The following is a 57671-nucleotide window of genomic DNA, read 5'->3' on the forward strand; positions in this document are numbered from 1 at the left end:
TGCACTTTGTTGTTAATGAAGATTATAAACTGCACATTAAAAGAACATTAATTCATAAATTTGACTTTAAAATACTTAGAAAGGTCTTGCAGGTTGGTATTCCTTATGGTATTGAAAATGGGTTATTTCAGCTTGGAAGAGTGTTGGTTTTAAGTATTGTTTCAACATTTGGAACAATGGCAATAGCTGCAAACTCAGTAGGTTATGCAGTCGGGATATTTTCAGTATTACCTGGTTTTGCAATTAATTTAGGTTTAACAGCTATAATTTCAAGATGCGTTGGAGCTAATGATTATGAACAGGTCCGATATTATAATAAAAAGTGTTTAATTATTGTATTTGTCTCACATATTGTAATCAATTTAATTATTTTTGCAGCATTACCGCTAATTTTGAATATTTATAATTTATCAGCTAAGACTGCAGCCATGACAAGTGAAATGATTATTTGGCATGGCATATTCGGTATTATAATTTGGCCACTTTCTTTCACATTGCCTGCTACATTTAGAGGTGCTGGCGATTCAAAATCAGTGATGTATATTAGTTTAATTGTAATGTTTACCTGTAGAATTGCTCTTTCATATGTAATTGCGGATTTTATGGGTGTTGGTGTATTCGGGACATGGATTGCAATGTTTATTGATTGGTATGTGAGGGCAGCAATTTATATTTACAGGTACTTTTCAAATAAATGGACAGAATACAGGGTGATTTAATGGATGGAATTGTATATAAAAATACACATAATTTTAGTAAAAGAGAACTCGAAGAGTTATTTTTATCTCTGGAATGGTCAGCAGGTCATTTTCCAGATAAACTGATAATTGCAATGAAAAACTTCAAAACAGTCTTTTCAGCATGGGATGGTGAAGACCTTGTTGGTTTGGCATGTGCTATGGATGACGGTATAATGAATGCATATGTTCATTATTTGCTTGTAAAACCGGAATATCAGTTAAAAGGAATTGGAAAAGAATTGCTGAATAGAATTACAACTCATTATAAAGATTACATGCGTATAGTTGTAGTTGCATATAGTGATGAAATTAAGTTTTATGAATATTGCGGATTTGAAAAAGCAGATGATGCAAGTCCAATGTTTATAACTAAACTATGGGCTTAGGTGATTGAATGGTATTATTCAGAGGAGATATCAAGTGTAAAAGCTTGCAAAGACGTACATCAATTAGTGTGATATTGCCTGCTGATAATATTCACTTCTTAAGTGATACAGAAGAGATAGTTCCTCAACCCTATAAAACATTATATCTGCTCCATGGACTGTATGGTAGTGATGATATATTTCTTGCAAATACTTCTATTCAAAAATTTGCAGAAGATCATGGAATAGCTATTGTAATTCCATGTGGGGAAAATAGTTTTTATTTGGATAATAAAAAAGCTCATGCATATTATGGTGAATATGTTGGTCAGGAACTTTTAGATATTACAAGAAATATTTTCCCATTATCTGATAATAGGGAAGATACATTTATTGCAGGTTTTTCAATGGGGGGTTATGGGGCTATTAGAAATGGTCTTAAGTACTCAAAAAACTTCTCAAAAATTGGTATGATTTCAGCAGCATTAATAACTGATGAAATTGTTGATTATACAGATGATGATAATGTGTTATGGTCAAATTCATTTTATAAATCATGTTTTGGTGATTTGGATAAAATTAAAAATTCGGATAAAGATCCCAAATATTTAATTGAAAATACTGCCGATATTCCAGATATTTTCATGGCATGTGGTGTTGATGACTTTTTATATGATAAAAATGTTGAATTTTATGAGTTTTTAGAGTCAAAAGATATTAATGCTGAATTTATGCAGTCTCCGGGTGAACACACTTGGGATTTTTGCGATAGGTATGTTAAAGAATTTATTAAAAGGTTATAAGTGATATTATGAAATGTCCTGAATGTGGTAATGAACTGGATGAGGATAATTACTGTAGTGAATGTATGGAATTTATAGATAATCCCATTGGAGGCAGGCTTTGTCCATATTGTGGTGAGGAATTGGATGAAGATAATTATTGTAATAGTTGCATGCAGTATTATTATGAAGAAGAAAATACACAAGAACTTGAAGAAATAGATTATGATTCTATGGTAAATAATGGTGATTCAATTTGTTTAAACTGTACTTTTTGGTCTGTAAGTCCTTATGGGTCGGCTCATGGAATGATTTGTAGAAAAGGTCAGATATCTGATGGTCCTGGAGATTCATGCGGGTTATTTGTCCAAGAATATAATTTTGCAAACTATGGTGATGCAGGTCAATATCAATTTAATGAAACAAATCGTGCAATTTCAAATAAATTATATCATTGGAAAAATAGCGGGTAATTTCTGTTTTATTTATAATATGATTAAAATTTTTATATATTATGAAAAACTAATGTAATACTATAAATTTTATTTATGGAGAGGATTTTTCTGACAAAGTATATTATTATAACTGGTGGGGTAGTTAGTTCCATAGGTAAGGGTATTACATCCGCATCTATGGGAAGGATTTTAAGATCTTATGGTTTAAACGTTTCAGCTATTAAAATAGATCCGTATTTAAACTGGGATTCTGGAACACTCAACCCATATCAGCATGGTGAAGTATTTGTAACTAGTGATGGTATGGAAACTGATTTGGATCTCGGTCACTACGAAAGATTTTTGGATGTTGAACTTAAAGGATTAGCTAATATTACTACTGGTAAAGTTTACGAATCAGTCATTGCTAAAGAAAGAGAAGGTGGATATTTAGGTGAATGTGTACAAGTTATTCCACATATTACTAATCGTATTAAAGAAATGATTAGGGAAAACTCTGAAAGCGCTGATTATGATGTTGTTTTAGTTGAACTCGGTGGTACTGTCGGAGATATTGAGAGCCAACCTTTCCTTGAAGCATTAAGACAACTCAGAAATGAGGAAGGTCGTGAAAATGTTATGTTTGTCCATGTTACATTTATTCCCTACCTGGATGCAGCTGGAGAATTCAAAACAAAACCAACTCAGCACTCTACAAAAGAATTAAGAAGTGTTGGAATTAACCCTGATGTTATTGTATGCAGGTCACAAAAACCAATTGATGATGGTTTAAGAGGAAAAATCGCTCATTTCTGTGATGTTGACTTTGAAGCTGTTGTAAATACTCCTGATGCTGATACAATTTATGAAGTTCCTTTAGTCTTGGAAGAACACAGCATTGGTGAATTAATCGTTAAAAGAATAGGATTAAATATTAAACCTGATTCTTCTAAATTAAATGAATGGAGGGAAGTGGTTAAATCTTTAAAAATTAAAGAACCTAAAGTTAATATTGGTATTATAGGTAAATATGTGGAGCTTGAAGATTCATATATTAGTATCAGAGAATCACTACTCCATGCAGCGGCAAGCATTGGTGTTAAAGCTAATATTATATATTTAAGCTCTGATGTTGAAGAATTGGATCAGGATGCCATGTCTGAACTGGATGGTATTCTAATTCCTGGAGGATTCGGTGAACGTGGTTTTGAAGGTAAATTGGATGCAATTGAATATGCAATTGAAAATAATGTGCCTTTGTTTGGAATTTGCCTTGGAATGCAATCTATGGTGACTCAATTTGCAAGGAGAAATGGTTTTTCTGGTGCAAATAGTTCCGAATTTGATGATGACTTAAAATTCCCAGTTATTGATATGATGGAAGAGCAAAAGAAAATCAAAAACATGGGCGGAACAATGCGTTTAGGATCTTATGGTTGTAAAATAATTGAAGGTACCAAAACTTATGAAGCTTATGGTGAAAGTGATATCGAGGAACGTCACAGACACAGGTATGAATTTAATAATGATTATAGGGATGGTTTACAAGAAAAAGGTTTAATTATTTCTGGAACAAGTCCTGATGACTTTTTAGTTGAAATTATTGAGTTGCCAAATCATCCATGGGCTGTTGGTTGCCAATTCCATCCGGAATTTAAATCAAGACCAAATAGGCCTCATCCATTATTTAAAGCATTTTTAGAAGCTATTCATGATTATTCTAAAAATTAATATTTCTCTTTTTCTTTTATTTAATATATTAAAATCAATTTTACAAGTTTATTTTCTATCTAATTAATATTATTCTATGTTAAATAGTATAATTATGATTATTACTACTATATTCCTGATTCAAATTATTATAACAGTTTTATTTTCAATAATGGCTGCAATTTATGATATAAAAAGTAATATTGTTCCAAACAAATTAAATTATTCTTTGATATTTTTTGGCTTATTTTCAAATTTAATTTTATCAATAATTTCAAATAATATTAAATATATTTTAGCTTCTTTTATTTCAATGTTTATTACATATGCTGTAACTTATATGTTATGGAAATTAAATATTTGGGGAGGAGGAGATGTAAAGTTATTTACAGCAATTGCAACAGTAATACCATCTGGTCTTAATATCAACTTTTTGAATATTTTTCCACAATTGTCCGTATATCCATTTTCATTTAGTGTTGTAATTAATAGTATTTTAGTATCATTTCCATTTTTGGTAATCTTTGTCACTCATTTAATATTTAAAAATAAAGTGTTTATGGGCAATATTGATTTTCTAGTCAATATCTTTAACATTGAAAGTCTGAAATATATAAAAAATTCAACTTTAAACAAATTAATTCCTATTAAGGATTTAAAGGAAGGAATGATAGTCAATGATTATTATTTTAATAATGAGCACATTATTGAACTTTTAAGTGAGATGGGAGGTAATTTGGAGATTTATAAATCAAACCGCAATGATTTCAAATATTATTTTAAATCACAAAGTGCAGGCGGAATAACAAATGAGGAAGTATGGCAGCTTAAAATTATGAATTCACAAGATATAATTTCCGATAATATATCAATTAAATTATCATTTCCATTTGCTCCAGCAATATTTTTAGGATTGGTAATAGCTATAGTGTATGGGGATATGATGATGTTGATCATTAAAAACATATTCTTGGTGATATGATGGTTAAAGAAAGTGGTGCTCAGATTTCATTAGAGTATATGTTAATTTTTTCAATATCACTGGTTATTTTAATTGTTTTTACATTACCTCTAGCTGAAAATTCAATTAGAAATACTCTTGATGTTTCCGATTCTTTAAATGTGAAATCAGATTTATCAAAAATAGCTAATGCAATTAAGCAAGTTTATGGTGAAGGTCAAGGATCAAGACAAACAATTAAAATTGAAAGTAACAAGAAACTTAAAATTAATATAGCAAACAGTCATGTTTCAACAAGTTTTAAACTTAAAAGTAATTCCAAAAAGGATATAAAAGAGCATGTAATGTCAAATATTGGGAAAACAACCATCTCATTAAATAAAGGTGAAAATGTGATAATTGTGGAATGGCCTGTTAATTCTAAAAATATGTTAATTTATACAGTATAATTATTTTTATACAAAATTATTTTAACTATTTCACTTAAATATAGTATAAAATAATTGAATAGGTGAATTTATGGATATAATAACTACAATTATTTACCTCGTTTTGTTTATAGTCATGATGGTATTTGTATTTTCTATTGGAATGTTAAGACAATACATGCCTAAACGCGAGGTAATATTAGTAATCCTTGTAGCTTTTTTAATTGGTTCAATTGGAGGGGCATTTTTCCTTGATCCGATTTATGATGAATTACCAAATGTTGCAAGTGTTATTGAAAAGAATATGCCAAATAATGAAGAAACATTATATTTGGATTTATCATCTTCAATTAATATTGATGATTTGAAAAATAATTTATCTGCAACTGATGGATTTATATCATTTGATGAAAAATCGGTTAATATTCCAATGTGGACATTTAATGAGAGAGAACATAATTACTTTGATGAAATAGTTGGAAATATTGATTCGAATTATAAAGCTTATAATATAAGTACATCTGAGATTCAAATAACTCTTGCTGATAATTATACTTCTGCTCAAGCTTTAAAATCTTTTTCAGATTGGTATAAATTGGTTTATGGTGAAACTATTTCTTATGCGCAAGTTCATGCAGTATTGGTTGTTGATTCATCATCTCTTGATACGTTTGAGCATATTTTACTTCAAAAAGGTATTGTTGCTTCAAAAATAGAAGGGCCGATTCAGGACACAGTAAACAATACAAATTCATCAATGTTAACTAACATAGAATTTACATTGGTCTGTGGTGGTATTGGTGTTGTTGTAGCATTTATGGGTATATATGTTGATTCTGTTGTTCCAGCATATAGGAAATTTAGAAAATTCTTAAGGGAAAAACGCAGACGGTAATTTTATGAATGTTGCAGTTTTATTTTCAGGTGGAAAAGATAGTACGATGGCATTATATAATGCTTTAGATTCGAAAGAAGATGTTAAATATCTTCTTTCTATGAAATCCAGGAATGATGAATCATATATGTTTCATGTTCCTAATATCCATTTAACTGATTTGTTGTCACAAGCTTTCGATATTCCAATAATGTCTGTTGAAACTGATGGGATTAAAGAAGATGAACTTAAAGATTTAAAGCAGGCATTCGAAAATCTCAAAGATTTAGGTGTTGAAGCTATATATACTGGTGCACTCTATTCACAATATCAAAAATCAAGAATTGAACAGTTATGTGATGAAGTTGGACTTGTTGCTATTTCTCCTTATTGGCATGTCGATGAATTGGAGTATATGAGAAAAATAGTGTCTTTAGGCTTTAAAATTATAATAAGTGGAGTTGCAGCTTGGGGTTTAGATGAATCATGGCTTGGAAGAATAATCGATGATGAAACCATTGATGAATTAATGGAAATTCATGAAAAATATCATGTTGATTTAGCTTTTGAGGGTGGTGAAGCTGAAACATTAGCTATTGATGGTCCTATTTTTAAAAAAAGAATTAAAATCTTAAAATATAAAAAAGAATGGCATAATGACAGTGGTGTTTACATTATTGAAGATGCAGTTTTAGAGGAAAAAATGAATTTATAATTCAATTTCATCTAAAAATTTATTTATGCTGTTTGTATAGCTTTCCAAATCTGTTTCATTAATGATTATTTTATCAGAAAGTGAGATTACATCACCAATTCCAAAATCTAATTCCATTTGGTCTCTTGCTTTAAATTCAACATAATCAGTGGAATCGTCTTCTCTCATTCTATTTTTTAATCTTTCAAATCTTAAAGTCGGATTTGCAAAAATTGATAAAATAATAAAATTTTCAAAGTTTTTTTTAAACATGTTAACTTCATGAGGACTTCTAATACCTTCAACAATAATTTTACTTTCAAATCCTTCTTCTTGAAGTTTTTTAATTTTTTTAATAGTTAGTTCAGAAACAATGTACTGTCCAAATTCTGCTCTTAAATTTTGGGCAGTTTCTTTAGTGCTTTCTCCTCTTTTTTTAGATTCTTCACGTATGATATCTCCCATACTTACAATTTTTGCTCCTCTTTCAATTGCAATTTTAGAAACTAAACTTTTTCCAGATCCTGGTAGGCCTGATATTCCCATTACTTGCATTATCTTCACTCTTTTACTTTAATTTGTTCTAAAGATTCTTTTAGATTTTCTTCATTGTCAAATTCATTAACAAGTTCAACTAGTATTTTTTTATCCTGAGTTTTCAAATCATTAGCTATTTGTGTCATAAAAGGTATTGCACGAACAATATTGTCCATAATTGATACATCAGACATTTTGGATGTTCTAGAAAGTGGGTTCAAATCAATTGTTAGAATATTTTTACCACTTTTTTTCAATATTTCTGCTCTATCTCCATCTTCAAGAGGAATTAATATTGTATCTGCTGTGTAAATTCCATTTTTACTTGCACTAGCCCTATTATTTTCTATATCATTGATGTATTCAATATCATCATCAAGACCACCAAGTATGTTTCTGTAACCGTGATCTTCATATAATTTGGTAATTATTTTAACTCTTTCGTTGGTTTTGTAGAATAAATTAATTTCAATTTTAGCATTAATGGCATTGGCAAATTCAATTATTTCATCAATAGCTAATGCGGTTGCATTTCCATTAACTGAAATCACAGGGTTGTTTGATAAAAGCAGTGCTGCAACAGCAACATACATTGCTCTTTTTGCAGGATATGTTGTTTTCTCACCAATCAGATAATCAAAAGCTTCGCCTCTACCATGTGCAATTAAAGCTGAATCCGCTAAATAACCCTCTTTGGAAGCTTTAACCATTTTATCTCTTAAAAGTAATGATTCGTATCGAGGGTGTGATTTGGGTATCATATTTTAATCTCCTTATTTTAAATCAATAGTCATTTGAGCTAAATATCCTAAAAATGTTGTAATTAATAAAGTAATTGTAATCATTGAAAAAACATGCAATGTATAATTTCCAATGATGTATAAATTCTTTTGAAGGGATATGATAAATATATAATCTAAAATAATATCTATTATAACAAAGATTATTCCAACCAAAAAGCCTTCAACAATTTCATTAGTATCAATAGCTCTGATATATAGTATTCCAAAAAATCCAGTTACAATTATTGTAATAATAGGCACCACTATGTTGACATTACGAACATTTGTTGTAAAAATTGGGTTGAATGTGGCTGAAAGCACAAAAGTTAAAATCCATATTAGTACTCCAAATATTATTGCTAATTTGATTTTCATAGTAAAACCTTTTAAAATAACTATTTACTATTTTAGTTTAAAAATAATATAAATTTTTCTAAGTTGATATTAAGTAGTAATTTTTAGTTTAAATTATAATTAAAAAATAAGTTTTGGGAGGGTTAGGTAGTTAAAAAAGGGATTAACTACCTAACAACTTGCTTTAACAAGTTTTTAGAGAAATGAATTTTTTTTAAATTTGGCTGTTTAATCTATCTCTCCGGCTACTTTGTAGCCAATTATAATATTTGATGTTTGCATTATATAAATGTTAGTATAATTTATAAAAAATCAAATATACTTTATTAAAAAATATATAGTATGTTTTTAATAAATCTTAGTTGAATGAATGCTTATATTGAACATGAAAAATATTTGAAAAATACATTGCTTGGATTAAATAATTCATCAGATTCCAAACAAAAAGAAAAGAGTTTGTCTAGTCATTATTTTAAAGATTTAAAAGAAAAATTGTTAATACAATATGAGAATAAATCATTAAAAGATGTAATGGACTGCAATATATGTAACACATCTTTTGGGGATGCATTGAAAATAACTACAAAAGAAAAAATTGATTTTAATATTTATGATAATAATTTTAAAAATCAAATTAATCACAATCTCAAATTACTTCCGAAAATTGGCCTTAAAACTGAAGAAAATCTTAAAAATAAGGGATACATGACAATTGAATCTCTTAAAAATCATGACAAATATTGCGATACCGCATCAAAATTTCTAAATAAAATTGATGACATGTCTTTTCATGAAATAATGGATTTATTGGATAACAATAGGTATTCTAAAAAGTGTAGGGATAATTTACTTAAATGTATAAGTTTAACTGATGTTGAAAACTTCAAATTCATGGATATTGAAACTAAAGGACTTTCAAATGTTCCAATAATTTTAATAGGTGTTGCTGAAATCAAAAAATGTAAAATCATATCTTCACAATATTTCTTAAGGGATTACACTGAAGAACAGAATATTATTGAAGCATATTTGAATCATTTGGATGAAGATTCTATTCATGTAACATTCAATGGAAAAAGTTTCGATGTTCCATTTATACGGAATAGATGTATTTACAATAGAATTAACCATAATCTGGAGTTGCCTCATTTGGATTTAATGTATTTTGCAAAGAATTTATGGAAAGGTTCACTTCCAAATTTCAAACTTCAAACTATTGAAGAGGAAATTTTTGGAATAACTCGTTATAGGGATGTTCCCGGCCAATATATTCCAGGATATTATGACACTTATTTATCCAAGAAAAATATAGGGCCAGTTGTACCAATAATCCAACACAACTGTCAAGATATTATTTCGCTTGCAAGTTTTCTTGAGAAAATGTATGAGGATGTAAATTAGTATGGGTTTATTTGATAGATTTAAAAAAAGCGATAAAAAAGAAAAGAAATTAATTCCAGATAATCCGGAGATTGAAGATGAAGAGCTACGTTTAAAAGAAATAGCTATTAATCATAAAGATAGGCTTGAAAGGGCGCAAGCAGCAGATAAAATTTCAAATGAATTTCTTGCACTGGACATGGCTAAGACCGTGAAAGATAGGGCTATTAGATTAATTGCTGCAAATAAATTAAAAGATGAAGATTTATTAATGGATGCTGCTTTAAACTCACAGTTTTTCGATGTAAGAAGCTTTGCATGGGAAAGACTTGGGGAGAACAATAAATCCATAGCTGAAATTGTAATAAATACTAAGAAAAATTCTCATGTAGATGAAATATTTAATAAAATTGTTGATGAAGAAACTCTTAAATGGATTGCAATTGAAGCAGTTGATAAAAGATATAGAACACGTGCTCTAAATAAAATTGATGATGCCGGGATATTATATGATTTAGTTTTTAAATCAAATGACAGTTCTATTAAAAAAGCAGCTATTTTAAAAGATTCTTTTGTAAGTGAGGATATTCTTAAAAAAGTCGCCATTGAAGATAAGGATGAAGGAGTAAAAAAAATCGCTATTGGTAAAATTAAAAATGAGGATTCACTTGTATTAATAGCTCAAAATGAAGATAATGCGAAGGTTAGATCATTCATTTTTGATAAAATTAACAATCCGGAAAATTTAAAGCATATTATTTTAGATTCTAAAAAGGCAGATGTCAAAACAGAATTAATTAACAAGATAACTGACTCTGACCTTTTAGCCAAAATCGCACTTGAAGATAATGATAATATTGTTAGAAGTGAAGCTGTTAAAAAAATAACTGACGAAGAGATATTAATTAAAATAATCAGCACGGAAAAAGATAGATTTGTTCGCCAGATTGCTGTAAAAAATATAAACAATCCTAAAGAATTAATTAAAATAGCTTTAAATGATGATGATCAGTTTGTAAGAAATCATGCAATTTCAAATTCTGCTCTGGCCGATGAAAAAGATTTTAAATATTTGGCCATTAATTCAATACATGAAGATGTGGCATCGGAAGCATTAAATCATATTAATGATGAAAATGATTTCATTGATATATTAAAAAATGCTAAACTCACATCAATTAGAAAAAATACACTAGATAACATCAGTGATTTAGAAACATTAATTAGAATTATTCTTTCAAACGAGGATGAAGAATTTTCTCTTAAAGCTTTAGATAAAATCAAAGTGGAAAAATGCCTGATTAAAATATATGAACAGAATATTTCAGAAAATATCTCAATCAGAGCTATTTCATTAATAAGAAATCAAAAATATTTGGGTGAAGTAGCTAGAAACGATTCTTCTTGGAAAGTTCGTGAAGCGGCTACTAAAAAAGTGGTAAGTAGAAAAGTTTTAAAAGAAATCTCAAATAATGATGAAAATGAGTATGTGAGAAATATTGCTAAAAAGAAATTGAAATTATAAATAAAGTTCAACTTCTTTTCTTTCACTATTTTCACTTTCAAAAACAGGTTTTTTAGTTTCAAATGCTTCTCCGGTAAAACTTCTAGCATCTTCTTGACATATATGGATGCATGCAGTGCATCTTGAACATATGTCAAGGTCAACATCGGCAGGATCCTCATCAGGTATTGCATTTTCAGGACAGAAAGTAACACAATCATAACAGAATATGCATTTATTCTGATCACAGCTTACGATAAAAGGCAATTGTTTGTAATCGGCATATGGTCTGTTTCCAGGAACTTCTGAGTTGAGGGATTCACCAGATTCCAATTTTTCTACACATTTTTGTCCAAATTCATTGATTTTTTCCATATCTGCAGTATCTGGTCTTCCAACGGCAACACCATTAAAAATGGAGTGGTGGCTAACGGTGGAAATTGCTGCGATAACATCAAAGTTATTTTCTTTAAGAATATCTACTAATTCAATTAATGCATCGCCTACTTTAGCATTTCCATAGTTTGCAACAGCAATTGCTTTTGTGTTATTTCCTGTTAATTTCAATAGTCTATTGCGAGCGGTTTTTGGGATTCTTCCAGAAAAAACAGGCATTCCAACAATAACAATATCACTGTCTGTAAATTCTTTAGTGTCATTAAAATGTAATAAATCACAAATCTCTTTTTCGTATTTGAAGTTAGTAGCTATTTTATCTACTATTTTTTTAGTAGTCCCAGATGGGCTAAAAAATATTCTAGTTATTTTTTTCATATTCACACCTATTAATAATATGATTGTCAATATTTAAAAGTTTATCAAATAAAATAGAAATTAATTAATATTATTAAACTATAAATTTATTTGGTGATATGATGGAATTAATGAGAGAGCTATCTTTAACACCAGGCGTTTCTGGTTCCGAAGAAAAAATAGCTGAAATTATTACACGTGAATTAAAAGATGTAGCTGATAAAATTGAAACTGACAGTATGGGAAACATTATTGCAACCAAAAAAGGTGAAAAAAAGGCTCCTACTGTAATGCTAGCATCTCACATGGATGAGATTGGTTTAATGGTAAGGTACATTGATGATGATGGTTTTATTAAATTCTCAAACATTGGTGGAATTAATGATCAGATGTTAATGAACCAGACTGTAACTGTTCATTCTTCCGTTGGAGAACCGATTGTAGGAGTCATTGGTTCAAAACCACCTCACGTAACAACTGCTGAAGAAAAAAACAAAGTTGTTAAATCTACCGACATGTTTATTGATATTGGTGCAAAAGACAAAGAAGAAGCAGAGAAAATGGTTAGAATTGGAGACAAAATGACATTCAATTCTTTATTTGCTGAATATCCAAATAATTTAATCATGGGTAAAGCATTAGACAATCGTGTAGGTTGCTATGTAATGATGGAAGTTTTAAAAAGAGTAGATACTAGAGCTACTGTTTATGGTGTAGGTACCGTTCAGGAAGAAGTAGGTCTTAAGGGAGCTAAAACTTCCGCATTTAGATTAAACCCTGATCTTGCTATTGCACTTGATGTAACATTATCTGGTGATCATCCTGGAATTAAACCGGAGGAGGCGCCTGTAGTGATGGGTAAAGGTCCGGCTATTATATTGGCGGATGCAAGTGGAAGGGGTATTTTGACTCAACAGTCTGTAAAAGATTTGCTCATTAATGCTGGAGATGAAAATGAAATTCCATATCAGTTAGAAGTAAGTGATGGCGGCACTACTGATGGAACTGCAATACACTTAACTCGTGAAGGAATTCCAACAGGTGTTTTATCTGTTCCTACTCGTTATATACACACTCCGGTAAGTGTATGTAGTATGGATGATGTTGAAGCAACTATTCAATTAATTACAGAAGCCATAAATAATTTATAAGACTTCTATAAACTTAGTTTATTATATTTGATTATAATAAACTCTTATTTTTTTATTATAACTGTAAATAATAGTTATTTAAATCTGTCATCTGATTTTTGCGATTTTGCTTTTTGGTGTTTTGATTCAAACCATCCTATTTTTAGTTCATCAATTGTATCTTCGTATAATTGTGGAACATATGGTTTAATATCTAAAAGTGGAGTTCCATTAAGAATATCTACATTTTCAACATGTACTTTGTTTCCTTCAACTTTATTTACTTTAACAACACTCATTCCAATACGATTTGGCCTTTTTGGAGATCTTGTTGCAAAAACACCATGAGTTTTTGTATCCATAAACGGTTTTACTTCAAGTTTGTATCCTTCAACTTTGTGAAGTAAATAAATTAAATGAATGTGTGAAAAATCTTTTAAATCTTTTAGTCCATCAACAAATTTATCTTTAATTTCAATGGTTCCTTTAATTCCTTTTGCTCCTGTAGGCTGAATTGGCATACCTTCAATTTCTTTAAATTCAGTATGTATTGTACCAATTGATTCTAATTCGATATTCATAGTTATTATATTCAACTTCATATATTAAAATACTTTCTTTTTTTAATTTACGATATGAATTATTTTCCGTAATCGTATAAAAACATTGATTTTATAAAAAAACAAAACATTTATATTTAATTTTGTATAATATAATATTCAATGTATGAATGATATGAATTATTATTCATATTTAATATAAGGAGATTAATTAATATGCAACTTAGTGCAAGAAATCAATTAAATGGAAAAGTAACTGGCGTGGAGAAAGGTGCTGTAATGGCTAACATCAAAATAGAAGTAAGTGAACCTAGCACTATTACTGCGATTATTACCAAAGAATCTGCAGAAAAATTAGGTTTAGCTGAAGGTGATGATGTAACTGCCATCATCAAATCTACTGAAGTTATAATTGGAAAATAAGTTTAGGATTGTTGGGATTAGTATCCCATAAATCCCAATAATATTAAAATTATAAAAATAATTACTCCTGCTTTTAATAATGTTTTTAAGTTTTTAATTATTGCATAAACTATTAAAAACAAGAGTATTAATCTTAAAATGAAAAATAAGGAAATCAAGTTTATCCTCCAGCTAGAATGACTTTTGTTCCTTCATCAGAAATTTCTTCTTTTTTAAAATCAACATCGAATTTCACGGTTTCTATTACTTCTTTTAAAGCTTTATAACTTTCATCTCTATGATAACCTAAAACAGCAACTAAGAATAATAAATCGCCAGTGTAAAATTCACCAATGTAGTGTACTACTGAGATTTCAGCAACATTGTATTTGATTTTGGCATTTTCAACGATTTTTTCAATTTCGGACTTTGTTTTTTCTTTATCAGGGGTAGTTAAAATTAACTTTTGTAAGTTCATATTTTCTTCTTTTCCTCTTACAAAACCTTCAAAACTAAAAATAGCTCCGCAGTAATCAACTTTTGAATTTTTTTTCAATTCATCGATTAGATCAGCTGTAGTAATTTTATCTTCTTTTGATTCAATGACTCTTACGACCATTATTTTCATCTCCTTTTATATTGTATATTTTTTACATATTAATAACTATTGTTATATTTCACTAATTTCTCTTATAGATAAATTTTTTATTCTTTCATCACCATTAATTTCGTTGATAAGATTAATAGTAGCATTAGGTACTAATTCCTCCCAATTACCGCCTTCAATCATTCTAGTTCTCACTTCTGTTCCAGATAAACGTAGTCTATCATAGAGGGGAGGTTGTCTGACTTCAAAGCCTTCTTCAGAAAATAATTGTTTAACTAATTGATTTCCAGAATAAATAATTGAAAATGGTGGAGTTAACATTTTAACATGTGAAACCCAAAGAGCATTAAAATTAATGTCTTGCATAGGTATTATGTAGTATCTTGACGGATCAACACCTCTTTCAGCTAATGCCTGATTAAGCATAACAACACGTTCACCAGCGGTGAATGGATTTTTTAAGCTATGGCTTAATTGAGCACTGCCTATGCCTATTATGATTTCATCCACTTCTTCTAAAATTTTATCAATAATCTGCATATGTCCATTATGAACAGGTTGCATTCTTCCAATAAAAATTCCACGAACTTTATTCATGATAATCACTTACGGTTCTAAACTATCTAAACTTTTAATTAAATTGTCTGCAGTTTTTTGTTTTTCCATTAATGCATCAGTAATTGAAGTTTCCATAAGTAATGTAGTAACTCCTTTACTTGCAATCGGTTTTGTAACTTTTTCAGGGCTTGTTCCTTCACTAAATTGATAATCCACTAAATTAACATCATTAGCAATATGTGAAATATAGGAGTCAACTGTGTTGGTTCTGTTGGATAAACTAAATATAAAATTTGAATATTCATAATCTGGGTTTATTTCATGAACATCCAATACAATAAATGGCTTATCCTTAACAATATTTGGAACAATGAATTTGTTAGCTAATTCTTCACCAGCAGGCCTTGTATCTTCACGGGAAGTTAAATTATCTTTTGTTTTAATATAATATATTACATATTTTTTAGTAAGATTATTAGTTCCATTTTCGGAAGTAATATTATAAATTGTATTATTCACCGCTTCGTGAATTTCATGTTCTCTTGGATGGACTCCTAAAATAAGTCCAACGGTTTCATTAGAGGACATATTACCGGCTTCAATTTTATAAACAGTACCATTAGCATTGTGCCCTACATTTGTAATATTATAAACATTATCTGGAGTGTTCATCATGGAACTAACGATAATTGATAAATTAAATATTACAATAGCTATTAGAACAATAAGTAATATTTGGTATTGCATTTTTTTATTCATAAGATAACCTTATTCAGTTTTAATATATTAGATATCTAACTAAACTTATATTAAAGACTTTTTACTTATATTTAATTAATTAAATTAAGGAGTTTGCTCATGGAAAATAAAAATATGATTATTATTTTTGCGGCAGTTGCTGTGGTAATTATTGCAATCGCCGGCATTTTATTTGCTACTGGATTCATTGGCGGTAATGATGTCGAAACTACTCCATTTAAAATGAGTTTTATGGAAGGTAGTTTTATAGGTAATGTAAGTCTTGAAAATGATAAAGAGAAATTCATGCATTCTTATGAGGATAAAGAAAATAAAATAACTTATAATATTTCCACTGTGGACAACTCTTCAGTATTAATGGAAATATATCAAATTCAAGGTTTGGGTAATCCTGAAGTAAGATCATTCAATGGCAATGAATGGAATATTTACTTTACACAGGCAGTTCCAAATAATAATTCAAGCACTAATTCTTCTAATGGGGATGATGCAATGAATATTATTATTGGAGAATCACAAGGTAAAAAACAAGGTTATTTGATTTATATGATTATTGATGGCAAATCTAAAATCAATGCCACCGGTAAAATGTATGGCGAAGCATATACTAATTATTTTGAACCTTTACTTGAAAGTTTAACTTTGAAAGAAAGTAAGAATGTTCCACATATTTATGATGAATTTGGACTTACAAAAGAACAGTTTGATTATCAGATTGATTTGATACGTCAGTATAAATCTGGAAATACTTCTGCACTTCAGGGAGCTCAATAGCTATGAGAATTACAGTTTTTCACGCAAATGAATGTGATAGAAAGAAATGCACTTCCATAAAAATGGAAAAAATGGGTAAATGTAGATTGGTTTATGATATAAATAAAATTCCTGGTGGTGCAGTAGTTCTAAATCCATATGCGGAGAAAGCTGTATCTTATGAAGATTATAAATATGTACAGAGAAGGGGTGTTGTTGGTTTGGATTGTTCTTGGAATGAAGTATCCCAATCTAAAAAATTCTTTTCCTTGTCAAAATATCACAGGTCACTTCCTTTTTTAATAGCAACAAACCCTGTAAATTATGGAAAGCCATGTATCTTATCTACAGTTGAAGCTATTGCTGCAACACTTTATATTACACGTTTCAAAGATGAGGCATATGATATGATGGATGGTTTTAAATGGGGTCATACATTTTTAGAGCTAAATCAGGATTTGCTTGAGGCGTATAGTGAAGTAGACACTAGTGCTGAAGTTGTTCGTCTTCAAAATGAATTTTTAGAAAATTCTAAAAAGGAAGTAAATGATTGAGTTGATTGGCATATTTTGATTTTAAAGAGATTTTTTAGCTAATCTCTTTTATTAATCAACTTGCTGAATAATATTTTTTTATAAATGCATATTTTCCTTATTTTAGGTTAAAATAACTAAACATTTAAATACTATTAAATTTAAACAATTAATTAATAGTTATGAATACCATAACAGTTTATTATTATTAATTTTCACGATTATAAGGAGGAGTTTTTAATGGCAAGATTCGAAGAAGCAGAAAACAGAATGTTCAATGTAAAAATCTGTTTAAAATGTAACGCTCGTAACCCTGCTGGTGCTACAACTTGTAGAAAATGTGGTTACAAAGGTTTAAGATACAAAGCTAAAGAACCAAGAGGATAGGCTCATTCTCTTATCTTTTTATTTATTTTTTTAAAACTTATTCTTGACTAATTTTTATTTATTAACAATTAATTTAATATATTATTTTTAATAAAACTTATTTTAGGTATTCTTATGAAAGATGTTGAAAATTATATTCGAGATATATTGAAAAGTAGGAAGATACACTTTACTTTAATTGACCCTGATGAACAGACACCAGAAGAAGCTTTGGAAATAGCCACTCAAGCTATTGAAGGTGGAACTGATGGTATTATGATTGGAGGATCTACTGTTAATGGTGATGATGTAAACAATACTTGCAAAATATTATCTGAAAATATTGCCGTTCCGATTATTATTTTTCCGGGCAATACTAGTAGTGTAAGTGAATATGCTGATGCTATTTTTTACATGAGTTATGTAAACTCAAGAGATCCATATTGGATTAATGGTGCTCAAGCATTAGCTGCCCCGGCAGTTAAAGCATCTGGAATGGAAATATTATCAATGCATTACATGGTTGTTTCTCCTGGAGGAACTGTTGGCTGGGTTGGAGATGCAAATTTAGTACCTAGAAACAAACCTAAAATTCCTGCAGCTTATGCAATGTCTGCAGAATTATTTGGGATTAAGTTTTTTTATCTTGAAGCAGGTTCTGGTGCAGAAGAACCAGTTCCACCAAAAATGGTTGGTTATGCTAAAATGGCAGGTCCAAAAAATATTCTTGTCGTTGGCGGAGGAATCCGTGATGGCAAAGCAGCTTATATGGCTGCAAAAGCCGGTGGGGATGTTATTGTAACAGGTACTGTTGTTGAAGAAGTAGATGATGTGAAAACTAAAATTCAAGAAATAACCGGAGCTATTTTAAAAGCTTCAATGGAGTAGTTTTCAGCTGCTCTTACCATACTTTTTTTATTTATTATTAACATAGTCATTAAACAGTGATATTATGTTAAATTCATTATACGAAAAAGCCATAGCTAAAAGAGGATTTATTCATGATATTGATTCACAAACTGATGTTGAATCTCAATTGGAGTATAAATGGTTTAATAGAGATATTCTAGAAATTGATAATGGTTTTTCTATTGCTGCAGGAGATGGAAGTTTCAACAAAAAGAAATTTCTAACAACTAATTTTTGTGCAGTAGGCGCTGAATCTATAATTTATGATGGTAAAATTAAGAAGATAGATGATTCAGATATTTTTGATATTCCGCATGTCTCTTTTTTAGATGAATTGCTCAGTAATTATATGGCTATTTATGAACTTAAATGTGCACTTAGAACCATTAAAGAATATAATGTTGATTATTATATGATTGATGGATCTATTTTAGGAGATTTACAAAACCCATTTCCAAGAGGTGCTAAATTACCCTCCAAACTTAAAAATAATTTAGATGATATTCTACTTAAAGAATTTGAGAGAAGATTAAACATAAAAAAATATGGATTAATATTTCCAGAAATTAGGGATTCACTAAATCTTGTTGAATTTCCAAAAAATGAAAATTCAAATAAAATTGAAGAATATAATCTTCACCTTGCTTCTATTGAAAAAATAATTCTATTAAAAGAAATTTTACAATTTAGAAAAAAAATCATTTCAATTTCAAAAACTTCATCTGATAATGATTTATTTCATTGGAATATTCCAGATATTGCATTCTTAGATAAATTTACAGAAAAGCAGGGAATTTCATTAATTAAACATAAAACAGTATATAAAAAAACAGCATTTCCATACTTTAATGATTTTTTTAAGAGTATAACATTTACAATCTTTTATATTCGTTTACAAGATAATAAAAATGTATTGAAAGTTGAATTGCCTTATAAGGCATCAAAAGAGGACGTATTTGAATTAATTAAAAAGATTAATGCATTAACAGTTCAAGGTTATCCATATTTACTTAATAAAGCACATAATGATGTTGTAATTACAGATAAGAATATTAAGGAATTATTAAAAATAGCTAAAATTTATGAAACAACTAATAGGGAAGTGATGTCATGGTAGTTGGAATTTGTATTGGTGAAACTTCACTTACAGAGGTAACCTTCATTTCAGATAAAATGCCAAAAGTTGGCGAATATGTTACAATTGAATATGATGGAAAGAAAGTTTTAGGAATGATTGAAAATTTAATAAGGGGAAATGATTCTTTAAATGTTGATATTAATGATTTCAATGCAATACAAAAGATTTCAAGAATTGGTGCTGAAGATAATTATATTAAGGGTAGGGTAAAAATTCTCGGTGATGTTAATGATAATTTAAAATTACCAAGAACACCTGTACTTCCAGGAACAGAAATTCATCTAGCTGATGGAGAAATTTTAGATAAAATATTCAATGTAAAGAATCCCATTAAGTTGGGCTGTCTTGTAAATCAAAGTGATGTTGATGTAAATGTTGAAGCAAATCCAATTTTATCAAGACATTTAGCTATTCTTGCAATGACCGGTGCAGGCAAATCAAATACTGTAGCTGTTTTAATAGATCAATTATTAGGTTATAATGTTCCTATTTTCGTTTTTGATATGCATGGCGAATATAAAGATGCGGAATTTCCCAATGGCAATGTTAATGTAATAATGCCTAAAATCAATCCTCATTATATGAATTTCTATGAAATCAAAAAATTGGTAAATATTGGTGCAAATAGTTTTATTCAGGAAAGACACTTTAGAAGAGCATTCAAACAAGCTGAAAAGAATATTTCAGATGGTATAGCACAGACTAATAATTTCCTACAAATAATGTATGATATTTTAGATAAAGATTCACATGTTGAAGGATCAGATAAACAAATTGTTGATGTAATGAATAAAATTGATGATGCAATGGAGAGATACTCCAATTTATTCGATAAAAACATTGGAAATATTTTATCTAATGTCAAAAGAGGGTATGTTAATGTTTTGGATTTAAGTCAAGTTGATGAGTCAGTTGCAAGTGTTTTAGTAAGTCACATATTAAGAAACGCACTTAAAAGAAGTAAAGATGCGGCACATACTGGTGATAAAAAAGATTTAATTGATAATTCAGTATTCTTTATTTTAGAAGAAGCACATATTTTAGCTCCGAATAAGAGAGAATCCGATTCTAAAAGATGGATTCAAAGAGTTGCAAGAGAAGGTCGTAAATTCGGTTTAGGTTTATGTTTGGTAAGTCAATCCCCAAAAACAGTTGATCATGATGCATTATCTCAGATGAACAACATGATTATTTTAAGGCTTGTTGAACCTGAAGATCAAAGGCATGTTCAATCAGCTAGTGAAAGCTTATCACAAGATTTGATTAATCAGCTTCCATCATTAAACGTTGGGGAAGCTATTGTTTTAGGTTTGATGAGTAAAATACCAACACTTGTTAAAATTGACATGTTTAAAGGTCGTCGTCATGGTGATGATATGGATTTAATCTCTTATTTCAAAGAGTTAGGTGAGGATTCAGATTATAATGATGAAACAGTAGATATGGGGTATGATTACTAATTCCATATTTTTTTATTATTCATCTTATTTTCGATATATTATTCTTAATGCAATTTTTATTTATTTTCAAATGCTCTTTAAAAAATATTAAATATGGAAAAGCATAAACTATTATTCACTTAAATGCTTTAGAAAGTGTTTAAATTGGTTATATACAAAAATTTTAAAAGGTAATATAATGAAATTTGCACATTTAGCAGATACTCATTTAGGTTATCGTCAATTTGGTTTAATTGAACGTGAAAAAGACTTTTATGAAGTATTTGAAAAGGTTATAGATAAAATAATTGAAGAAAAAGTGGATTTTGTAATTCATAGTGGGGATTTATTTGAAACTGCAAGACCGTCTCCCAATGCACTTTTAGTTTTCCAAAAAGGTTTATTAAAATTAAAAGGTGCAGGAATTCCTATGTATGCAATTGCAGGAAATCATGATTCTGTAATGCGTCAAGGAGCTATCCCTCCGCAAGTAATATTTAAAAAACTGGGTTTAAAAGTAATTAGTCCAATTAACACTGATTATATGCATGGAGATATTTTTATTGCAGGTTTGCCTTACTATCCATCATCACAGAGTAAAACTCTAAAATCTAAATTAGCAGAATTATCTAAAAAGGCAGCCAATCATGAAAAATCTATTCTAGTATTGCATCAAGGCATTGACAAATATCTAGGATATCAATATGAATTAGAAATAGGAGATATTCCAGATAATTTTACTTATTATGCTTTTGGTCATATTCATAAGTATATTAATGAATCATTTGGTAATGGAAGATTAGTTTATCCCGGATCTGTTGAAATTTGGAAAACTGATGAAGTTGAAGATTATAAAAAGAACGGGAAAGGTTTCGTTGTTGTTGATCTTGAGGGTCCAAAACCAATTGTTAAAAGGGTCAAAATCGATGTTCCTCGTGAATTTATTAAAAGATCACTTGATTATGAAAACTTAGAAAGTGGTATTGCAGGTATTAAAGAAACAATTAAGGACTTTGATAAACAGCCTATTTTGAATTTAACAATTAAAGATGTTGAATCTGATACAAGTGGTGTTTATGATATTATTAATGAAGATTTAGGTGATTTGTCTTTAATGATTAGACCAAAATTTAATATTAAAGGTGAAGAGCTTATTGATGAAGATAATATTAAAAAGAATGGTTTGGGCGCTAAAGAAATATTGGTGGAACAATTAAAGAAATATAATGATGATAATGTAACTCAGTTAGCTATTGACTTATATGAATATTTATCAAAAGATAAGATTGAAGAGTCAAAAGATTTAATTGAACAGTTCTATAATGACTTTTATAATTCAACTAAGGATGAAGTTGAATTACAAACAGAAGAAATTGAACCTGAAACCGCCCAGGTGAAGTCAGAAGATGTTCAAGCAACATTTAATGAGGTTTTAAAATGATTTTCACAAAATTACGATTAAGAAATTTCAAATCTCATGAGGATACAATTATTAGATTTGAAAAAGGCATTAGTGTTATTGTAGGTGAAAATGGTGCGGGAAAATCAACAATTCTGGAAGGCATTAGTTTTTCTTTATTCAAACAGCACACTGCTAAAAAAATTGATGACCTGGTTAGAAATAATGCACAATCAATGTTTGTTGAATTAAAATTCATTTCTAATGGAAAAAAATACAAGATTGTTCGTGAGAAAAAATCAAACTTAAAATCAGTATTATATAAGAAAACATCTTTAGATGGTGAATATGTTCACGTTTGCAGTGGGGATAAAGAAGTAGCAAATGAAATATATCAAATTTTAGATATAGATTCTGACTTATTCTTAAATGCAATTTATATTAGACAAGGTGAAATAGCTGAATTGGTTGATAAAACTCCCGCTGAGAAAAAACAGTTGATTGCTAAATTATTGGGTATTGATTCATTAGAAAAATCTTGGAAACACTTATTGCCCTTCATTAATGATTATGAAAATCAACTTTCTGAACTTAAAGGTAAACTTTACAATTCAAAGGAATTAGCAGACGATTTGACTAGGAAAAGAGAGGAGTTAAATTCATTAAAACAAAGAGGATATGAACTTGAGGAAAATATTGAAGAAGTCAGCGTATTACTTAAAGAGATTTCTGAAAGTAAAAGGGACATGGAAAGAGAAAAGGAAATCTATGAAACTCAGGTTAATAATCTTGAAAATGAAGAAAAAACATTATCTAAATTGGAACAGGATAAACATGTAATTCAAAATAATTTAGATAATATTAGAGAAGCTGAAGAACAAATTTCAAGATTGGAGAAATATGTTTCAAAATTAGATGTTTATCTTGATTTTGAAAAATCTGTTTTAAGTATACAAAATTTAAAACAGAAAGAACAAGAAATTGAGGATAAAATTAAATCTATTGCTCAACAAAAACAACTTGTTGCAGACAATAAAGAGAATTATAATAAATTTTTAGCTTCAGATGAGGAAATTAATAAATATAATAATCAAAAAGTTAATTTCGAAAAAGAATTAGCTACCATGGCTAAACTGGATAAAGATAAAAAAGATCTTTTAAAAGAAGTTCAAAATGAACGTAATGAAGTTAACCAATTTTTTGCAAGAGCTAAAGATAAGTTAGATGATTATGGATTGGACCAGGATAGATTGGCTAAAATAAATGATATTAATAGTATTGAAGATGCCACAAACAATTTCTTTGATGAGATATCTGGAAAAATTAAAAGTTTATCTGATGATATTATTGCTAAGAATGAAGAAATCGTTGTATTTAAGCAAAACATTAAATCAAGCCAAAAACCTTTAAAAGATTTGAAAGATGTGGACAGTAAATGTCCTGTTTGTCAAGCGGATATTGATGATAATAAAAAATCTGAATTAATCAAACAGTACAATGCTGAAATCGAAGAAAACACTAAATTAATCTCAGAATATGAAGAAAGTGTTCGTTTACTCACTAAGAATAAAGCAAGTTTTGAAGATAAATCTGATAAATTATCAGAATTATCCAAACAAATTATTGAATATAAACATAAATTCTCTCATTTGGAAAATCAATTAGTTAAATTAAACAAGCTTGATGATGAACTTGTATCTAAGGACTTTATTAGTGGTAAATTAGGTGAATTAATTCTTATTATTGCAAATAAAAAAGAAAATCGTGAATCTTATAAAGAATTTTATGATGCATATAATCAGGCAAAAGGTGCATTAGAGGTTTTAGGTAGTGAAATAGACGCACAATATAAATTAAAACAAGTTAAAAATGAAATTGATAATCATGTAACTAATATTAAACTTGCAATTGAACAAGATCCTCATTTAAGTAGAGATATAACTGCTGCTGAACTTCAAGATCGTATTACTGATTTAAAACATAAAAATGAGGAATACAATCAACTTAAAGGCTTTATTCAAAATAAAAAATCGTATTTAACACAACTTGATTCAGTTAAAGAGGACATTGGAATGTCTATTAATCAGATAGATATTCTTAAAAATAAAATCAAAGCTTCTGTTTATGATACTGAAAAATACGAACAAATTATTTATCATTCTGATATATATGAAAGAAGATTTAATAAGTTTAACAACGAACTTTCAGGCATTAAAGGACAAGCACGCGAAACAATTACTCAAGTTAAAGATTTGACTGGTAAATTAGAATCTGTTAAAGTATTCCAAAAACAGTATGATGACATTTCAGATTATATTAATTTACTAAATCATTTTAGAAGCTTATATAGTAAAAATGGCATTCAAAAAGATTTAAGAAATATTTCAAGGCCATTGATTCAAAAGTATACTAAAGACTTCTTTAATGAATTTAACTTTAATTATTCTGATCTGACTCTTGATGATGAATATGATGTGACTGTTTATGGTCCTGAAGGGGAATCTTCAATGAGTATGGTTAGTGGTGGTGAAAAAATAGCTATAGCATTAGCTTTAAGACTTGGTATTACACAAGCAATGGCTAATGGGGAATTGGATACTATTTTACTTGATGAGCCTACAATTCATTTAGATTCATCAAGAAGACACGAGTTAATCAATTTATTAAAAGAAATGTCTGTACTGCCTCAAATGATAATTGTGACTCATGAACCTCAACTTGAGAATGCTGCAGATAATTTAATTAAAGTAGAAAAAGTGAACGGTGTTTCAAAAGTAATAATGTAAATTACATTATTCTTATTATTTTTTTACATAGTTTCAGCTGCATCTTTAATTGCATCAATTATGCAGTTCGCATTCCAGCCAACAATGGTTGCTGCTTTTTCTTCTAATTTAATTGGGACTTCTTCTACACCTAATGGTCTAACTAAAACAATAGGTATTTCATATTTTTCGCTTACAATTAATAAATCTTCAAAAAGTTCTTTATTATCATTATAAAGGCCGGCCAATAAAACAATCCTATCTACTTTTTGATAAAATTCTTCACCGGCAGTGGAATATGCTCCAGACATGGATTCTTTCCATAAAAAATCTGTCTTTGAGTATAATTTTTCTGTAAACTGATTATATTCTTTGTTTGTGTCAAATCCATTTGTTATTATTAAATTGTAAATTTTATTGTCTCTTTCATCTTCAAACATTTTCTCACCTTGCTTTTATTTTAAATATTATAATATAAAAATATTTATTAATTTTAAAAATGTAATTTTAATTATAACGATTTATTTTAAGGAATTATTTTTTATGAAAGCAGCAGTAATTGGATTAGGCGTAGAAGGAAAAAAAGCAGTAAACTCTCTTTTAAATCATGGATGGGAAGTTTATGCCACTGATTTGAATATTAATGTTGATTTATCTGGTTTAAATCTACCAAATTTGTCACTTGATGTAATTGATGAAACTCAAACAGTTTCAATTGTTGGAGATGGCATAACTCTTGATTTAGGTTTTACAAATCCTTATGACATTGATCAGTGCGATGCAGTAGCAATTAGCCCTAGCATGTTTGGAGGAGAATTTGCAACAAAATTATTAAAAAATTCAAATTTACTAAGTGATGTTGTAGACAAACATAAAGATATTTTTACTATCGGAATTACAGGGACTAATGGCAAAACAACCACTGTACATATGTTAAAAGAAATCTTGGAAAATGCTGGTAAAAATGTTTTAGTTGGAGGAAATGGGGGTGGAGGATTTTCAGGTTATTATGACTTAATTCTTGAAGCTAATGAAGGGGAATATGATATATTGCTTGTAGAGGTATGTGATATGACTCTTGATTTCTGCAAATATTGTTTTGATTTTGACATGATTGGTCTTACTAATATTGGTAATGATCATATGAATGTTCATAAAACCATTGCCAACTATAAAAATTCTCTTGTTAGATTTTTTGAGGGAAAAACAGTATTCACTGCATTTAATCAAGATTTTAACACTGATTTTAAAGAATCTAGCGATAAAAACATTCCTTATTTTGAATATCAGGATGAATTAAAATTATTTGGCAAATTTAATTTACTTAATGCAGGTCTTGCAACAGCCATAGCAAGGGAATTGAAAATACCTAAAGATGTTATTAAATCAACACTTTCTGAATTTAATGCTGTTGAAGGCAGATTAGATGTTTACAAAATTAATAATGTTTCTGTTTATGTTGGAAAAACTGATAATTCCGATGCATTAACTTCAATTTTATCTGAAAAAGATTTTTATGCTATATTTATAGGCACGCCCCGCCATAATGAAATCCACAGATTGGATATTTTAGATGCTGCTGTTAGGTATAATCCGGAAGTTATTGTATTATTCCCTGGATTGGATGATACTCTGGACATGGCGGTTTATAGATTAAATTCCCTCGGTTATATGGGGAATATCATTACGGTAAATTCTCTTGATGAAATTATCGAATTAGTTGCTGAGTATTCACATGAGGATGCTATATTAATAGGGGGCAATGGTCAAGATACTCTTATTAATATTCAAGAAAGAATTAAGTTAATTTCTGAAAATTTATAGGAAATTGCCTTTGTGCAATAAGCTTTTTATATAAGGTTAACTAAAATTATAACATTATTATATTTATTAAGGTGTATTAAATGAGTAGCGGTTGGAGAAGAATATCAATTACAATATGTTTGGCATTAATTGTTTTAAGTATATTATTTGTTGCATTTAGTGCAGCAACTAACGCGCCTTATACCGCTCAATCCGTTGCAGATGAGTATAATCTTCCTATAGGACAATCCATGTTTGAAAACCAATCTATTTTAGGTCAACAAGATTCAATTTCTGTACCATTGATATCAAATGTTGGATTCTTACAACATCAAATTACTGCATTAGATATTCAAGGATTATTAATGACTTTGACTACTGGTATGGTTCCATTTGATTTTTCAACTGTATCTAGTGAAGGTATAGACTCATATGGGGATGTGGTTAATGTAGAAGGCCCAGGATTTTTAACATTTGAAGGAGATAAATTGGCTGTAAAATCACCAAATAACTATGTATGGGGGTACAGTACTCCATATAAATGGTTAGTTAAAACTGATACTGGTGTGGATGTTGTTGAAAATGGAACTGTTGTTAAATCTGTTCCAGAAAATGAAATTAAGAATTTAGATTATCATAATGATTATTATAATAGTTCTACTATTAGAAGTTGGTATAACTATGATGCTCATAATGGGTCTACATTTACTTTAGAAAAAGGAATGAAAGGATTTTCTGATGGCAGGAATAATATTAGTGCTGCTGATGTGCCAGTAATATTTGGTCATGATGTTGTTGATTATGCATCTGAATATCCTACTGGTTCTCCTATTCTGTTATACTCTGGAAATTACACTGAAGAAGATGGTGAAGCTTATGGAACTTCTTTAGGATCACATGCAGAATATGGTGATTCAATTAGGGAAGTAAATGCAAGACAATTTGTTGATGCCTGGAATGGAACTGTAATTCCACCTAATTCAACTTCAAGTGGTAAAGATTATGTGTACTTTGAATCAGCTGTTGATCCAACTGCTCCTGGAGGAAGTGCAGCGCATGGTGTATGTCCGCCTGCTAGGGCTTTAAGAGCAGCAGTCACTGCTGAAGGTTTCGGTTTACCTGTTGGTATGACTTGGGACGAAGATGCAGTTTTATTTGGGTATAATCCTGCACAGGATATTACAGTTACAAATAATCATGATTATCCAGTATTGATTAAAATGTGGACTGAAGGTGAAGGTACTGGAATGGGTATTTACTGTCAAATTGTAAGATATATTCCGAAATAAGGAATATTTCTTTTTTTCTTTTTTATGTCAATCTCAACTATTATTACAGCGGCTGGAAAAAATTCCAGAATGAGAAATGATCAGATTTCTCGCAATATTGAATTAACAAATAAACTTATTCTTCCATTTAAAAATAAAACAGTTATAGAGACAACTATTGATAATGCATTATCTGCAGATATAGATGAATGTATTGTGGTACTTGGTCATTATGCTAATGAAATTCTAGAATCTATTTTTGATAATTATAAAGATTCAGTTAAATTTGTAATTAATAATCCTGTTGATGTAGGTTTGTCAGTATCACTTTACAATGGTTTATCAAATATTTCTTCTGATTTTGCATTGTGTATAACAGCAGACCAACCAACTGTGTCAACTGAAACTTTTAATCGTATGATTGAAGCAAGTCAGAACTCCAAAAATCCAAATAGGACAATTTCTATTTTGAGAAGAAGAAAAATTGGATTACTGGATAGTGCTGAAGGATTAGGCATGCCATTTGTAGCTCATCGTTTAAATTTAATGAATTATTTGGAAAATGAAGATGATAATATAAATCCAATTTTAAGAAAAATTTTCAATGATGGTTATACATTTTATGGAATAAAAGAAAAAAATAAAAAAGAATTATTAAATATTAATTATTATGATGATTATCTGGCTCTTTTAGATTGATTCAAGACCAGAAATAACTTCTTCGATTTTAGCTTTACTGATACCAACAGTCATTTCATTATCTTTAATATCGGCTGCTTTTCTTGAACCATCGCAACCTAAAGTGAAATTAACACCATTTGTGATATATGGGTCTGCAAATGCATCTCCACATAATGATTGAATACCTGCAAATGAAGGATTAATTTTTTCACCAGTTTTATAAACAATACTTTGGGCAAGTTTCATTCCACCAACAGGTTCGGTTATAATTTGAATAACATCTGCTTCAAAGTCTGCTTCATCCAACGGTGCATATATCATTCCCCAATGGATATCTTTAACAATAGAAAGTTTTGAAGTTAATTTTTTAGCGGTTTCTAAATCTTGGAATCTGCCTAATGAGAAATATTTTTCACCGTTTGCTAATTTTTCAGGCATATCTCTAAGTCCAATTGCACCTGCTCCACCTAAACATAACTGTTGATCAATTGTGGAGTAAAAAGTGTTTCCAAGTGAAGCTTTTCTAACCATTTCGCAATGTCTAATTTTTTCATCAATTAAGTCAATGCCTTCTGGTAAGTCATCTTCAGTTTTAATCAACTTCATTGCAACAGGTTTTGCATCAAGTTTAATTTTACTTTCAATCACTTCGCAATATTTTTTGTTTTTTTCCAAATTAGTCATTATAATCGCCAATATAATATTTGTATTAAGGAATTTTAAAGTCTTTTGTTTTAACACTGTTATTTTTACAGAAAGTCTTAAAATCACAAGCACTGCAGGTTCTTTCATCCGAATCTCCTTTCCATGCATCTTGAATTTTACATCCTTTCATCTCTTTAATTAATGATTCTTCAATATTTGAAACAACACTATCAAATTTTAAAAGTGCTTTTTCTCTTTCATATTCATCAACATTTATAATTCTAATGGATCTGTCAATTTTGAAGTTATCACTTAATTCAGGAGCTTTATCATCTTCTTGCCAGCTATTAATTAACTCAATGTCTTTATCATATTCATATCCAATATCAGTTAATCCATTGTTTAATTCATCTTTAATTAAAATCAAGTCCTCTTTTGAAGGAACTAATTCATTTAAGTAAAAAATAATTCCAGCTATTATTGGTTTAGATGATTTCTGTTCTGATCTAAGCCATGAATAAGTTAATATCTGTTGTTCATGAGTTTCCCATTTATTTTCAACTTTAGGATTGTTAACTTTTTCAGGGGGTCTTTTCATTCCTTTATAATCAATAAGTATTTCATACTCGTCATCTTTGTCAAATTTAGCAATTCTTTTCTGGAAATTCTCATCTTTCTTTAAGTATTCTATAATTCTATTATTATAATTATCAAAATTACTTTGTTCTAATGTTTTATTGATTTTAACAGATGATGAAACATCCACCACACCATTAATTCCATAGTAATTTGATCTACTAGTGTTTTCATCATAGTTGGGCATATCACGTATGCCTTTTATTAAGTGTTCAGATGCGTCAATTAATGGGAATAAATCTTTTCCCCAAATATTTATTGCTTTTTCAGCTCTAGCACTTGCTAATTTCTTATGGTCATGTTCATTTAAATCATCAATTGTTAATTCTTCATCTGATTGATTATGAATACTGAAAAATAAATCCTCATCAAATGGGTAAAGGCCTCTAACCTGTAATCTCAAATCAATTAAATCCTCAATTGGTCTAATATCCTTTTTCCAGTCCCAAGGAAAATGCATATTGTTTTGTTCCCATTGTATGTATGCTTCTTCGATAACTCCATGAATAAATTCCCCAAACCATCTTTGAACAGGTTTTGATGGTGGTAGTGTTCCTTTATTTTGGTATCTGTATTGTAAATTACAAGTTAAGTATGATAATAAATCTCCAGTTACACTGTATTCTGGAATCATATATGATTTTGATCTTGATGGCAATTTCAAATTAACACTTCCTAAATTAAATAAATTTCATTAAATCCAATATATTTTTCATCTCTACTCCATCCAAGAGCAACATTTGGGATATTAAAATGATTATTCTTTTTGTTATATCCTTCAATAGCAGGGTTTAGGCCAATTAGCAATAATACTTTTTCAGCTCTTGAAAATGCAACAAAGTAAAGTCTTGTTAAATCATCAAATGATTTGTCTTTTTCTCCTCTTTTACTTTGTCCAATCTTGCTGTATCGTCTTATTCTATCCTCAAGTGTTGTTTCTTCTTTAATTGATTTTGGGAATCTTAATTTCTGAGTCCTTATGTCATTTTGCTTAAATCTAGAACCCACATCTACAATAACTAATGGAAATTCTAATCCTTTTGACTGATGGATGGACAATACATTAATTCTATTGTCAGGTAATGTTTCAAGTAATGATTCATCAATCTGTATTCCTCCAGTAGATAAAGGAATGAAAATATTCCAGATAGCTTCAAGAATAGATTCTCTTTCTTGTTTTTGGGTTCTAAAAGAAATATTTGAATGATAATCATTAAAAAATCCTGTTTGTGTAATGGATTGTGTAATTGCTTCTAGATATACAATACCTTCCACGTCTTCTTGTAATTCTTCAATCCAAGTCGTTATTTTGTATGCAAGTTCCATCAAACTTGCAGTTTTGGGCCATTCTTCATGCCCTCTTGGTCTTCTAAGTTGCCAATATGTAACAAATTGGGATAATGTTATTGGTTCATGAGGTTCAGGATTTAACTTAATAAAATCTTTAGCCTTTATTCTCCAACGTCTCATGTTGTGTGTTGCTAATTTAGGTATTGTCTTATCAGATTTTTGCACAGTACTATCAGGATCAATACATTCAAGCATTAAACCACAAAAAATACCAACAATATCAATATCTTGAAGCTCAATTCCTCTGGGGTTAAATACTTCAATCGGTTGTCTTAATTTTTTAAGATTTTTTCTAAGATAATGTAAGAATGAACGGTTGCCGTAATATGTTTCTTTAGGTGAATATGATAAAATTGCAATGTCTGATGCTGAACCGTAATCACTATCTAACTTAAGAGTTATTTTTTCAATTTCTTTTCCTGCTTTTACATTTTCCGCTTTAATTTGCTGTAATCTTGCTATGTCAATTACACCATTTACTTTTTCATAATATTCCTTATTTAAAACCTGCAGTACTTTAATTTCAGCTTCACCTTTGTTTACAAGTTGATTGATTAACTTTGATAAATCTTTTGCAAGCATTTCTGGGTTGTTTCTAAACATTCCTAAAATTGGCATTTTATCATTATCGAAATCTGGAGCAATGATTTTAGGCTTATTTTCAACTCTTGCATTCTGATATTCACTATCCAATTCAGCAAATTGATTGCAATGTTCTATTATATTTTCTGTTGAACGATAATTTGTCCTTAAATTTATTTCTTCAACTTCAATACCTAGTTTTTCATTAATGCGTTCTTGGTAAGTTGTGAATAAATCAACGGTGGCTCCTCTAAATCTATAAAGTGACTGATCATCATCACCTACTACAGTTATATTGCCATTATTTGCAATAGCGGAGCGGGCAATTGTAAAGTAAATATCTTCTTGAAGTAAATTTGTGTCCTGATATTCGTCGATTAGAACAATTTTAGTTTCATTTAAAAATGTTTCTAATTCATTGTTTTTTAATTTTTTAAGAAATTCTGATTCAAGCATAGCAAAATCAATTGTATTTCTATTTTGAAGTTTATCTTCATATTTTTTTATACAGTCAAGGGCAATGCGTGCTCCACTATCTTTTTGGGTTTTATTGTATAATTCATTGAAATCGACCTGATCGTAATAGATTCTATTTTTTATTTCAATTAGAATTTCACTTAGTTTAGATGGTTCTTCGATTTTTTCTTTACCGCTCACTTCTTTAAGATATTCTACTAGATTTTTATTGAGATATTTTTCATCTTCAATAATGATTTTTATCATTGCGGAGTTAGCTACAAACCCTTCAATAACTATTGCTTGATTTTCACCGGGTTTTTTATATTCTCTAAGCAATTCTTCCGCAATGCTGTCTGTTGTACCTATTTTTATTTGATTAAAATCAATTCTTGTAATCTTTGTAATATTGTTGAAATCGTGAATTGTGTTTAGAAGATGATTTTTAATCATATCTCCCCAACCTAATATTCTTGAATACAATTCATCAGCTGCTTTTCTTGTAAATGTTGTAGCTATTATTTCATTTGGTTCAATATCATCTACAAAAATGTATTTTAATATTTTCAGCACCATTACAGTTGTTTTTCCAGAACCTGGTCCTGCAACAAGAAATAATGATTTATTGCAAGGAGCTAAAATTGCATTTTTCTGTTCTTTATTTGAAGAAATATCTCTTTTAAGTATATTAACAACCATGTCTTCAAATTCTTCATATGAAATCATATTTTCCCTCAAATTTAATATAATTTAATTTATGTTAATCATATTAATAAAATAATGTAAAGAGCATTTGAAAAGTAATCTTGAATATTTTATATAAACTTTAATTATTTTAAAAACATAACATTACTGGGAAGTTATCTTCCCATAATATGCATAGAATAATTTAGAAACGATTTGTTTCTAACTTACTATTTTTAACAACACGAATTATTTAAATATTATTTTAACTTAAATATAAATATTAATTTTAATTTTAGCTGATATTATGTCTGAAGTAAACAATATAGATATGTTCAAAAATGATGTGAGGTATAGGGAAAACATTGCCCATATTGAAACAATACCGGCTAAAAAGGCTAGTTTTAAAAAAGTTGATAATTTAAATGAAAATATTGTCAATTACTTATATTCAAAAGATGTGAAATTATACAAACATCAGGCAGAGACATATGAAGCTATTAAAAATGGTGAAAATGTAATTATTACAACACCGACAGCATCTGGAAAAACTTTAGCTTTTAATCTACCCATAATGGAAACTATGATTGAAGATGATAATGCTACAGCTCTTTATATTTATCCTGCAAAAGCATTATCTAATGATCAGTTACATGTTCTAGAAAATCTTGAAAAGGAATTGGATATAACTATCAATCCGAGAACTTACGATGGAGACACTCCAAGAAATGAAAAAAGAGGAATTCGTGAAAAATCAAGGATTGTTCTAACAAATCCATATCAATTACATTTAATTTTATCCTGGCATCATCAATGGACAAGATTTTATAAAAATCTCAGATATATTGTAATTGATGAATCACATTATTATAAAGGAGTATTTGGTTCTAATGTTTCATTTTTAATTAAAAGGTTAAAAAGAATAGCTAACTTTTATGGTTCTTATCCTCAATTTATTTTATCATCTGCAACTCTTGCTAATCCATTGGAATTAGCTAATAGATTGACTGGGCAGGATTTTGTATTGGTTGATAATGATACATCTCCCAGTGGCGAGAAAGACTTCATTTTATATAATCCTTTTCAAAACTATGTTAGAAATAAGGTTTATGCTCAAAATGCACCTTCTGTGCATATGGAAACTGAAAATATTTTCATGTATCTGATGTTAAAAAATATCCAAACATTGTGCTTTACAGTTTCAAGGAAAACCACAGAATTAATTGCAATGTGGGCTAAAAAAGATATGACTCAAGTAAAAGGAAAACTGGCCCATAGAATTGCAGCATATAGGGCAGGATATCAACCTCAGGAGAGGCGTGAAATTGAAGAAGGTCTTAAAAGTGGAAAATATCTTGGAGTTACATGCACAAATGCTTTAGAACTTGGAATCAATATTGGTTCTCTTGATGCAGTCATTATTTCTGGTTATCCTGGAACTATGATTTCTACTTGGCAACAATCTGGAAGGGCAGGTAGAAGTAATCAAAAATCAATCGCGATATTAATAGCATTTGAAAATCAGTTGGACCAGTATTTCATGAATAATCCAAAGTTTTTCTTTGACAAACCTCATGAAAATGCTATTATTGACTTGACAAATCCAATATTGCAGGAAGCCCATTTACTGTGTGCTGCAAAGGAATTGCCTCTTAAACGTGGTGAAGCAGAAAAATACTTTGACATATCTCAGGATGTTATAGATGAGCTTGTCTCTAAAAAGGATTTATATGAAAATCATCGTGGAGACTTTATGTATCCTTATGATGACAATCCTGCAATGGATCATTCTTTAGATCAGATTTCATCAGAAGAATTTAAAGTAATGGTTAATGGAAGGCTTTTAGAGACTATGGAACGTTCCCAAGTTTATAGGGAAGCTCATGAAGGAGCTATTCTGATTAATAAGGGAGATACTTACGTAGTTAATAGTGTTAATCTAAAAAAAGGTTATGTGAATGTGTCAAAAGAAGTTGTAGATTATCATACAATGGTTTTAAATAAAACTGAGACCAATATTAAAAAGAAATTATCAAAAACAAAATATGGTGATTTGACAATTCATTTCGGTGAACTTACTGTAAGTGAAGATTATTTTAAATATAAAAAAATGCACTTTTCAAAACCTATTGGAACATTTTTACTTGATTTGCCTCCTTTAACATTTAATACAAAAGGATTATGGTTTACAATTCCAAAAGAAGTTAAAGATGCTGTGGAAGACATGTTTCCAAATGATGAAGAAGTTTTTGCTGGCGGTCTTCATGGTGCAGAACATGCTTTAATTGGTCTATTTCCACTTCATACAATGTGTGATAGATTTGATATTGGTGGACTTTCAACAAATTATCATGAAGACACCCAAGAGGCTACAATTTTTATCTATGATGGTTATGAAGGCGGAATTGGAATTACCGAAAAAGCAGTAGATGTTTTTGTTGACCTTTTAAATTCCACAATTGATTTATTAAACAATTGCAAATGTAAGAAAGGTTGTCCTGCATGCATTTATTCTCCAAAATGTGGAAATGATAATAAGCCACTCCATAAAGGTGCAACTAAATATATACTTGAATACATGAAAAAATTAATTTCTGATGAGGTTGATGGTCAAAAAGAGGATATTATTGATGTTCAGTCCACTGTTGATGATTCAAAGGAATTTGAAGAAGCTTATCAATTATATGAAAATGGGGATTATTCTGCTTCAAAAGATATTTTAAATAATATCTTAGCAAATGATAAAAAACATGTAAGATCATTGGCTTTAATGGCTCAAATATTATATGATCAAGATCAAAAAGATATTGCATTACTATTTACTAAAAAAGCGCTGGCAATTGACAGGTCAAATGAAATGGCTAACAATTTGGAAGTGTTATTGACCAATAAATCTAAAACTAAAGAAAATCATTCTGATTTATCTTCACTTGATGATGTTGATACATTGTTTGAGGAAGCATATGACATGTACAGTCAAGGTGATTTGGATGCTTCTTTGAACATTTTAGAAAAATTACTTGATTTTGACAGTAAAAATGCAGAAACGTTGGCCTTAATGGGATTAATACATTATCATTCAGGTTTTTTCCCTAAAGCTGTTGAATATTATAGAAAAGCAACAAAAATAAATAAAAATGGCGAAATGGTTAAAGAATTAAAAATACGGGTGTCTTAAGCTAGTTATTCATAAGGTGAGAATCCCTCTTGGAAATGTTCCACTACTTTTTCCAATTCTTCTGGAATGTCTATTTTTTGAGTACAATAATCAAGACAAGTTCCACAATATGTGCATTCATCTGCAGGAACTTTTTCATCCCCTAATTTATCGAAATATAATCTGTAAATATTGGATTCCGGTTGGTTCTTACTTGTATTGTATAGATTGAAATATTCCGGAATAGGGATCATTTCTGGACATGCATCAACACAATATCCGCATTCGCTGCATGATACTGCAAGATTGTCTGAAAGTTTCTGAGCCATTTTTTCTAAAAATTCGTTTTCTTCTCTATTCAACGGTTTGAAATTCTCATAGGTATCGCAATTATCAAGTAAATCTTCCATTTTGCTCATGCCACTTAATACCATTTTAACATGTTCAAGTGATGCGCAGAATCTTATTGCAAAACTGGCTATTGATTTATTTGGATTGAACTCTTTAAAATCATTTTTAATTTCATCGTTTGGATTTACAATAACCCCACCTTTTAGAGGTTCCATTACATAAACGTCAAGCCCATGTTCTACACATAAATCATAACATTTATGAGCTTCAATGGCCGGATCTTCCCAATCAAGGTAATTGAGTTCTAATTGAACAATATCAAAGATATCTCCATATTCATCAAGGACCTCTTTTAATAAATCTGATTTGTCGTGAAAACTAAATCCAATTTCACGTGCAATGCCATTTTCTTTCATTTTTTTAACATATTCAAAGGTATCTGCATTTTTTGCATTTTTAAGCCATGGTCCGTTGATATTGTGTATGAAAAATACATCAAAATAATCAATTCCAAGTCTTTCAAGCATTTCATTAACAAATTTTTCGTTGTCTTCACTGTTAGTTAATGCCCAAGTAGGCATTTTATCGCAAATCTTGAATGTTTCACGGGGATATCTTTCGACTAGTGCTTTTCTGATAGCTACTTCGCTTTTACCATTATGATAAGCGTAAGATGTATCGAAGTAGTTATATCCTTTTTCCATGTAAATATCAACCATTTTATTAAATAAATCCTGGTCGATTGATGATGGATCGTTTTCATCGGTTGTTGGAAGTCTCATACATCCAAAACCAAATTTAGATTTAAAATTCATAATACTATCTCCTATTAATTATTACTTATTTTTTGATTATTTATATATAAATGTTGTTAAACTCAACATTAATTTAAATAATTTTAAATTTAAGTATTACTCGAATATTCTCTGGATATTAAATACTTTTATAAATTAACAAAACTATAATTAGTATATTAATGTTTAAGGAGTAGTAAAATGCATGAATTATCTATGGCTCAAGGTATTATAAATGCAGTGTTAGATACTGCAAAAGAAAATAATGCTACTGAAGTTAACAAAGTTACAATTGAAGTTGGGAGATTAGCTATGATTAATCCGGAACAACTGCAATTTATCTTAGGTGTTTTAATTGAAAACACCATAATGGAGGATGCAGAAATTAATTTTGAGGAAGTTCCCGTTGAAATGAAATGTTTTGATTGTGATTTCCACGGTAATGCTGTACTTGATGATAGTGATCACTATGCACCACTTGTTAAATGTCCTAAATGCAATAGTCTTAAAATTGATATATTGAATGGAAAAGATATCATTGTTAAAAATATTGTTATTGAAAAACCTGATGATGCTTAAATTTAAGGAGGTAATAATATGCACCAAGTTGCTGATGTAGAAGTTGCAAAAAATATTATGGATGCTAATAAAAGATTAGCTGATAAAAACTTAAAAAATTTAGAAGATAAAAACATATTCTGTGTTGATTTTGTCGGAGCAATTGGTTCTGGTAAAACAACTCTTGTGGAAGATATTATTGATAATACTGATTATAAGATTGGCGTTCTTGCAGGAGATGTTATCTCAAAATTTGATGCAGGACGTATAGAAAAACACAATGTACCTGTAGTTGGATTAAACACTGGTAAAGAATGTCATTTGGATGCACATTTGGTAGGTCACGGACTTGCAGATTTGCCGTTAGATGATTTGGATATGGTTATTATTGAAAATGTGGGTAATTTGATTTGTCCTGTTGACTTTGAATTAGGTTCCCATTTAAGAATTGTTGTTGTTAGTGTTACTGAAGGTGACGATACTGTAGAAAAACATCCAATTATTTTCCAAACTTCAGATGTTGTTGTTATCAATAAAATTGATTTAGCGGATGCAGTTGGTGCTGATGCTGATAAAATGGTTGCTGATGCTCAAAAATTGAATCCTAAAATTAAAATAATCAAATCTAGCTTAAAAGAAGGTAAAGGATTAGACGAAATCATTTCAACTATTGAAGAAGCTATGAACTAAATCCATGGTGATTTTATGAAAGTATGGATAGATATTTCAAATGCACCTCATGTTAGGTTTTTTAAGAATGTTATTAAGTATCTAGAAGCTGAAGGTGAGGATGTAATCGTTACAGCAAGGCAATTTGGTGATATCCATAAATTAATGGAAATGTATGATATTGATTTCATTTCTGTTGGTAAACATGGTGTAAGCTTATATGATAAGCTTAAAGAAAGCACTTCAAGAGTTTATAATCTTGTTGATGTGATTCATGATGAAAATGTGGATGTTGCACTTAGCAAGCATTCAATTGAACTTCCAAGAATCAGTTTTGGTTTAGGAATTCCAAGTTTATATGTGCTTGATAATGAACATGCTTTAGCTGCTAATAAATTAACTCTTCCTTTGTGTGATAGAATTATTACACCAAAAATTATTGACATGTGGAAATTAATGAAATTTGGTGCGGATCCAAACACCATTATTTCTTATGACGGAACTTCTGAACTAATGCATTTTAAAGATTTTAAGTATAATGATAATATATTCGATGATTTAAATCTAAATTTAACTCATCCTAAAACTATTTTGATGAGGCCAGAACCTTCCCTTGCATCCTATTTGGATGCTGATTGTAGAAAATCAGTTTTATCTCCAATAGTTGATGAACTGAAAAATGTAGCAAATATTTTAATTCTTCCAAGATTTAAAGAACAAGCTGAAATTTTTGAAGGAATTGAAGGGGTTTCTATTTTAAAACCTCCTGTCGACACTTCAAATATCATTAAAAAATGTGATTTGGTTATTGGTGCTGGAGGTACAATGAATAGGGAAGCTGCAATATTGCAAACTCCGGTTATTTCCTGTTATCCCGGTAAAACATTATCTGTTGACCAATATTACATTAATAAAGGTTTAATGTATAGATCTCAGGATACTGATGAAGTTATCCATAAAGCTTTGGAATTTATCGTTAATCCTCATGAAAGGATTGATGTTAAAACTGATGATTTATTCCAAATTATTATAGATAACTTATATGATTTAGCTAAAAATGGTAAATAGTTATTTATAATACAAATTTTAAATACTTTATATAATATTTAATTTATTTATTTTTGGGCTGGTAGCTCAGATGGTAGATCGTCGCCTTGGCATGGCGGAGGCCCCGGGTTCAAATCCCGGTCAGTCCATTTAATTTTAAAAAATAAAAGAGAATTGTGATTATAATATGTTGTTGATTGCTCAAAACCATTTACAATTAATTTTAGAAGTTGGATTAATGTTGTTTGTAACATTAGTCTTTTGTCTTAACTTGATTCCATTGTCACTTAGTATTGTAACCTTCTTATCATTATTCATAATGGGAGGATTAACACTTCTTTTTGGTGCGGATATTGCACTTCTTGTGTTATTTTCAAGTCAAGCGGAATTTACTCACCCATTTGGACCAATTGCATTACTTGGTGCTGTAACTGCACTTGCTTCGTTAAAAGTAATGTCGGAATCTGGTGTTGATATTAGACCACTTAGAAGATTTGTAATTTTATTCTTAGCTGGAATTACAGTATTCGGTGGATTAATGCACAGATCTTTCTTAATTTTATGGTTACTTGGTTTATTCTTAGGATACTTAATGATTTCCAAATCTTTCAGAGAAAAATCTGTATTTACATTAAAGAGAATCATGATGTTTTTCGGTGCAGCTGGAGCAGGTTTTATTTTTTTAGAAGTTCTTGCTCGTGTATCTGGCATGACAATTTTCTCTCCACTTTTAAGATTAGGTAGAATTGAACAATACTCTTTATCAAGTATTAAAATGGTATTAAACAACATTCAATTAATAGGGCATAATGCAAATGCTTCTTATTGGGGAGCAGATGGAACAGCATTTGCTGAAGGATATATTACTTTGCCAATGCAATTAATTTTATTTTTTGGATTGCCTTTCCCACTATTCTTTGGTGTGCTTGTAAACCAAAAAGATACAATTGATTATATGCTTCCAGGTATATTTGGATGGGGATTCGACTTTGGAATATTGGGTCTCATTGGTCTGATGATATTTGTACTTGGAACAATCATCATTGGATTTAAAGTATTAAATATGTACAGAGAAAAAAGAGAGAAAAATAATAAAAAATACTTGGGAAGGGAAGTATTATTAACAGGTGCATTAGCAGCATTCTGTGCACAATCATTAATTGGATTATTTATATTTAACAGATCCATCAATGGTATGGCATTGTTAACATTCTTATTTGTAGGTGCATTAATTTTAGCTAATGTAGTCTCGTTAAAATCAAGATCATAATTAGAGGTAATTAAATGAAAGCTTTAATATTGCTTGGATGTCCAGAAACTCCTGCACAAACCCCAATGGCAGTTTATGTATTTAATAAGTTAACTAAAATGGGTTATGATACTACAATTGCAGCTAATCCTGCAGCATCCAAATTAGTAAAAATATCTGACCCTGAAGGATTATATAATCTTAATTTAATTGATTTGGAAAGAACATTAGGTGAAATTAACGAAGGAGATTATGATTTACTTGTTGGATTTGTACATAAAGATGCGGCAGCTTCCTTTTTTGTAACATTTGATCAAATTTTAAATACCAAATCCATTGCGTTAGTATTTTCAAGAGATGCTGATGAAGTGGCAGAATTTGTTAATATGATTGAAGAAAGTGGAAGCAAGGCTTTAATTTCTGCTGTTCGAGCATTCCATAATCCTTCACCGATTAAAGTTAAATTTGATAAAGCTATTAAGGAGTTTGAATAATGTCATTCTGTTTAGATACTTACCTTCAACAATCTGATGATTATGAAATTCATGCTTCAAAAGCTGGTTTTAAAGATTGTGCCATGATTATCAGATTCAAAGCTGATGATTTAGTGTATGTTAAGCCGGGAGATGAAGTTTTAGGTGTTAGAGTAATTGGTATTCCTCCAATTCCAATTGGATTTGACCATAATAAAGGAACTGTATTCATTCCATATACCAAACCTTGTCATGGAACTTCTGTTGTCGAACTTCCGATAAATGAAGAAGAAATTGAAAAAATCAGAAAACTTGATACTGGTAATAAAAAATGAAATCAACTGTTGTAGGCAGTTTTCCAGCTAAGGAAAGCTCCCCATCTAATTTTAAAGATAAAATATTAAATACTTTAGGATTATATGATCCTTTTAGAGAGGCAATCAGAAGTAGTGTAATTGCTCAGCTTGATGCTGGAGTAGATATAATTTCCGACGGTCAAGTTAGGGGAGATATGGTTTCTATTTTTACAAAATATATTCCAGGAATGAAAATTGAGGATGGAAATACAGTAATCGTTTCTAAAATAAGAAATCCAATTAAGGAAATCTCTATTAAAGATATGCAATATGCAAAAAAGGTCATGAAAGAGTATTATAATGGCAACATTCCGGATGGTAAAGGAATTAAAGGAATTATTACCGGACCAAATACTATAGTCCACTCTTCAAGAATTGAATCTTTTTATAAAAACAAAGAAGATGCAATCATTGATTTAGCACATAGTCTAAAATTTGAAGTAGATTCAATAGCTAAAAAAGTAGAACCTGTTTATATTCAGATAGATGAACCATTTTTATCCACTGGAATGGTGGATATGAATACAGCTCGTGAAGCTATTGATATAATTCATGATGGTTTGGATATACCTTTGGGAATGCATGTATGCGGTATTTTATCTAATGCATTCAAAGACCTTGCAAAATTTAACATTGATATTTTAGATATGGAATTCGCAGGAAATAACATAAATCTTGGGGTTTTAGAGAAAAATGCATCATTGCTTACTAATAAAAAAGTGGGATTTGGATGTATTGATTCATCGGTGCATACTGTTGATGATATTGGTGACATTGACATGTTAGTAAGTAGAGCTATTGAAATTGTTGGGAAGGACAATTTGCTTTTAGATCCGGATTGCGGTCTTAGAAGGTCACCAAAAGATGTTGCTTTTGAAAAATTAAAGTTGATGAATGAAATTAAAGATAAATATGCATAGGTAAAATGTATTTCGGATTTTCATTTATCGGATTACTATTTTTAATAATGTTGTTTATTCCAAATGTGTTGTGGAATAAATTTCAACCAACGGATTATGAAAAGTACTCTAAAAGAGAAAATATCATTCTATTGGCTTTTGAACGTGTTGGACAAGTATTGGTATGCATATTTTCTTTATTTTGCGGTGTTAATTTTAATTTGTCTATTTGTGTTGCAATTCCTTTTATTATATTGATATTATATGAATTTTATTGGATTAAATATTTTAAAAGCAATAAGACAATGGGAGATATGTATAGTGACTTTTTAAAAATTCCACTCCCCGGTGCTACATTGCCTGTTTTGGCATTTGTCTTTTTAGGGATTTGTTCAGATAATATACTTTTAATATTTTCCACTATAATTTGGGAACTGGTCATATTGGTATTCATTTAGCTCATAAAAAAGAAATTAATTGATGAACATTACTTCGGTAGTTATATATTCTTAATTGTTATAAAAATTATAATTAATATGTGAAGTTTATTAAATTAATGCATTATTTGAAAGAAGATTATTTTTATGATGTAGGGATGCAGTTGAAAATATTGTTCTAATCATTCAAAACATCTTATTTAAGAAATACTGATTGTTCTATGAAATATTTAGAATATGTTGTTGAAGAAGATTTTGATAAAAAATTTTAAATTTAAAATAATTATTCCAGATTAGGTGGTTAAATGAAATTTTTAGTTATTAATGGATCTCCTAGAAAACAGAATACTTATAATGTTATTAAACAAGCAAAAGTTAATTTAAATGGTGATTTTGAAGAAATAAATTTAATTAAGGAAAATATCCCCATGTGTAACGGATGTTTTAAGTGTATTCTTGAAAGTGAGACAGAATGCCCTCATTATGATAAAATCGATCCAATAATCGAGAAGTTGCACGAATGTGATGGTTTAATTATTGGTTCGCCAGTCTATGCGATGAATGTTACAGGACTTTTGAAAAACTTCTTTGATCATACTGCTTATTTGTATCATAGGCCTGAATTTTTTACTAAAAAAGCATTGGTTGTTGTTACAACTGCTGGTGCAGGTCATAAAAAAGTAGCTAAGTACATTGATGAAACATTAAGGCATTGGGGAGTAAATAAAGTTTATAAAATATCATTTGCTTGTGGTGGGAATGATTCATTGGATAATGATAAAGTTAATAAAGTGTCTCAAAAATTTGCATTTGATTTAATATCGAACAAATTACATTCTCCTAAGTTTACAGATATTATATTTTATAATGTATGGAGAGCTATGGCATTATCAAAAGATCCTATAAAGGCAGATAAGGAATATTGGTTTAATACTGGTTTAGTTAATCATGATTTTTCACCGGAAGTCAAATTGAATATTCCAAAAATTGTATTTGCAAAAATTGTATTTAATGTTTTAAAAAAAGCAATTAAATAATAATATGGATTTTAAAGTAATGTTATATATCTGAAATGATAAATTTATTGTACTGATTAATTAATTGGGATTATAATGGTTTTAAGGGAAAACAGAATTTTTTATTTAGATGAATTAAGAGCTATTGCAATTTTATGCGTAATATTTGCTCATACAATTCAAAATTTTCCCACTAATATGGATTATTTAACATCTCCCACTCTTCTTTCTTATCTTACAGTTGCTAGAATGGGTGTTATTCTTTTTTTCATGATTAGTGGGGCATTGCTGATTGGCAGGGAATATAATTTATCTGATTTTTTAAAAAGAAGATTTGCCAGAGTATTAATTCCAACAATTTTTTGGCAGATTATTGGATATTTATCAGTTCTAATTTTTATAGGTTTTACTTATGATAATTTAGTTCAAGCAAGTGTTCAAGTTGGTTTTCCATGGTTTGTATGTGCAATTTTAGGGATTTATTTTGTTATTCCCATATTTAATTCCTTTATTAAAGAATATGGGATTAAAGGTGCAGAATATTTCTTGATTATATGGGTATTTTTAGTTATATTAACAAATATGCAGCTAAATGAAACTTATTATATTGATTTCATATTCAACAATGTAGGAATATATATTGGATATGCAGTTTTAGGTTATTATTTAGCAAATAAAGAGTTTAATATATACTCTTTTCCTATGGTTGTAATATGCAGTGTTCTTTTTATTATTTCTCTTGCTTTAAATAGTTATTATGCATTTAATTTTAGTCATGTATTTTACATAGAGTCCTATTCAATTATTGTTCAATGTGCTTTGTTATTTTTGATTTTAAGGTATATGAGTAAATTAGCTAAATTTAGACCAAAGTTTGTTTTATCAAAACTACATTCATTTGTTCAAAATTCATTTATTGGTAGCTTTATTTACTATTTAAGTATTTTTAGTTTTACGATTTACTTAATGCACGGTTTTATTGTAAATGCAATTATTAAATACATGCCAGTTACTCAATTTAGTATGATTCCAGCAATATTTCTATTAATAGCTGTAATTTCTATTGTTATTGCTGCAGTTTTGTCTAAAATGCCTATTATCAGCAAGTTGTGCGGTATTTATTGAGAAAAATAGAATAAAAAAGTATGAATATGAAATTTATCTATATTCATGTTTAAAGTTTTTGTCATATAGCTTAGATGCATTAAAATCTCCAGGGTCTAAAACATCTCCAACTATAATCATTGCAGTCTTTGTTATATTGGCATCTTTTACTTTTTGTGCAATATCCTCGAGGGTTCCTTTGATTATTTGTTGGTCTGGCCAAGTTGCTTTTTTAACAACAGCAATAGGTGTAGTTTTTTCATAACCTACAAGTAATTCATCAACCACTTTATCAATCATACCAATACCTAAAAAAATGCACATTGTTGCATGATGTTTGGAAAAACTTGCTAAACTTTCACCATCTGGTTTTGGAGTCCTACCTTCTGGACGGGTAATAATTACACTTTGTGAAATTTCCGGTAAGGTTAATTCTGCTTCGAGTACACTTGCAGTACCAAATAATGAACTTACTCCAGGAATAATTTCATATTCGATATCATGTTTTTTAAGTTCACGGATCTGTTCAGCAATTGCTCCATAAATTGATGGATCGCCTGTATGAACACGAGCGACTAGTTTTCCTTCATCAACTGCTTTTGTAATGATTGCATCTGTTTCATCTAAATTTAAATAGGCACTATTATGAATCTCACAGTCTTCACGAGCAGGAGATAAAACATCAGGATTTACAAGTGAACCTGCATAAATAATTACATCAGCTTTTTCTATGACATTCCTTCCTTTAACAGTTATTAATTCAGGATCTCCAGGACCCGCACCAATGAATATAACTTTTCCTTTCATATTTTAATTTTTTATTTCAAGTATTATTTAATTATTATGTATCAAAATTGAATTTTAATCTGAGCAAACTTTATTAATATTTAAATTAATTAGAAAATATGAATGATAGAGGTTTTGTTTCAGTTGAATACATTTTTACATTATTTATACTCTTTACAATTGGATGTGGTTTATTGTTTTATTCCTCATCACTTATTAACTCAAGTATTAATATTGAAGATTCTGTATCTCATAGAATCATTTTAAATGATGTTTCTTGTGTAATTAGCCAAGTTAATTCAAATGGTGTTGGTTATTCAAAATACATTAAACTGCCATCGGATAAAGGTTATTTTGAAATTACTGTTGATAAATCCAAACTGACAATAGAATATGATAATAAGAAAGGTGAAACTATGCTTCCTCTTTTGAATATGGATTCTAAATATAAATTAATCAGCGGGAGAGGATATTATATTTCAAAATCTGATGATGGAAAAATTGTGATAACATGACAGGTGACAATGGACAGATTTCAGCAGAGTTATTATTTCTGTTTGGAACACTAATAATCGTTTTAATGATTTCTATTGTGTTTATTTCAGATGAAAATGAACTAAATATTGCAATGGCAGCAGCACACAGCGGTGTTATAGAAGGGCTTGCTACATCATCAAGCGGAATTTATCCTGCAGATGCTTACAGTGATTATTCAAATTCTAAAATGAATGTATTGGAACCATATTCTGTTGAGATAGTTAATATTTCATATACTGAGCTTGGAGGAGATAATAATTATGATAAAAAACAAATCCAGTTTAAAGTTTATGCAAAAACATCTGACAGATTCAATAATAAAGAATTAACTTCAATTGGGGATAGGATAAATTATAACTTAAGAAAATCCATTGCAGTTAGTTTTAATTCAATAAATGCCACCAATAAACTTTATAATCCAGTTTTTTCACCTCATTATGTTTACACGACCGCTAATGTTAAATGGGTATAAATACATATATTGATTTCATGTATAGTGAAGATGAAAAAAAGCAGTTGATGGAAGATTTAAAAGAAATGGAAACTTTTAAAGTGGATACTGGGGATGAAGGTAAAATATTGCAGAACGATTTGGAGGAATATTTCATCAATGGAAATGGGGATAGGGAAGATTTAACTTTCAGAATTGAATTATACTTCTATGCTTTTAAAATATTCTGTAGAAAACCAGTTGTTATTGATAGAAACCAATTCACAATATTTTTCAATGATTCATTGCTTGATTGGAATTTAATAAAACTGATTATGGATGATTTATCAGACTTTGAACTTGAAATTGAAGCAGTTAAAGAAGAAAGAGATGTGCTTATTAATTTAAATTTCACACTTCATTACTAAATTTTGAAAATATTACAAGCGTTGCTTGTGGTAATTTCATCAACTGTGCCGATATCCATATTCTTAATTTCAGCTATTTTATAAACTGCATTTACAACATTTGCAGGTTCATTTCTCTCTTCTTTTGTCATTGCCAAATAAGGACTGTCCGTTTCAGTTAAAATATAGTCCAAGTCTATTTTTTCAATCAAATCCTGGTGCTGTTTAGAATAGCAGAGCATAGTAGAAAAGCTCATATATGCATTGTCCATATTCATTATTCTTTTTGCAGTTTTTAAGCTACCACCATAGCAATGAAAAACAAAATAAGGAATATCTTCATATTCATAGATGATATTAACAGCTTTTTTTTCACAATCCCTTACATGCATTACAATTGGTTTTTTGTATTCATTAGCTAATTCTAAAAAACCGGTGAATATTTTCTGCTGTCTTTTGCGTAATGAGTTATCGGTTACATAAAAGTAGTCCATTCCAACTTCACCAATGGCTACAATGTCATCTAAATGTTCAACAATGTTTTCATGAGCAGTTTTTATTTCATCATCAGTTGCATTTTGTGAACTTACAGGGTGAAAACCGAAAGTTGGATAAATAAAACCTTCATAATCTTTTGAAAGTTTCAAAACGTCCATATTGCTGTCATTACTGTACCCTGAAACAATTACATTATCTAATTTATCTTTGGCTCTTTTGATAACTTCATCCCTATCATCATCAAAATCTTCAAAATCAATATGGCAATGTGTATCAATCATATTATGCACCAAACCTTCTTTCTCTTGCCTGATATGATCTGATTGCCCTTATAAAATCAACTTTTCTAAGTTCCGGCCATAAAGTTTCACAGAAATATAATTCTGAGTATGAAGATTGCCAAAGTAAAAATCCACTTAAACGTTCCTCCCCGCTGGTTCTAATGATTAGATTAGGATCATCAAGTCCTGCTGTATAAAGATTTTTACTTACAAGTTCTTCATCCACATCATCAATAGATATTTTTCCATCTTGCACATCTTTAATAATCTTTTTAAACGAATCAATAATTTCTAAACGTCCATCGTATCCAATAGCTAAGTTGAGGAATCTTTTATTATATTGTGCTGTTGCATCTTCTGCTTCTTTTATTGCTTCTTTCACATTATCCGGAAGTAATTCAGTTCTGCCTACTACTTTAACTTTTACTTCATATTTATGTATTTTCGGATTGTCCACTAATCTTTTGAAGTTAATGACAAATAAGTTCATTAATCCATCTATTTCATGTTTTGATCTATTGAAATTTTCTGTTGAGAAAGCATAAGCAGTAATAATCTCTATTCCAAGTTCAATACTCCAATCCATTACTTTTTCTAAAATATTCACACCCATTTCATGTCCTTTAACAACATCAATGTTTCCTTGTAATTTTGAGTATCTTCTGTTGCCGTCCATAATAAAAGCAACATGTTTTGGCATTTTTTCAGGAACTAAATTCCTTGAGATGTACCATTCATATAATCTGTAAAGTATATTTTCTGCCATGTTATCCCTTTTTTTATTTAAAAGTTATCTAGAGTATTTGCTAATATTAAACTACGAACATACCCTTCAATACTTTGATCTCTGCTTGTATCAATGTATATTTTATCCATTCCAAAGGTTATTGCACCATAACTTGGCCAGGAATTAAGTAAAACTAATGTCCTAAATATGATATTTCCCACTCTTCCGTTTGGGGCAACAATAATATTGCAATCATCTTTAATTGCTTTTTCAACTAGAATATAATAGTTTTTAACTTCTTCTCCAGTAGTTTCTTGGATAAGTTTTGTTAGTTTCTCGCTGTCTGTAATAGATTTTGACACTTCTTCGCCTCTTCCAAAATCATCTTTTCTTCCTTCTGCAAGAACTGCTATTTTTGGAGTTTTTCCAAGTCTTTTATAAAAAGCAATGCAGTTTTTGACAATATTTAATTTATCTTCTACACTGTTGCCTTCATCGATTCCAACAGGTGTTAATAGAAATTCATATTCGTCTCCATTAACATAAGTTGCTCGGGTAATCTCTGGGTAGATTTCCTTTAATTCCCTCATAATATTAGAAGCTGGAAGTGACCCGCGAACCACACCATGTATTTTATTATCTAAAACTGCACGCACTAAGTCTTCATCACGATATATTAGTTTTAAATCCGTTTTTGGGTGTTTTTCTTTAAAAATATGACAAGCTTGTATTATATTTTCATTTTTTCCAACACCAATAGCTATTGTTTTCATTAGTATAACTTTTAGTATTATCTTATATAAATTAATTTTTCTTGAATGGTTATCTTTAATTTAAACATTATGGAACTTAAAAAAAGCAAGAGGAATATTTTATCCTCAATTTATATTTGATTATCAAAATTGTCAATTGCGCTATTTACTAAATTAATGATTGTTTTTGATAAATCTGGATATGTATCATTAATTGGAATTGGAATATTGTCACAGTAAACGACATCAAGACCAGCATTTATTGCATCTTTTGTTGCAACATCAACTGCGGCAGCTTTAAGTTCACTGAGCATCACATCGGCATTATCCATATATTTTTTCATATCTTCACGTAAAAGCGGCCTATTAGATAAATGGGATGTTGTACCAATGATTTTGCATTTGTAATTTTTCTCTAAATACTGAACTAGTTTGTCTTTAACACCTTCAGGTGCGGTAGTTGCAAATAAAACATTTTTACCAGAAATGTCCTCTAATGGTTTAGGCCTAAATACTGTTGAAATAATTGGAGCATCTGGATTAATTTCTTGTATGAATTCTTCAATTTTAGCTATTTTATCCTTTGATGCCATAGGTTCTTCACACATTGTTAAGATAATTAAATCTCCAAGTGAAATCCTGTAAGGTCCAAAGTAACCTGTTACTGTTTCAATTGGTTGATTTGCACCAACAAGTGTGATTTTTTTATCAGTTTTGATAGGGGGTATTGCAGCTCCGCTACCTTCAAAAATTGCTAATTTTGAATCAACTTCATTGGCTAACTTTGCTCCCTTTTTCATATTGGTCAAAAATACTTCGCCAGCCATTCCACCGCCGCAACGTCTACAACCTATGGTTAATATCCTACTCATTAAAGCATCTTCCCAATGATCACTTGCTGCATGAATTCCTTTTTCAGATTGTTCTAGGAGAAATTTTGAGGTTATTTCTAATTCTTCACCATGGACTATTTCAGGTTCGCTAGGTCCGCCTCTACCCATAGCTATTACACAAGGTTCATAATTATTTTTGTCAATTAATCTAGATACAAATCCGGATACTGCAGTTTTGCCAATACGTTTGCCAGTTCCGAGAATTGTAATTGATGGTTTTTTCATAATGTCATATTGTGATACAGGTTCAAATTTAAAATCCGGACCTTCATAACTTATTCCTTCATTAAGTACACTACAAGCTATTTTAAACCGTTTAGGATAATCCAATATTGGTTCATCACTTAAATCCATGACTGTATCAATATTATATTGTCTAATCATACTGACGATAATATCATATGGAATATCTTTATCTTCTGCAAATTGAACTGGAACTCCTAGTTTTTGTGAGTATGTTTCTTCCGAATCATCTCTAAGCTTTTCAGTTCCTCCAATAAAAACAGCACCAGCAACATCAATATGCTCCAAGTTGTTTAAAGTATCTATTGCTTGTTGTGTAACAGGTAAGTAGTGTTCACCATCAACCAAACATAGCATCTTGTTAATAGCTTTCATAAAAATTAATATTGATTTAATGATATATATTATTATATGGATATTTCTGAAATTAATTTAGATGAAACGCATATCAGATTAACAACTGATCTTAGTTGTCATGATTTAAAAAGATACATATTTTCTATTAGAAGGGATTTAAAAAATTATATTTTTAAAAATCAGGAATTTGCATTGTCATTAGAACCGATTAAATCTGAAGATAATCTTCCATTAATTGTAAAAACAATGATTGATGCATCCAATATTGCTGATGTTGGTCCAATGGCTTGTGTTGCAGGTGCAATATCTCAATTGTCGCTTAATTATTTAATTGAACAGGATTCTAAATATTCCATTGTGGAAAATGGTGGAGATATTGCCCTTATAAATGATTCATCATTATTGTGCGGAATTTATTCCAATAATCAAGTTCTGGGAAATGATATTGCTTTTAAAATTAAACCTAGAAAAAAACCTTTAGGGATTTGCACTTCATCAGGAAAAATTGGGCACTCCATAAGTTTTGGCAAATCAGACAGTGTTACTGTTATTTCAAAATCATCTGCCATCTCAGATGGAATTGCAACCCGAGTTGCTAATGAAGTTAATGGTAGTAATAGTGAAGAAAAAGTTTCAAAGGGTTTGGAATGCGGGGAGGATTATAGTGAATTTTTTGACGGTCTATTAATAATTTCAGAAAATAATGTGGGAACTGTTGGCAGATTACCAAAAATTATTGAGACTAAAGAGTTTGATGTAAAAATTGTTTAACATTTTAACTATTTTAAATTAAAATGATTAGTTTAACAGTGTTAAAATTCTTTTTAATTTAATATTTATTTAAATTACTTTTATGGAATTATAATATTATTATTTCGTTTAAATGAAATGTTATAAAATTTATATTTATTTAATCTATTTTTGTTCAAAGTAATAATTTTGTTTTTATTAATGTCTTTTAATTGTATAATTTGGATAAATAAGTTTGTTTATTTATTCAAAATTTTTAAATTTTACTTTAAATAATAATGAAACATTTAGTTAATGTACTGTATTTTTGAATGCAATATTTAAATAGGAGTAATAGTATATATAATGTATAAAGATTATAGGAGTAACTTTAACTAACGGAATAGTTATCTTATGGGGAGATTCAATGTATAAAGATGAAATGATACAATTACACCAATTTTTAGTATATGTTTTAAAATATTTAGCAGAAGATGACCAAATTACAAATGATTGTAGTGAATATATATCCCTAAAAATAAGCCCTCATCATATTCATAAAACTAAAGCAGAACATAAACATGCTATTTTTGTCCTTTGTAAAATTATTGCGCAAGTTGTTGCAGATAAAGAGAATAATTCAATTCCAGACAATGTTCGCAACTCACTTGGAGATTTAGTAACTAGGTCTCAAGTTGAACTTAGTGCAAAATAATCTTCTTTTATTTTTATTTTTGTTTCTTATTCATTTGAAAGCAAAATCTTAATAATCCATATATACATATAAATATTGTAAATATATAAAAAAAATAACTATCGTTATATTATTGTTATATTAAAATTAAAGTTATTAGAGTTGATATTTTTGAAATCTTTTGAATTTTTATCAATAAAAAGGGAAAAAAAGCCTAGAACATCCGGTTTAACAATGGTTTTAGATAAGGGATTAGGTCTTGAAACTGCAAGCAGCTTAATGGATATTTCAGGTGAATACGTAGACTATTTAAAGTTTGGATGGGGAACATCCATTGTTCATGAACAGGACATCATTAAATCTAAAGTTGAAATGTATAAATCTCATAATATTACTCCCTATACTGGAGGAACACTTTTTGAACTTGCTTATACAAAAGATAAACTTGAAGAATTCTTTGATGAAGCACATAATTTAGGTTTTCCAGCTATTGAAGTATCAGATGGATCAACAGATATCCCTCATGAAAACAAATTGGAATGCATTGAAAAAGCAAAAGAATCAGGTTTTGAAGTGTTATCTGAAATTGGTAAAAAAAATCCAATTTTAGATAAGGAATTGTCTATTGACGAGAGAATTTCTAATATGGCTGATGAACTTAATGCAGGTTCCTCATTAATAATTGTAGAAGCTCGCGAGGGCGGAAAGAATATTGGAATATTTGATAGTAAAGGAAATGCTAAAGAAGATGAAATTGATACAATCCTAAACAGCATCAAAGGAGAAAAAATCCTTTGGGAAGCACCAAATAAAAATCAGCAAGTGTTTTTCATTTTAAAACTTGGAAATACTGTTAATTTAGGAAATATTTCTAGTGATGAAATCACATCTCTTGAAACACTAAGAAGAGGTTTAAGAGGAGATACCTTCGGAAAATTATAAAAAGGTGTATCAATTGAAGAATAATAGAACAATTGGTGAAATTAACGAAAAAATCACCAATGGCGAAGCGAATATTTACACTGCAGAAGAATTTAAAAAACTCATAAAAAATGATGAAACACCAAGTTTTAATGAAGTTGATGTCGTTACATGCGGAACATGTGGTGTAATGAGTGGGACAGCAGCTATTTTAAATTTTGTAGTATCTGAACCGGGTAAATTTATAAGAGCAAATGAAGTTTATTTAAACGGAGTTCCAGCATATGCAGGCCCGTGTCCAAATGAGTGGTTAGGTTCTGTTGATGTAATTATTCATGGAACTGCACATTCCATTCATAATGAAAATTATGGTGGAGGATTCTTATTTAAAGACATACTTGAAGGAAAAGAAATTGATGTAAGGGTTGAAAGTGCAGATGGCAAAACAATCAATAATACAATAACTAAAGAGGATATTATAAGAGCGCAAATTATTGGAACTCGTATGGCATTTAAAAATTACACTGCTTTTACAAACCCAAATAAAGAAGATATTTCATCAATATTTGCTGCAAAACCTCTTGGAGGAAACTTGAGTGGATTAACCTTCTCAGGATGCGGTGATTTGAATCCGCTTCAGAATGATGTTCCTCAAAACGTTATAAAAGAGGGAACTAAAATTCTTATAAATGGAACACAAGGTTATGTACTTGGTAATGGAACAAGATCAAGTGCTGAAAAACCAAATTTAATGTTGACTGCAGATTTGATGCAAATGGATTCATATTATATTGGCGGTTTTAAAACAGGCCAGGGCGGGGAAGTTTATGATACAGTAGCCATTCCAATACCAGTATTAAATGAAGAAATTTATAATAATTTACTAATAACTGATGATAAAATTAGCATTACTGTATCCGATATCAAAGGACGTCATCTGCCGCTAACTGAAACCAATTATGCTAAACTTTGGGGTGAATATAGTTTAAGACCACAATACGACAGGGCTAATTGTTATAAATGTGATTCATGCACTGTGGAAGAGGTCTGTCCAACAAATGCATTTGCAAATGAAAGATTGGATCTCACACATTGTTTTGGATGTGGAATGTGTGCTAATTATTGTCGCCATGATGCATTTGATATGAATATGGGAAGTGTAGATTTAACAATTGATAATGAAGATGTAAATATTCCAATTATCTGCAGACAATCTGATAGGTTAAGGGGAAATAAATTATCCTTAAAGTTAAAAAAATTGATTCAAAATCAGGAATTTAAATTATAGGTGTTTTAAAATGCAAAAAATTACGGATTCACCGATTGATTTTGCTGAAGAGATTATTGAAGATGTAAAAAACTCTAAAGAAGAAGGTGTTTTAAAATGTGTTCAATGTGGAATGTGTACTTCAACATGTCCTGCAGCATTACATTCTGATTATAATCCTCGTGATATTATTGAAAGAGTATTGGATGGTGATGTATCAATTATTGAAGATGATTGTATCTGGAATTGTTTTTATTGTTATACATGTCATAGTGTATGTCCTGTTGGAAATAGTGTATGTGAAGTAAATCAAATTTTAAAGCAGTTTGCAATTAAAAACGAAATTGGACATGATAAACTTTATGAATACATGGGTTTTGCAGATTCTTATTTTACTGCAGCTATTGGAGCAATTCCTGAAATATTTTTCAAAGATATTGATCGTGATGTGCCGGGATGGTGGGATTTTAGATTACATTTAGATGAAATTAGAAAAGAATTAGATTTAAATCCTCCTTTAATGCCGTCAAAAGAAGTTATTGATGAAGTAAGTAAAATTTTGACCATTACCGGTTTTAAAGATAAAATTGAAACAATAAGGTCAACACAGGAGGATAAAAATGAAAGTAATTCCAGATAGTGATATTCTTTTATTTAGAAGCTGTCTTGTTAGTGTTGAATATCCAGGTATTGAATCATCAACAAAGTTTGTTTTTGATAAATTGGGAATTGATTATGCAATTTCAGAAAATCAAACCTGTTGTACTGGGCTTGGTCATTATTCTGATGTGTTTGATCAGATTGATACAACAGCTATTGGAGCACGTAATTTTAAAATAGCAGGTAATTTAGGTCGTAAAAATTTAGTTATGATGTGTGCAACATGTTATGCAATTAATAAAAAATCAGTAAAATTACTCAACAAAAAAGATGATTTGAGAAATCATATTAACAAGCTATTTGATGATAATGACTTGTCTCACTTAAAATATGAAAAAGATGATTTAAATCCAACAGAAAATATTTTTCATGTTGTGGATATTTTGTATGGTAAAAAAGATGAAATTAAAGATAATATTAAATATGATTTAAGTGATTATGCAATAGCAACACACCATGGATGTCATTACTGTAAAGTACACTATGAGGATACTATTGGTGGTGTGAGGGATCCTAATATTCTTGATGAATTGATTGAAGCATGTGGTTGTAATACTATTGGTTGGTATGATTACAAACGTGCAACATGTGGGACTGGATTTAGGCAGAGGTATTCTAATCCTGATTTGTCATTTACAGCAACTGCTGACAAAATGAATTCAATAGATGATGAAAATGTTGATATTTTAGTTCATCTATGTCCGAATTGCCATATTCAATTTGATAGGTATCAACATTTAATCGGAGAACGTGAAGGCAGAAAATTCAGAGCAATACATCTAAATATAGCTCAGTTTATTGCATTGGCTATGGGAGGAGATTTTGATAAGGTAATAGGTGTTAAAGCTCACACAGTACCGATAGATTCAGTAATTAAAGAGTTAAAGGAGGTCAACAAATGAGGGATAATTTGAAAATTGGTGTGTTTTTATGTGAATGTGGGGGAAATATTGCAGATACTATTGATTTAGATGAAGTAAGGGATGCATTGGATGTAGAATTCATCGGACAGTTTGAAAATTTATGTTCACTTAATGGACGTAAAATAATTCGTGATGCAATTTTTGACCATGATCTTGATCGTGTTGTAGTTGCAGCATGTTCGCCGATAAGCCATGAAAAAACTTTTCAGGATTATATCAAACCATTAAATCCCTATTTGATGGATATGGCAAATATAAGAGAACAGTGTTCTTGGGTACATTCGGATAATGAAAAAGCAACTCACAAAGCTATTACTTTAATAAATGCTTCTATTGAGAAAGTTAAACAATCTGATGCAGTAGATCCGATTTATTGCCAAACTCCTGATGAAGTTGCTGTTATCGGTGGTGGAATAGCTGGAATGAATGCAACGTTATCTCTTGCCAAGCAGGGAACAAAAGTTACCTTAATTGAACAATCCCCTTCGATTGGAGGGCATATGGCTAAAATTGGTAAGGTATTTTCACCTGTTAAAATTGCAGAAGAATGTGGTATGTGTCTTTTAAATCCGATTTTAAATGAACTTGTTTGGAATGAAAATATTGAAGTTTTGACAAATACTAAGGTTATTGAAGCTGAAAGACGTGCTGGAACTTATAATCTAATACTGGAGAGATCTCCAAGATATGTTGATACTGAAAAATGTATTGCTTGTGGTAATTGTGCGGAAGTGT

At 29.6% G+C, this 57671-nt stretch carries 62 protein-coding genes, 1 tRNA gene and 1 pseudogene (2 of these 64 only partly in view); 46 read left to right on the plus strand and 18 right to left on the minus strand.

Annotation, left to right across the window (positions count from 1 at the left end; all coding sequences use genetic code 11):
- The 9 genes from EDC42_RS06110 to EDC42_RS06150 all read left to right on the plus strand — a co-directional run.
- A protein-coding gene (locus EDC42_RS06110; protein WP_069575048.1) for an MATE family efflux transporter crosses the window boundary here: on the plus strand, positions 1 to 719 show its 3' portion. 637 nt of this gene lie to the left of the window's left edge; the window shows 719 of its 1356 coding nt (coding positions 638–1356); the start codon falls outside the window, past its left edge; it ends in the stop codon at positions 717 to 719.
- Positions 719 to 1126, plus strand: a complete 408-nt coding sequence (locus tag EDC42_RS06115) for a GNAT family N-acetyltransferase (protein WP_083234876.1) — start codon at positions 719 to 721, stop codon at positions 1124 to 1126. Before EDC42_RS06110 ends, EDC42_RS06115 begins: the two co-directional genes overlap by 1 nt.
- Positions 1127 to 1134: 8 nt before the next feature.
- Positions 1135 to 1908, plus strand: a complete 774-nt coding sequence (locus EDC42_RS06120) for an alpha/beta hydrolase (protein ID WP_069575046.1) — start codon at positions 1135 to 1137, stop codon at positions 1906 to 1908.
- An 8-nt stretch (positions 1909 to 1916) separates the two neighbouring features.
- Positions 1917 to 2360, plus strand: a complete 444-nt coding sequence (locus EDC42_RS06125) for a double zinc ribbon domain-containing protein (protein WP_069575045.1) — start codon at positions 1917 to 1919, stop codon at positions 2358 to 2360.
- A gap of 75 nt (positions 2361 to 2435) precedes the next feature.
- Entirely contained in the window at positions 2436 to 4052 is a 1617-nt protein-coding gene (locus EDC42_RS06130; protein ID WP_069575044.1) for a CTP synthase, read from the plus strand.
- Between the two features lie 94 nt (positions 4053 to 4146).
- A complete protein-coding gene (locus tag EDC42_RS06135; protein ID WP_083234875.1) occupies positions 4147 to 5013 on the plus strand; it encodes an A24 family peptidase in 867 nt (288 codons plus the stop codon).
- The gene (locus tag EDC42_RS06140) at positions 5013 to 5441 is read left to right on the plus strand and encodes a class III signal peptide-containing protein (RefSeq protein WP_069575043.1); all 429 of its coding nucleotides are present in this window, start codon (positions 5013 to 5015) and stop codon (positions 5439 to 5441) included. Before EDC42_RS06135 ends, EDC42_RS06140 begins: the two co-directional genes overlap by 1 nt.
- A gap of 70 nt (positions 5442 to 5511) precedes the next feature.
- A complete protein-coding gene (locus tag EDC42_RS06145; protein WP_069575042.1) occupies positions 5512 to 6315 on the plus strand; it encodes a hypothetical protein in 804 nt (267 codons plus the stop codon).
- Positions 6316 to 6319: 4 nt separating this feature from the next.
- The gene (locus EDC42_RS06150; RefSeq protein WP_069575041.1) at positions 6320 to 7009 is read left to right on the plus strand and encodes a diphthine--ammonia ligase; all 690 of its coding nucleotides are present in this window, start codon (positions 6320 to 6322) and stop codon (positions 7007 to 7009) included.
- Here the strand turns inward: EDC42_RS06150 and EDC42_RS06155 are convergent.
- The 3 genes from EDC42_RS06155 to EDC42_RS06165 are packed head-to-tail and all read right to left on the minus strand — an operon-like array spanning position 7004 to position 8682.
- A complete protein-coding gene (locus tag EDC42_RS06155) occupies positions 7004 to 7543 on the minus strand; it encodes a nucleoside monophosphate kinase (RefSeq protein WP_069575040.1) in 540 nt (179 codons plus the stop codon). The genes EDC42_RS06150 and EDC42_RS06155 overlap by 6 nt on opposite strands.
- Before the next feature lie 5 nt (positions 7544 to 7548).
- The gene (locus tag EDC42_RS06160; protein ID WP_069575039.1) at positions 7549 to 8286 is read right to left on the minus strand and encodes a phosphopantothenate/pantothenate synthetase; all 738 of its coding nucleotides are present in this window, start codon (positions 8284 to 8286) and stop codon (positions 7549 to 7551) included.
- A 12-nt stretch (positions 8287 to 8298) separates the two neighbouring features.
- The gene (locus EDC42_RS06165) at positions 8299 to 8682 is read right to left on the minus strand and encodes a hypothetical protein (RefSeq protein ID WP_069575038.1); all 384 of its coding nucleotides are present in this window, start codon (positions 8680 to 8682) and stop codon (positions 8299 to 8301) included.
- Between the two features lie 345 nt (positions 8683 to 9027).
- Between EDC42_RS06165 and EDC42_RS06170 the strand changes: the two genes are divergently transcribed.
- Complete coding sequence (locus tag EDC42_RS06170) at positions 9028 to 10062, plus strand: ribonuclease H-like domain-containing protein (RefSeq protein WP_069575037.1); 1035 nt, start codon at positions 9028 to 9030, stop codon at positions 10060 to 10062.
- A 1-nt stretch (position 10063) separates the two neighbouring features.
- A complete protein-coding gene (locus EDC42_RS06175) occupies positions 10064 to 11566 on the plus strand; it encodes a flagellar protein (RefSeq protein ID WP_069575036.1) in 1503 nt (500 codons plus the stop codon).
- On the opposite strand, the gene EDC42_RS06180 is transcribed toward EDC42_RS06175, so the two are convergent.
- Entirely contained in the window at positions 11561 to 12319 is a 759-nt protein-coding gene (locus EDC42_RS06180; protein WP_069575035.1) for a 4Fe-4S binding protein, read from the minus strand. The genes EDC42_RS06175 and EDC42_RS06180 overlap by 6 nt on opposite strands.
- A gap of 98 nt (positions 12320 to 12417) precedes the next feature.
- On the opposite strand from EDC42_RS06180, the gene EDC42_RS06185 reads away from it, so the two are divergent.
- On the plus strand, positions 12418 to 13449 hold the full coding sequence (locus tag EDC42_RS06185; protein WP_069575034.1) for a M42 family metallopeptidase: 1032 nt from the start codon (positions 12418 to 12420) through the stop codon (positions 13447 to 13449).
- A gap of 74 nt (positions 13450 to 13523) precedes the next feature.
- Here EDC42_RS06185 and tsaA read toward each other — a convergent pair whose 3' ends face one another.
- Positions 13524 to 14009, minus strand: coding sequence for a tRNA (N6-threonylcarbamoyladenosine(37)-N6)-methyltransferase TrmO (tsaA, locus tag EDC42_RS06190; protein WP_091699830.1), 486 nt, complete (start codon positions 14007 to 14009; stop codon positions 13524 to 13526).
- Between the two features lie 195 nt (positions 14010 to 14204).
- Here tsaA and EDC42_RS06195 point away from each other — a divergent pair, with 195 nt between their 5' ends.
- Positions 14205 to 14411, plus strand: a complete 207-nt coding sequence (locus EDC42_RS06195; protein ID WP_069575032.1) for a TOBE domain-containing protein — start codon at positions 14205 to 14207, stop codon at positions 14409 to 14411.
- Between the two features lie 160 nt (positions 14412 to 14571).
- Here EDC42_RS06195 and EDC42_RS06200 read toward each other — a convergent pair whose 3' ends face one another.
- From EDC42_RS06200 to EDC42_RS06210, 3 genes are read right to left on the minus strand one after another with little or no spacing between them, the layout of a single operon-like run.
- Complete coding sequence (locus EDC42_RS06200; RefSeq protein ID WP_069575031.1) at positions 14572 to 15009, minus strand: molybdenum cofactor biosynthesis protein MoaE; 438 nt, start codon at positions 15007 to 15009, stop codon at positions 14572 to 14574.
- A gap of 51 nt (positions 15010 to 15060) precedes the next feature.
- A complete protein-coding gene (locus EDC42_RS06205) occupies positions 15061 to 15594 on the minus strand; it encodes a nicotinamide-nucleotide adenylyltransferase (protein WP_069575030.1) in 534 nt (177 codons plus the stop codon).
- Between the two features lie 9 nt (positions 15595 to 15603).
- On the minus strand, positions 15604 to 16314 hold the full coding sequence (locus tag EDC42_RS06210; RefSeq protein ID WP_069575029.1) for a hypothetical protein: 711 nt from the start codon (positions 16312 to 16314) through the stop codon (positions 15604 to 15606).
- A gap of 99 nt (positions 16315 to 16413) precedes the next feature.
- On the opposite strand from EDC42_RS06210, the gene EDC42_RS06215 reads away from it, so the two are divergent.
- The 8 genes from EDC42_RS06215 to EDC42_RS06250 all read left to right on the plus strand — a co-directional run bounded on the left by EDC42_RS06215 (position 16414) and on the right by EDC42_RS06250 (position 25637).
- Positions 16414 to 17088: a hypothetical protein gene (locus EDC42_RS06215; protein WP_069575028.1), complete on the plus strand. Its 675-nt coding sequence runs from the start codon at positions 16414 to 16416 to the stop codon at positions 17086 to 17088.
- A 2-nt stretch (positions 17089 to 17090) separates the two neighbouring features.
- Positions 17091 to 17621 carry a DUF367 family protein gene (locus EDC42_RS06220; protein ID WP_069575027.1) on the plus strand — a complete coding sequence of 177 codons (531 nt, stop codon included), beginning with the start codon at positions 17091 to 17093 and terminating at the stop codon, positions 17619 to 17621.
- Positions 17622 to 17840: 219 nt separating this feature from the next.
- Positions 17841 to 17987 carry a 50S ribosomal protein L40e gene (locus tag EDC42_RS06225; RefSeq protein WP_067042653.1) on the plus strand — a complete coding sequence of 49 codons (147 nt, stop codon included), beginning with the start codon at positions 17841 to 17843 and terminating at the stop codon, positions 17985 to 17987.
- A 114-nt stretch (positions 17988 to 18101) separates the two neighbouring features.
- A complete protein-coding gene (locus EDC42_RS06230; RefSeq protein WP_069575026.1) occupies positions 18102 to 18854 on the plus strand; it encodes a geranylgeranylglyceryl/heptaprenylglyceryl phosphate synthase in 753 nt (250 codons plus the stop codon).
- A gap of 64 nt (positions 18855 to 18918) precedes the next feature.
- Positions 18919 to 19992, plus strand: a complete 1074-nt coding sequence (locus EDC42_RS06235) for a DNA double-strand break repair nuclease NurA (RefSeq protein ID WP_123833414.1) — start codon at positions 18919 to 18921, stop codon at positions 19990 to 19992.
- Positions 19986 to 21473 carry a helicase HerA-like domain-containing protein gene (locus tag EDC42_RS06240; RefSeq protein WP_091699826.1) on the plus strand — a complete coding sequence of 496 codons (1488 nt, stop codon included), beginning with the start codon at positions 19986 to 19988 and terminating at the stop codon, positions 21471 to 21473. The genes EDC42_RS06235 and EDC42_RS06240 overlap by 7 nt, the downstream gene beginning before the upstream one ends.
- Before the next feature lie 178 nt (positions 21474 to 21651).
- A complete protein-coding gene (locus tag EDC42_RS06245; protein ID WP_091699825.1) occupies positions 21652 to 22893 on the plus strand; it encodes a metallophosphoesterase family protein in 1242 nt (413 codons plus the stop codon).
- The gene (locus EDC42_RS06250) at positions 22890 to 25637 is read left to right on the plus strand and encodes an AAA family ATPase (protein ID WP_091699824.1); all 2748 of its coding nucleotides are present in this window, start codon (positions 22890 to 22892) and stop codon (positions 25635 to 25637) included. The genes EDC42_RS06245 and EDC42_RS06250 overlap by 4 nt, the downstream gene beginning before the upstream one ends.
- Positions 25638 to 25660: 23 nt before the next feature.
- Here the strand turns inward: EDC42_RS06250 and EDC42_RS06255 are convergent, their stop codons facing one another.
- A complete protein-coding gene (locus EDC42_RS06255) occupies positions 25661 to 26056 on the minus strand; it encodes a nuclease (protein WP_123833415.1) in 396 nt (131 codons plus the stop codon).
- Between the two features lie 103 nt (positions 26057 to 26159).
- Here EDC42_RS06255 and EDC42_RS06260 point away from each other — a divergent pair, with 103 nt between their 5' ends.
- The 3 genes from EDC42_RS06260 (at position 26160) to EDC42_RS06270 (ending at position 29386) form a co-directional block, all read left to right on the plus strand.
- Positions 26160 to 27440: a Mur ligase family protein gene (locus EDC42_RS06260; RefSeq protein ID WP_069574406.1), complete on the plus strand. Its 1281-nt coding sequence runs from the start codon at positions 26160 to 26162 to the stop codon at positions 27438 to 27440.
- An 80-nt stretch (positions 27441 to 27520) separates the two neighbouring features.
- Complete coding sequence (locus EDC42_RS06265; RefSeq protein WP_069574405.1) at positions 27521 to 28708, plus strand: hypothetical protein; 1188 nt, start codon at positions 27521 to 27523, stop codon at positions 28706 to 28708.
- Between the two features lie 24 nt (positions 28709 to 28732).
- Positions 28733 to 29386 carry a nucleotidyltransferase family protein gene (locus EDC42_RS06270; protein WP_069574403.1) on the plus strand — a complete coding sequence of 218 codons (654 nt, stop codon included), beginning with the start codon at positions 28733 to 28735 and terminating at the stop codon, positions 29384 to 29386.
- On the opposite strand, the gene EDC42_RS06275 is transcribed toward EDC42_RS06270, so the two are convergent.
- Genes EDC42_RS06275 through EDC42_RS06285 form a run of 3 tightly spaced genes read right to left on the minus strand, consistent with a single transcriptional unit; the run spans position 29378 to position 33763 of the window.
- The gene (locus tag EDC42_RS06275; protein ID WP_069574414.1) at positions 29378 to 30052 is read right to left on the minus strand and encodes a DUF169 domain-containing protein; all 675 of its coding nucleotides are present in this window, start codon (positions 30050 to 30052) and stop codon (positions 29378 to 29380) included. The two genes, EDC42_RS06270 and EDC42_RS06275, sit on opposite strands and share 9 nt — an antisense overlap.
- Positions 30053 to 30077: 25 nt before the next feature.
- On the minus strand, positions 30078 to 31313 hold the full coding sequence (locus EDC42_RS06280) for a PD-(D/E)XK nuclease family protein (RefSeq protein ID WP_069574401.1): 1236 nt from the start codon (positions 31311 to 31313) through the stop codon (positions 30078 to 30080).
- Between the two features lie 11 nt (positions 31314 to 31324).
- Positions 31325 to 33763: a UvrD-helicase domain-containing protein gene (locus EDC42_RS06285; RefSeq protein ID WP_069574399.1), complete on the minus strand. Its 2439-nt coding sequence runs from the start codon at positions 33761 to 33763 to the stop codon at positions 31325 to 31327.
- A gap of 265 nt (positions 33764 to 34028) precedes the next feature.
- Here EDC42_RS06285 and EDC42_RS06290 point away from each other — a divergent pair.
- Positions 34029 to 36317 (plus strand): annotated as a pseudogene (locus tag EDC42_RS06290) (DEAD/DEAH box helicase); the annotation flags it as partial.
- A gap of 587 nt (positions 36318 to 36904) precedes the next feature.
- On the opposite strand, the gene EDC42_RS06295 reads toward EDC42_RS06290, so the two are convergent.
- A complete protein-coding gene (locus EDC42_RS06295) occupies positions 36905 to 38044 on the minus strand; it encodes an aldo/keto reductase (RefSeq protein ID WP_069574395.1) in 1140 nt (379 codons plus the stop codon).
- Between the two features lie 180 nt (positions 38045 to 38224).
- Here EDC42_RS06295 and hypA point away from each other — a divergent pair, with 180 nt between their 5' ends.
- From hypA to EDC42_RS06350, 11 genes are all read left to right on the plus strand, one after another.
- On the plus strand, positions 38225 to 38602 hold the full coding sequence (gene hypA, locus EDC42_RS06300; RefSeq protein ID WP_069574392.1) for a hydrogenase maturation nickel metallochaperone HypA: 378 nt from the start codon (positions 38225 to 38227) through the stop codon (positions 38600 to 38602).
- A gap of 18 nt (positions 38603 to 38620) precedes the next feature.
- Positions 38621 to 39271, plus strand: a complete 651-nt coding sequence (gene hypB / locus EDC42_RS06305) for a hydrogenase nickel incorporation protein HypB (RefSeq protein WP_069574388.1) — start codon at positions 38621 to 38623, stop codon at positions 39269 to 39271.
- Positions 39272 to 39286: 15 nt separating this feature from the next.
- Positions 39287 to 40318: a DUF354 domain-containing protein gene (locus tag EDC42_RS06310; protein WP_069574385.1), complete on the plus strand. Its 1032-nt coding sequence runs from the start codon at positions 39287 to 39289 to the stop codon at positions 40316 to 40318.
- Between the two features lie 55 nt (positions 40319 to 40373).
- Positions 40374 to 40446 (plus strand) — tRNA-Ala (locus EDC42_RS06315).
- Between the two features lie 38 nt (positions 40447 to 40484).
- Positions 40485 to 41567, plus strand: coding sequence for a hypothetical protein (locus EDC42_RS06320; RefSeq protein WP_069574381.1), 1083 nt, complete (start codon positions 40485 to 40487; stop codon positions 41565 to 41567).
- Between the two features lie 14 nt (positions 41568 to 41581).
- On the plus strand, positions 41582 to 42040 hold the full coding sequence (locus tag EDC42_RS06325) for a DUF1890 domain-containing protein (RefSeq protein WP_069574377.1): 459 nt from the start codon (positions 41582 to 41584) through the stop codon (positions 42038 to 42040).
- A complete protein-coding gene (locus EDC42_RS06330) occupies positions 42040 to 42354 on the plus strand; it encodes a DUF1894 domain-containing protein (RefSeq protein WP_069574372.1) in 315 nt (104 codons plus the stop codon). The genes EDC42_RS06325 and EDC42_RS06330 overlap by 1 nt, the downstream gene beginning before the upstream one ends.
- The gene (locus tag EDC42_RS06335; RefSeq protein WP_069574370.1) at positions 42351 to 43295 is read left to right on the plus strand and encodes a methionine synthase; all 945 of its coding nucleotides are present in this window, start codon (positions 42351 to 42353) and stop codon (positions 43293 to 43295) included. Before EDC42_RS06330 ends, EDC42_RS06335 begins: the two co-directional genes overlap by 4 nt.
- Positions 43296 to 43300: 5 nt before the next feature.
- Positions 43301 to 43732: a hypothetical protein gene (locus EDC42_RS06340; protein ID WP_198923026.1), complete on the plus strand. Its 432-nt coding sequence runs from the start codon at positions 43301 to 43303 to the stop codon at positions 43730 to 43732.
- 284 nt (positions 43733 to 44016) lie between these two features.
- Positions 44017 to 44748 (plus strand): flavodoxin family protein, encoded by a 732-nt coding sequence (locus tag EDC42_RS06345; RefSeq protein WP_069574368.1) that lies wholly within the window; start codon positions 44017 to 44019, stop codon positions 44746 to 44748.
- Between the two features lie 75 nt (positions 44749 to 44823).
- Positions 44824 to 45852 (plus strand): acyltransferase, encoded by a 1029-nt coding sequence (locus EDC42_RS06350; protein WP_069574366.1) that lies wholly within the window; start codon positions 44824 to 44826, stop codon positions 45850 to 45852.
- 33 nt (positions 45853 to 45885) lie between these two features.
- Here EDC42_RS06350 and cobM read toward each other — a convergent pair whose 3' ends face one another.
- On the minus strand, positions 45886 to 46638 hold the full coding sequence (gene cobM, locus EDC42_RS06355; RefSeq protein WP_069574360.1) for a precorrin-4 C(11)-methyltransferase: 753 nt from the start codon (positions 46636 to 46638) through the stop codon (positions 45886 to 45888).
- Between the two features lie 98 nt (positions 46639 to 46736).
- Between cobM and EDC42_RS06360 the strand changes: the two genes are divergently transcribed.
- From EDC42_RS06360 to EDC42_RS09540, 3 genes are read left to right on the plus strand one after another with little or no spacing between them, the layout of a single operon-like run.
- Positions 46737 to 47132 (plus strand): hypothetical protein, encoded by a 396-nt coding sequence (locus EDC42_RS06360; protein ID WP_069574356.1) that lies wholly within the window; start codon positions 46737 to 46739, stop codon positions 47130 to 47132.
- A complete protein-coding gene (locus EDC42_RS06365; protein ID WP_069574352.1) occupies positions 47129 to 47626 on the plus strand; it encodes a hypothetical protein in 498 nt (165 codons plus the stop codon). Before EDC42_RS06360 ends, EDC42_RS06365 begins: the two co-directional genes overlap by 4 nt.
- A 17-nt stretch (positions 47627 to 47643) precedes the next feature.
- Entirely contained in the window at positions 47644 to 48012 is a 369-nt protein-coding gene (locus EDC42_RS09540; protein WP_069574412.1) for a hypothetical protein, read from the plus strand.
- On the opposite strand, the gene EDC42_RS06375 is transcribed toward EDC42_RS09540, so the two are convergent.
- The 4 genes from EDC42_RS06375 to EDC42_RS06390 all read right to left on the minus strand — a co-directional run bounded on the left by EDC42_RS06375 (position 48009) and on the right by EDC42_RS06390 (position 51760).
- Positions 48009 to 48770: a TatD family hydrolase gene (locus EDC42_RS06375; RefSeq protein ID WP_069574349.1), complete on the minus strand. Its 762-nt coding sequence runs from the start codon at positions 48768 to 48770 to the stop codon at positions 48009 to 48011. The genes EDC42_RS09540 and EDC42_RS06375 overlap by 4 nt on opposite strands.
- 1 nt (position 48771) lies before the next feature.
- Positions 48772 to 49536, minus strand: a complete 765-nt coding sequence (gene uppS / locus EDC42_RS06380; protein WP_069574346.1) for a polyprenyl diphosphate synthase — start codon at positions 49534 to 49536, stop codon at positions 48772 to 48774.
- A 17-nt stretch (positions 49537 to 49553) separates the two neighbouring features.
- Complete coding sequence (gene mtxX / locus EDC42_RS06385) at positions 49554 to 50270, minus strand: methanogenesis marker protein Mmp4/MtxX (RefSeq protein ID WP_069574343.1); 717 nt, start codon at positions 50268 to 50270, stop codon at positions 49554 to 49556.
- A 110-nt stretch (positions 50271 to 50380) separates the two neighbouring features.
- Positions 50381 to 51760: a P-loop NTPase family protein gene (locus EDC42_RS06390; RefSeq protein ID WP_069574342.1), complete on the minus strand. Its 1380-nt coding sequence runs from the start codon at positions 51758 to 51760 to the stop codon at positions 50381 to 50383.
- Between the two features lie 36 nt (positions 51761 to 51796).
- Between EDC42_RS06390 and EDC42_RS06395 the strand changes: the two genes are divergently transcribed.
- From EDC42_RS06395 to hdrA, 7 genes are all read left to right on the plus strand, one after another.
- Positions 51797 to 52513, plus strand: coding sequence for a UPF0280 family protein (locus EDC42_RS06395; RefSeq protein ID WP_069574335.1), 717 nt, complete (start codon positions 51797 to 51799; stop codon positions 52511 to 52513).
- A 385-nt stretch (positions 52514 to 52898) separates the two neighbouring features.
- Positions 52899 to 53186: a UPF0058 family protein gene (locus EDC42_RS06400; RefSeq protein WP_069574332.1), complete on the plus strand. Its 288-nt coding sequence runs from the start codon at positions 52899 to 52901 to the stop codon at positions 53184 to 53186.
- Between the two features lie 150 nt (positions 53187 to 53336).
- Positions 53337 to 54107 carry a phosphosulfolactate synthase gene (gene comA, locus EDC42_RS06405; protein WP_069574330.1) on the plus strand — a complete coding sequence of 257 codons (771 nt, stop codon included), beginning with the start codon at positions 53337 to 53339 and terminating at the stop codon, positions 54105 to 54107.
- A gap of 13 nt (positions 54108 to 54120) precedes the next feature.
- The gene (locus EDC42_RS06410; protein ID WP_069574328.1) at positions 54121 to 55374 is read left to right on the plus strand and encodes a methanogenesis marker 16 metalloprotein; all 1254 of its coding nucleotides are present in this window, start codon (positions 54121 to 54123) and stop codon (positions 55372 to 55374) included.
- 10 nt (positions 55375 to 55384) lie between these two features.
- The gene (gene hdrC, locus EDC42_RS06415; protein WP_069574326.1) at positions 55385 to 55993 is read left to right on the plus strand and encodes a ferredoxin:CoB-CoM heterodisulfide reductase subunit HdrC; all 609 of its coding nucleotides are present in this window, start codon (positions 55385 to 55387) and stop codon (positions 55991 to 55993) included.
- Complete coding sequence (gene hdrB, locus EDC42_RS06420) at positions 55974 to 56915, plus strand: ferredoxin:CoB-CoM heterodisulfide reductase subunit HdrB (RefSeq protein ID WP_069574324.1); 942 nt, start codon at positions 55974 to 55976, stop codon at positions 56913 to 56915. Before hdrC ends, hdrB begins: the two co-directional genes overlap by 20 nt.
- On the plus strand, positions 56912 to 57671 hold the 5' end (the start) of the coding sequence (gene hdrA, locus EDC42_RS06425; RefSeq protein ID WP_069574322.1) for a ferredoxin:CoB-CoM heterodisulfide reductase subunit HdrA. Its footprint extends 1550 nt past the window's final position; the window shows 760 of its 2310 coding nt (coding positions 1–760); its start codon is at positions 56912 to 56914; its stop codon lies off the right edge, out of view. Before hdrB ends, hdrA begins: the two co-directional genes overlap by 4 nt.

It is taken from the genome of Methanobrevibacter gottschalkii DSM 11977, assembly GCF_003814835.1.
GTDB lineage: Archaea > Methanobacteriota > Methanobacteria > Methanobacteriales > Methanobacteriaceae > Methanocatella > Methanocatella gottschalkii.

What these genes read in the sequence shown, in the direction of transcription:
- EDC42_RS06115 (WP_083234876.1), top strand. Translation starts at nt 719, where the DNA reads ATGGATGGAATTGTATATAAAAATACACATAATTTTAGTAAAAGAGAA.
- EDC42_RS06120 (WP_069575046.1), top strand. Translation starts at nt 1,135, where the DNA reads ATGGTATTATTCAGAGGAGATATCAAGTGTAAAAGCTTGCAAAGACGT.
- EDC42_RS06125 (WP_069575045.1), top strand. Translation starts at nt 1,917, where the DNA reads ATGAAATGTCCTGAATGTGGTAATGAACTGGATGAGGATAATTACTGT.
- EDC42_RS06130 (WP_069575044.1), top strand. Translation starts at nt 2,436, where the DNA reads ATGGAGAGGATTTTTCTGACAAAGTATATTATTATAACTGGTGGGGTA.
- EDC42_RS06135 (WP_083234875.1), top strand. Translation starts at nt 4,147, where the DNA reads ATGATTATTACTACTATATTCCTGATTCAAATTATTATAACAGTTTTA.
- EDC42_RS06140 (WP_069575043.1), top strand. Translation starts at nt 5,013, where the DNA reads ATGGTTAAAGAAAGTGGTGCTCAGATTTCATTAGAGTATATGTTAATT.
- EDC42_RS06145 (WP_069575042.1), top strand. Translation starts at nt 5,512, where the DNA reads ATGGATATAATAACTACAATTATTTACCTCGTTTTGTTTATAGTCATG.
- EDC42_RS06150 (WP_069575041.1), top strand. Translation starts at nt 6,320, where the DNA reads ATGAATGTTGCAGTTTTATTTTCAGGTGGAAAAGATAGTACGATGGCA.
- EDC42_RS06155 (WP_069575040.1), bottom strand. Translation starts at nt 7,543, where the DNA reads ATGCAAGTAATGGGAATATCAGGCCTACCAGGATCTGGAAAAAGTTTA.
- EDC42_RS06160 (WP_069575039.1), bottom strand. Translation starts at nt 8,286, where the DNA reads ATGATACCCAAATCACACCCTCGATACGAATCATTACTTTTAAGAGAT.
- EDC42_RS06165 (WP_069575038.1), bottom strand. Translation starts at nt 8,682, where the DNA reads ATGAAAATCAAATTAGCAATAATATTTGGAGTACTAATATGGATTTTA.
- EDC42_RS06170 (WP_069575037.1), top strand. Translation starts at nt 9,028, where the DNA reads ATGAATGCTTATATTGAACATGAAAAATATTTGAAAAATACATTGCTT.
- EDC42_RS06175 (WP_069575036.1), top strand. Translation starts at nt 10,064, where the DNA reads ATGGGTTTATTTGATAGATTTAAAAAAAGCGATAAAAAAGAAAAGAAA.
- EDC42_RS06180 (WP_069575035.1), bottom strand. Translation starts at nt 12,319, where the DNA reads ATGAAAAAAATAACTAGAATATTTTTTAGCCCATCTGGGACTACTAAA.
- EDC42_RS06185 (WP_069575034.1), top strand. Translation starts at nt 12,418, where the DNA reads ATGATGGAATTAATGAGAGAGCTATCTTTAACACCAGGCGTTTCTGGT.
- tsaA (WP_091699830.1), bottom strand. Translation starts at nt 14,009, where the DNA reads ATGAATATCGAATTAGAATCAATTGGTACAATACATACTGAATTTAAA.
- EDC42_RS06195 (WP_069575032.1), top strand. Translation starts at nt 14,205, where the DNA reads ATGCAACTTAGTGCAAGAAATCAATTAAATGGAAAAGTAACTGGCGTG.
- EDC42_RS06200 (WP_069575031.1), bottom strand. Translation starts at nt 15,009, where the DNA reads ATGGTCGTAAGAGTCATTGAATCAAAAGAAGATAAAATTACTACAGCT.
- EDC42_RS06205 (WP_069575030.1), bottom strand. Translation starts at nt 15,594, where the DNA reads ATGAATAAAGTTCGTGGAATTTTTATTGGAAGAATGCAACCTGTTCAT.
- EDC42_RS06210 (WP_069575029.1), bottom strand. Translation starts at nt 16,314, where the DNA reads ATGAATAAAAAAATGCAATACCAAATATTACTTATTGTTCTAATAGCT.
- EDC42_RS06215 (WP_069575028.1), top strand. Translation starts at nt 16,414, where the DNA reads ATGGAAAATAAAAATATGATTATTATTTTTGCGGCAGTTGCTGTGGTA.
- EDC42_RS06220 (WP_069575027.1), top strand. Translation starts at nt 17,091, where the DNA reads ATGAGAATTACAGTTTTTCACGCAAATGAATGTGATAGAAAGAAATGC.
- EDC42_RS06225 (WP_067042653.1), top strand. Translation starts at nt 17,841, where the DNA reads ATGGCAAGATTCGAAGAAGCAGAAAACAGAATGTTCAATGTAAAAATC.
- EDC42_RS06230 (WP_069575026.1), top strand. Translation starts at nt 18,102, where the DNA reads ATGAAAGATGTTGAAAATTATATTCGAGATATATTGAAAAGTAGGAAG.
- EDC42_RS06235 (WP_123833414.1), top strand. Translation starts at nt 18,919, where the DNA reads ATGTTAAATTCATTATACGAAAAAGCCATAGCTAAAAGAGGATTTATT.
- EDC42_RS06240 (WP_091699826.1), top strand. Translation starts at nt 19,986, where the DNA reads ATGGTAGTTGGAATTTGTATTGGTGAAACTTCACTTACAGAGGTAACC.
- EDC42_RS06245 (WP_091699825.1), top strand. Translation starts at nt 21,652, where the DNA reads ATGAAATTTGCACATTTAGCAGATACTCATTTAGGTTATCGTCAATTT.
- EDC42_RS06250 (WP_091699824.1), top strand. Translation starts at nt 22,890, where the DNA reads ATGATTTTCACAAAATTACGATTAAGAAATTTCAAATCTCATGAGGAT.
- EDC42_RS06255 (WP_123833415.1), bottom strand. Translation starts at nt 26,056, where the DNA reads ATGTTTGAAGATGAAAGAGACAATAAAATTTACAATTTAATAATAACA.
- EDC42_RS06260 (WP_069574406.1), top strand. Translation starts at nt 26,160, where the DNA reads ATGAAAGCAGCAGTAATTGGATTAGGCGTAGAAGGAAAAAAAGCAGTA.
- EDC42_RS06265 (WP_069574405.1), top strand. Translation starts at nt 27,521, where the DNA reads ATGAGTAGCGGTTGGAGAAGAATATCAATTACAATATGTTTGGCATTA.
- EDC42_RS06270 (WP_069574403.1), top strand. Translation starts at nt 28,733, where the DNA reads ATGTCAATCTCAACTATTATTACAGCGGCTGGAAAAAATTCCAGAATG.
- EDC42_RS06275 (WP_069574414.1), bottom strand. Translation starts at nt 30,052, where the DNA reads ATGACTAATTTGGAAAAAAACAAAAAATATTGCGAAGTGATTGAAAGT.
- EDC42_RS06285 (WP_069574399.1), bottom strand. Translation starts at nt 33,763, where the DNA reads ATGATTTCATATGAAGAATTTGAAGACATGGTTGTTAATATACTTAAA.
- EDC42_RS06295 (WP_069574395.1), bottom strand. Translation starts at nt 38,044, where the DNA reads ATGAATTTTAAATCTAAATTTGGTTTTGGATGTATGAGACTTCCAACA.
- hypA (WP_069574392.1), top strand. Translation starts at nt 38,225, where the DNA reads ATGCATGAATTATCTATGGCTCAAGGTATTATAAATGCAGTGTTAGAT.
- hypB (WP_069574388.1), top strand. Translation starts at nt 38,621, where the DNA reads ATGCACCAAGTTGCTGATGTAGAAGTTGCAAAAAATATTATGGATGCT.
- EDC42_RS06310 (WP_069574385.1), top strand. Translation starts at nt 39,287, where the DNA reads ATGAAAGTATGGATAGATATTTCAAATGCACCTCATGTTAGGTTTTTT.
- EDC42_RS06320 (WP_069574381.1), top strand. Translation starts at nt 40,485, where the DNA reads ATGTTGTTGATTGCTCAAAACCATTTACAATTAATTTTAGAAGTTGGA.
- EDC42_RS06325 (WP_069574377.1), top strand. Translation starts at nt 41,582, where the DNA reads ATGAAAGCTTTAATATTGCTTGGATGTCCAGAAACTCCTGCACAAACC.
- EDC42_RS06330 (WP_069574372.1), top strand. Translation starts at nt 42,040, where the DNA reads ATGTCATTCTGTTTAGATACTTACCTTCAACAATCTGATGATTATGAA.
- EDC42_RS06335 (WP_069574370.1), top strand. Translation starts at nt 42,351, where the DNA reads ATGAAATCAACTGTTGTAGGCAGTTTTCCAGCTAAGGAAAGCTCCCCA.
- EDC42_RS06340 (WP_198923026.1), top strand. Translation starts at nt 43,301, where the DNA reads ATGTATTTCGGATTTTCATTTATCGGATTACTATTTTTAATAATGTTG.
- EDC42_RS06345 (WP_069574368.1), top strand. Translation starts at nt 44,017, where the DNA reads ATGAAATTTTTAGTTATTAATGGATCTCCTAGAAAACAGAATACTTAT.
- EDC42_RS06350 (WP_069574366.1), top strand. Translation starts at nt 44,824, where the DNA reads ATGGTTTTAAGGGAAAACAGAATTTTTTATTTAGATGAATTAAGAGCT.
- cobM (WP_069574360.1), bottom strand. Translation starts at nt 46,638, where the DNA reads ATGAAAGGAAAAGTTATATTCATTGGTGCGGGTCCTGGAGATCCTGAA.
- EDC42_RS06360 (WP_069574356.1), top strand. Translation starts at nt 46,737, where the DNA reads ATGAATGATAGAGGTTTTGTTTCAGTTGAATACATTTTTACATTATTT.
- EDC42_RS06365 (WP_069574352.1), top strand. Translation starts at nt 47,129, where the DNA reads ATGACAGGTGACAATGGACAGATTTCAGCAGAGTTATTATTTCTGTTT.
- EDC42_RS09540 (WP_069574412.1), top strand. Translation starts at nt 47,644, where the DNA reads ATGTATAGTGAAGATGAAAAAAAGCAGTTGATGGAAGATTTAAAAGAA.
- EDC42_RS06375 (WP_069574349.1), bottom strand. Translation starts at nt 48,770, where the DNA reads ATGATTGATACACATTGCCATATTGATTTTGAAGATTTTGATGATGAT.
- uppS (WP_069574346.1), bottom strand. Translation starts at nt 49,536, where the DNA reads ATGGCAGAAAATATACTTTACAGATTATATGAATGGTACATCTCAAGG.
- mtxX (WP_069574343.1), bottom strand. Translation starts at nt 50,270, where the DNA reads ATGAAAACAATAGCTATTGGTGTTGGAAAAAATGAAAATATAATACAA.
- EDC42_RS06390 (WP_069574342.1), bottom strand. Translation starts at nt 51,760, where the DNA reads ATGAAAGCTATTAACAAGATGCTATGTTTGGTTGATGGTGAACACTAC.
- EDC42_RS06395 (WP_069574335.1), top strand. Translation starts at nt 51,797, where the DNA reads ATGGATATTTCTGAAATTAATTTAGATGAAACGCATATCAGATTAACA.
- EDC42_RS06400 (WP_069574332.1), top strand. Translation starts at nt 52,899, where the DNA reads ATGTATAAAGATGAAATGATACAATTACACCAATTTTTAGTATATGTT.
- hdrC (WP_069574326.1), top strand. Translation starts at nt 55,385, where the DNA reads ATGCAAAAAATTACGGATTCACCGATTGATTTTGCTGAAGAGATTATT.
- hdrB (WP_069574324.1), top strand. Translation starts at nt 55,974, where the DNA reads ATGAAAGTAATTCCAGATAGTGATATTCTTTTATTTAGAAGCTGTCTT.